Below are 54,752 nucleotides of genomic sequence, written 5' to 3' on the forward strand. Positions count from 1 at the left end.
CACGTCGCCGCGGTGCACATCCTGGCCACGCAGGGCGTTGGCAAACTTGCAGACTTGTTCGTGCAGCTCGCGGTAGGTGATGTTGCGGCTCTCGGTTGGGTCATCGCCTTCCCAGATGATCGCGATCTGGTCGCCGCGCTCGGCCAGGTGACGGTCGAGGCAGTTGTAGGAAACGTTCAGGGTGCCGTCGGCGAACCACTTGATGTCGACATGGTGGTCGTCGAACGAGGTCTGCTTCACCGTGGTGAAAGGCTTGATCCAGTCGAGGCGCTTGGCTTGTTCGCGCCAGAAGCCGTCCGGGTTGACAACCGACTGCTGGTACATGGCCTTGTAGGTCGCCTCGTCAGTCAGGGTATTGGCCGCAACCTCGGGACGAACGGGATACAGAGAAGCCGCACTCATCTTTCTTTACCTCGGTGAAATAGTTGTTTTTGTATGACCCCGTTGTAGCCCGAGGCGGGCCTATAGAACCATTCGACGATGGTAGTAACAAGCCCCTACAAATCGTCCAGATTTCCCGGCGCATAGCCGTACGGACGTCCCAGGTAGCCGATGTTTCGGGGATTGTTACAAGATCTGTCAACAGTGTTTATCAAAAGCGCGGCTATATGAATCCGCGCCCCACGCCTAAAATCCGCCTCGCCAACTCGGCAATGTGATTAACCCAGTTGCAGCCCCCACGAAGGCAGTTAATCCACAGTAACTAAATCCAGATATACACGCAGCCCCACAAAGGCTGCGTGACCCCTCTCGACCTCAGAAAGGTAAATTTCAAATGAAAGCTTTATTGGTTCTGGCCCTCAGCAGTCTGTGCGTTACCGCCATGGCAGACGAGGTCCCGACTGATGTTGCAGGCAATACAGTAGCAGCAGAGGAATACACTTACTCCACCCACCTGGATATCGCCAAAGTTATCTCCATGAGCGAAATACCCAGTGTTTGCGAAGTTGTGCCAGCGCGCATGGAATATGAAGACTCGAGCGGTCAACGGCATATCCTGCGTTACAGCGTCATGGGCAATGGTTGCTCTAACGGCTGATCCACCCCGCACTTAAAAGTGCTTTCGAACATCGGCCGCAGGAAATCGTTCTTGCGGCAAAAACGCCCGCCGCACCAGATCTGGAGCCTGCAGCCCCACCCTCTACCGCCTGCATTGCTTGAATAGGCCTGAAGGCCATCACATCTAATAATTCGATTTATTTGAGCATTTATTTGCGCTTTTTAATCAAATTCATCCGAGTAGTATCAGCTTCAACCCCACACAACATCCTCAACACCTCGGAGTCACCACCATGAAAACCCAACTGATCCTCGCCCTGACCCTCTCCGTCCTGGCCGCCAACACCTTCGCCGCCGACGGTTATGACCGCACGATTGCCGCTGATGGTTTTGATCGCACCGGGTCCGCTACCCTCGCCGCTGATGGCTTCGACCGCACCGGTTCCGCTACCCTCGCCGCTGATGGCTTCGACCGCACCGGTTCCGCCACCCTCGCCGCTGATGGCTTCGACCGCACCGGGTCCGCCACTCTCGCTGCTGATGGCTTCGATCGCACCGGTTCCGCCACCCTCGCTGCTGATGGCTTTGATCGCACCGGGTCGGCCAACCTCAGCTAAGTGCTGAATCTCTGCTCACAGCCCGGCCTCGGCCGGGCTTAGTTGTTTTTAGCCCGCGATAAAACTGACCCGAACCTTCAGCCCCGCCTGTGCACCGTCGTGCAGGGTAATGTGGGCCAGGTGCGCGCGGCAGATTTCCCCGACAATCGCCAACCCCAGGCCAGACCCTGCGACTTGCTGGTTGCGGCGGTAGAAACGTTCGAACACCCGGTCACGCTCCTCCAGCGGAATCCCCGGCCCGTCATCTTCAACCTCCAGCACTGCCGGCGCGCTGACGCGCAAGATCACGTTGCCACCTGCTGGCGTGTGGGCCAGGGCGTTGTCCACCAGGTTGCTCAGCAACTCGTTGAGCAGTGTCGGCTCACCGCGCAACCACACCGGTTCGTCAGCTTCCAGCGCCAGGGCAACCCCCCGGGCATGGGCCAGAGGTGCCATGGCCATGCCGAGTTCGCGTGCCAGTTGGCTCAGGTCGAGCAACTGCGCCCCGCCCTCGGCAATCGCCCGCGCGCCATTCTCGACCCGGGCCAGCGACAGCAGTTGATTGGCCAGGTGCGTCAGGCGATCGGTGCCTTGGGCGGCGCTTTCCAGGGTGCTGCGCCAGGTCTGCGGCTCAGTGGCGCGCAAGCCCAATTCAAGGCGCGCCTTGAGCGCCGCCAGTGGAGTGCGCAACTCATGGGCGGCGTCGGCAATGAATTGCGCCTGGCGCTCGAACTGGCCGCGCAGGCGCTCGGTGAAATGGTTGAGGGCCCGCACCAAAGGCCACAATTCACGCTGTACCTGGACCAACGGCAGCGGCCGCAAGTCATCCGGTTGGCGCTCTTCCACCGCGGTGCGCAAGCGCTCCAGCGGACGCAACGCGGCACTCACGGCAAACCACACCAGGAGCAAGGCGCCTCCGGCGAGCATGCCCAGGCGCAGCAAGGTATCGGCCATCAGGCTGCGGGCCATGCTGACCCGCGCCTCGTCGGTTTCCGCCACGCGAATTTCCGCCATGCCGTTCATGTTCGGTTCGCTCACTGCCTTGAGCAGGCTGACGACCCGCACGTTCTGGCCCAGGTAAGTGGCGTTGTAGAAGCGTGCCAGCGCCGGATAGTCGTCGGTGCGCGGGGTGCCGGGCGGCGGGCCCGGGAGGTTTTCGTAACCGGAAATCAGCTTCTGGTGGATGTCGTTGACCTGGTAATAGATGCGCCCGGCACTGTCGTAGGCGAAGGTGTCCAGCGCCACGTACGGCACATCGGCACTGAGGCTGCCGTCACGCTGGGACAGGCCGGCGGCGATGGTCCGCGCCGAAGCCAGCAAGGTCCGGTCATAGGCGGTGTCGGCCGCTTCCCGGCCATTCCAGTAGGCGCTCAGGCCGCTGGCGATCATCAGCACCACCAGCAACAGCGCGAGGTTGCCCAGCAACCCCCAACGCAGACTCCTGGGTTTATGCATCACGGCTTTCCAACAGGTAGCCCAACCCCCTGAACGTGACGATGGCCACTGAGTGCCCGTCGAGTTTCTTGCGCAGGCGGTGCACGTAGATTTCGATGGCGTCGGGGCTGGCCTCCTCGTCGAGACCGAACACCTGGGAGGCCAATTGCTCCTTGCTCATCACCCGGCCAGGACGGGCAATCAGCGCCTCGAGCACGGCCTGCTCGCGGGAGGTCAGGGTCAGCAGTTCGTCACCGAGGCTGAAGCGCCGGGTGTCGAGGTCATACACCAGCCCCCCGCAACGCTGCTGGCGTTCGCCACCCAACACGCTGCGGCGCAGCAGAGCCTTGACCCGCGCTTCAAGCTCGGTCAATTCGAAGGGTTTGGCCAGGTAGTCGTCGGCACCGAGGTTGAGCCCATGGACCCGATCCTTGACGTCGCTGCGGGCGGTCAGCATCAGCACCGGGAGGTTTTTGCCACGGCTGCGCAAGCGCGCCAGTACTTCAAAACCGTCCATGCGCGGCAGGCCCACATCGAGGATCGCCACCGCGTAGTCCTCGCTGCTCAAGGCCAGGTCGGCCGCCACCCCATCGTGCAGCACATCCACGGTCAGCCCTGTGCTCTTGAGCGCCTGGGCGACACTTTCGGCCAGCTGCAGATGGTCTTCGACGAGAAGCACGCGCATGGATCTTTACCTCAGGTGGGGATGGGCGACGCCATTCTTCGGCGCGGAGTTTACAGCCGCCTCCGCCGCTGTGAAGCCCGTAACCGGTGAAAGTATTCTGAAAGGTTAGCGAAAGGTTGGCCCGCTAGAGTCCAGCCACGGACAGTTTCGACTGCCGTGTCCTTGAGAGTAGTGAACGAAAAACGCCCCGATGCGTTTTCGCCCCAATAAGAACAATAAATGGAGTGCTTCACGATGCTGTCTACGCAGCCCCAGGCTTACCTGCCTGTTCGTTTTTCCCGCCTTGGTACCACAGCCCTTGCCAGTGCCGCCGCCCTAGCCGGCTTTACGCCTGCCAGTCATGCCGCCTTCTTCGAAGACAGCAGCGCGACCCTGGAAACCCGCAACATGTACTTCAACCGCGACTTTCGCAGTGGCACCAGCGCCCAGCAATCCAAGCGTGACGAGTGGGCCCAGGGCTTCATGCTCAACCTCGAGTCGGGTTACACCGACGGCACCGTAGGGTTCGGGGTCGACGCGCTGGGGATGCTCGGGATCAAGCTCGACTCCAGCCCCGACCGTACCGGTACTGGCCTGTTGCCGACCCATGACGACGGGCGCGCGGCCGACGAATATTCCAAGCTAGGCCTCACCGGCAAGGTGAAGATCTCCGCCACCGAGCTGAAGATCGGCAGCCTGATTCCCGAGTTGCCGATCCTCAAGGCCAACGACGGACGCATCCTGCCCCAGACCTTCGAAGGCGGCCTGCTGACTTCCAAGGAGATCAAGAACCTGACCTTCACCGGCGGGCGCCTGGACAAAGCCAAGGACCGCGACAGCACCAACTTCGAAGACGTCGCCCTGAACAACAAGAACAGCCGTTTCGCCGGCACCGTCGCTGGCAGCCATTTCGATTTCGGCGGCCTGGACTACAAGTTCACCGACAAGATCACCGGCAGCTACCACTTCGCTCAATTGGGTGAGGTCTACAACCAGCACTTCCTCGGTTTGCTGGCGTCGCAACCGGCAGGTCCGGGGACGTTCGCCGCCGACCTGCGCCTGGCGGTCAGCGACGATTCCGGTCAGGCCCGCGGCGGCAAGATCGACAACAACTCCCTCAACGGCCTGTTGAGCTACGCCTTGAGCGGGCATAAATTCAGCGCCGGTTACCAGCACATGTCGGGCGACAGCGCCTTCCCCTATGTCGACGGCTCCGATCCCTACCTGGTCAACTTCGTGCAGATCAACGACTTCGCCGGCGCCGAAGAACGCTCCTGGCAGGCCCGTTACGATTACGACTTCGCCAAGCTGGGCGTGCCCGGCCTGAGCTTCATGAGCCGTTACCTGAGCGGTGACAACATCAAGCTCAACAATGGCGAGACCGGCAAGGAATGGGAACGCAACACCGAGATCAAGTACGTGGTGCAAAGCGGCGCCCTCAAGGACGTCGCCCTGCGCCTGCGCAATGCCACCTATCGTTCGAACTATTCGGCCCGCGACGCTGATGAAGTGCGGGTGCTGGTGAGCTACAGCGTTGCCCTCTGGTAATGGACTCAAGCCGCAACCGTGCCACTCCAATAACAACTCCTGTGGAGACGACCGATGAATTTTTCGCTGCGTAACCTTGCTCTCGCCGCCAGTTGCCTGCTGGTCACCGCCCCCCTGCTCGCCGCCGACAGCACTGAGCCCAAGCGTCCGGAATGCATTGCCCCGGCGTCGCCCGGCGGTGGTTTCGACCTGACCTGCAAGCTGGTGCAGAGCGCGCTGGTCAACGAAAAACTGCTGTCCAAGCCGATGCGCGTGACCTACATGCCCGGCGGTGTCGGCGCCGTGGCGTACAACGCGGTGGTCGCCCAGCGCCCCGCCGATGCCGGGACCCTGGTGGCCTGGTCCAGCGGTTCGCTGTTGAACCTGGCCCAGGGCAAGTTCGGCCGTTTTGATGAAAACGCCGTGCGTTGGTTGGCGGCAGTCGGCACCAGCTATGGCGCCATCGCCGTGAAAAACGATTCGCCCTACAAGAATCTCGACGACCTGGTGCAGGCGCTGAAGAAAGACCCGAGCAAAGTGGTAATAGGTTCCGGCGGCACCGTGGGCAGCCAGGACTGGATGCAAACCGCCCTGATCGCCAAGGCTGCCGGGATCAACCCTCGTGACCTGCGGTACGTGGCACTCGAAGGCGGTGGCGAAATTGCCACTGCCCTGCTCGGTGGTCACATCCAGGTCGGCAGTACCGACATCTCCGACTCCATGCCGCACATCCAGAGCGGTGACATGCGCCTGCTCGCCGTGTTCGCCAACGAGCGCCTGGACGAGCCGGAAATGAAGGATATCCCTACCGCCAAGGAGCAAGGCTACGACATCGTCTGGCCGGTGGTGCGCGGCTTCTACCTTGGGCCAAAGGTCAGCGATGCCGAATACGCCTGGTGGAAAAACGCCTTCGACAAACTGCTGGCTTCCGAAGAGTTCGCCAAGCTGCGTGACCAGCGTGAACTGTTCCCGTTCGCCATGACCGGGGTCGAGCTGGACACCTACGTGAAGAAACAGGTAGCGGACTACAAGCTGCTGGCCAAAGAGTTCGGCCTGATCCAGTAATCGCCTCGTTCTCACGGCCACCCCCTGACACCAATCGGGGCGTGGCCCAGGAGTTTGTCATGCTGTTACAACGCATTTTTGCTTCGGTGCTGTTGCTGGCCTGCCTGTGCCTGATCCTTATGGCCTGGCCTTACCAGGCGGCCTTTTCCTACGAACCAATCGGACCACGCGCCTTCCCCCTGCTGATGCTGGGGCTGATGGCGCTGGGCCTGATCTACATGGTGTACCGGCCCTCACCGATCAAGCACAGCGAAGAAGACCCGCCACTGGACCGCGAGACCCTGAGCAAGATCGGCCGCTGCGTGCTGTTGCTGCTGGTGTTCGCCGGGCTCTTCGAGCCCCTGGGGTTCATCCTCAGCAGCATCCTGGTGGGTATCCCGATGGCGCGCCTGTATGGCGGACGCTGGCTGCCCGGCACGCTGATCATCTGCCTGCTGAGCGTGGGTCTGTACCTGTTGTTCGACAAAGTCATGGACGTGCCGCTGCCCTTGGGCCTGCTCGACGTCCTGGAGAACTGATATGGATACTCTTGGTTATTTGAGCCATGGTTTTGGGGTTGCCCTGACGCCCTACAACCTGGTCACGGCGTTGAGCGGAACCTTGATCGGGACCGTCGTCGGCCTGCTGCCGGGGCTGGGTCCGATCAACGGCGTGGCCCTGTTGATTCCCATCGCCTTCGCCCTGGGCCTGCCACCGGAGTCGGCGCTGATTCTGTTGGCGGCGGTATACCTGGGATGCGAGTACGGCGGGCGGATCAGCTCGATCCTGCTGAACATTCCCGGCGAAGCCTCAACCGTCATGACCACCCTCGACGGCTACCCGATGGCCCGCCAGGGCATGGCCGGGGTGGCCTTGTCGTTGTCGGCCTGGAGCTCGTTCATCGGCGCGTTCATTGCGACCTGCGGCATGGTGGTGTTTGCGCCGATACTGGCCAAGTGGGCAATCGCCTTCGGCCCAGCGGAATATTTCGTACTGATGGTATTCGCGATTGTCTGCCTGGGCGGCATGGCCGGCGACCGGCCGCTGAAAACCTTTATCGCGGCCCTGATCGGCCTGTTCCTGTCCACGGTCGGCATCGACGCCAACAGCGGCGTGTACCGCTTCACCGGGGACAACATCCACCTCACCGACGGCATTCAATTCGTGGTGCTGGTGCTGGGCCTGTTCTCCATCAGCGAGATCCTGCTGTTGCTGGAGAAAACCCACCGGGGCCAGGAAGCGTTCAAGGCCACCGGGCGCATGATGTTCAACTTCAAGGAAGCCGCCTCGGTGTTCTGGGTGAACATCCGCTGTGGTGTTCTGGGTTTCATCATGGGGGTATTGCCGGGTGCCGGTGCAACCCTCGCCAGCGCCGTGGCCTACATGACCGAGAAAAAGATCGCCGGTCCTGGCGGCAAATTCGGCCAGGGCGACAAGCGCGGCCTGGCGGCACCGGAAACCGCGATTGGCGCCGAAGCCTGTGGCGCCCTGGTACCGATGCTGACCCTCGGGGTCCCGGGCTCGGGCACTACGGCGGTGATGATCGGCGCCCTGTCGCTGTACAACATCACCCCCGGCCCGCTGTTGTTCCAGCAGCAGCCTGACATCGTCTGGGGCCTGATTGCCTCGCTGTTCATCGCCAACGTCATGCTGGTGATCCTCAACATCCCGATGATCCGCATCTTCACCCGCATCCTCGCCGTGCCGAACTGGGCGCTGGTGCCCATGATCGCGATCATTACCGCGATCGGTGTCTACGCGGTGCACGCCACCACCTTCGACCTGTTCCTGATGATCGGCATCGGCATCTTCGGCTATATCCTGCGCAAGTTGGACTTCCCGTTGTCGCCCGTCCTGCTGGGCTTCATCCTCGGCGGCCTGATGGAGCAGAACCTGCGTCGTGCGCTGTCGATTTCCAACGGTTCGCTGGAGATCCTCTGGTCGAGCGGGATCACCAACACCGTGTGGGCGCTGATCGTGCTGATGCTGCTGGTGCCGATCCTGCGCATCTGGCGCAAGCGCTCCGTGGCCCGCCGCGCAATTGCCGATGTCTGATCGCCGGTCCTGGAAAACCTGGTGGGGAACACCGCTGGTCGGTCTGCTGGGCGGTTACCTCGCCAGTCAGATCGGCTGGCCGCTGCCGTGGATGGTCGGCTCGTTGCTGGCGATCATCCTGGTACGCTGCCTGACCCCCTGGCAATTGGCCGAGATCCCGGGCGGACGCAAGTGCGGCCAGTGGATCGTCGGCATCGGCATTGGCCTGCACTTCACTCCCGTGGTGATGGAGCAGGTCATGAGTCATTTCGGGCTGATCTTCTTCGGCGCGCTGGTGACCAGTCTTTCGGCCGTGGTCGGGGTCTGGCTGCTGCGGCGCACCGGCGAGGATCGCGCCACCGCATTTTTCTCCAGCATGCCGGGCGGCTCCGGTGAAATGGTCAACCTCGGCGCTCGCAACGGCGCCGTACTGAGCCGAGTGGCGGCCGGGCAAAGCCTGCGGGTGCTGGTGGTGGTGCTGTGTGTGCCAGCCGCCTTCAAGTACCTGCTGGGCGAAGGCGTGCCGGCCTTGCATCCGACCAGCGTCGACTGGCGTTGGCTGGCCCTGCTATTCCCGGCGGGCGCGCTGTGTGCCTGGCTCTGGCAGCGCTTGCGCCAACCCAATCCGTGGCTGTTCGGTCCCTTGCTGGTGAGTGCCGCCGTGAGTATCAGCCTGGACCTGCACATCGGCCTGCCCGATGGCGGCAGCCAGGTCGGTCAATGGCTGATCGGCAGTGGCCTGGGCTGTCACTTCAACCGGCAGTTCTTCCGCCGCGCGCCCTCCTTCATGGGCCGCACCCTGATCGGCACGGCACTGACCATGCTGATCGCCACCCTGGCCGCGTTGTGCCTGAGCGCCCTGACCCAGTTGGACCTGCGCTCATTGACCCTGGGCATGATGCCCGGCGGCATCGCTGAAATGAGCCTGACCGCCGAAACCCTGCAACTGTCGGTGCCACTGGTGACAGCGATGCAGGTGATGCGCTTGCTGTTCGTGCTGTTTCTGGCCGAACCGTTGTTCCGGCACTGGGACCGGCAACCGGATTCAGAGCAGTAGACCGTGTCGCGCCCGATCGGGCGCGCGGGGTTATGGCGTCAGACTGGCGGCAATCGCCATTCGATCGGCGTCTCGCCATTCTGCTCAAGGTACTTGTTGGTACGACTGAAGTGCCCACAGCCGAGGAAACCGCGATAGGCAGACAGTGGCGAGGGGTGCACCGAGGTCAACACCAGGTGCTTGGTGGCGTCGATCAGTTTCTGTTTGCTCTGCGCATGGGCGCCCCACAACAGAAACACCAGGTGGGGCTGATGCTCGCTCACCACTTCGATTATCCGGTCAGTAAAGAACTGCCAGCCTTTGCCCGCATGGGCGTTGGCAGTGGCCCGCTCTACGGTCATGGTGGTGTTGATCATCAGCACGCCCTGGTCGGCCCAGCTTTGCAGGCAGCCGTGACTGGGGATGTCGATGTTCAGGTCGCGTTTCAATTCCTTATAGATGTTAACCAGCGACGGCGGCGCCGGCACGCCCGGCTGCACCGAGAAACACAGGCCATGGGCCTGGCCTGGCCCGTGGTAGGGGTCCTGGCCGAGGATCACCACCTTGACCTTGTCCAACGGCGTGGAGTTGAGCGCGTTGAAAATCATCGGGCCGGGTGGATAGATCTCCTTGCCTGCCGCACGTTCCTGCTGCAGGAAGTTGCGCAACTCTGCCATGTAGGGCTGGTCGAATTCGGCACGCAGTGCCTCCTTCCAGCTCGGTTCGAGTTTGATACGGTCGTCAGCAGTCATGGTTACATCCGGCAAAAACAATGGGGCGAACCCTAGGAAAGCCCGTCACGCTTGTCAATTGATCTGACGCAGATCCGGCACTTTCCTGCACAACGCTCATAATGAACCCTTGAATCCGCAATCGAGGTCACGATGAATCTGCACTTCGAAGAACTCACCGGCACAGATGGCGCACGCATCGGCATCGCCAGCCTGGATGCCGAAAGCACCCTCAATGCCCTGTCCCTGCCGATGATCCGCGCCCTGACCGAGCAATTGGACAGCTGGGCCAAAGAACCGCAGGTGGTCTGCGTCCTGCTGCGCGGCAACGGCACCAAGGCATTTTGCGCCGGCGGCGAAGTGCGCAGCCTGGCCCAGGCCTGTCGCACCCAACCCGGCGAAGTACCGCCGCTGGCCGCGCAATTTTTCGCTGCGGAATACCGCCTGGATTTCCGCCTGCACACCTACCCCAAGCCGCTGATCTGCTGGGGCCATGGTTATGTGCTCGGCGGTGGCATGGGCTTGTTGCAGGGCGCGAGCACCCGCATCGTCACCCCCAGCAGCCGCCTGGCCATGCCCGAGATCAGTATCGGCCTGTACCCGGATGTCGGCGCCAGTTGGTTCCTCTCGCGCCTGCCCGGCAAGCTGGGTCTGTTCCTTGGTTTGACCGGCGCCCAGATAAACGCCCGTGATGCCCTCGACCTGGATCTGGCTGACCGCTTCCTGCTCGATGAGCAGCAGGAGCAATTGATCGAAGGCCTGCTGCAACTCAATTGGCAGGAGCAGACCGCGATGCAACTCAACAGCCTGTTCAAAGCCCTGCAGCAAGAAGCCATCGAGCAAATGCCCGAGGCGCAATGGTTGCCGCGCCGCCAGCAGATCGACGAGCTGCTGGACGTCAGCGATGTGCGCTGTGCCTGGCGCGCCATCAGCCTATTGCGTGATCACCCTGACCTGCTGCTGGCCCGCGCCGCGAAAAACCTGCACGACGGCTGCCCGTTGACCGCCCATCTGGTCTGGGAGCAGATTCAGCGCGCCCGCCACCTGTCATTGGCCGCAGTGTTCCAGATGGAATACACCCTGAGCCTCAATTGCTGCCGCCATCCGGAGTTCAGCGAGGGTGTCAGGGCGCGCCTGATCGACAAGGACCACAAACCTCGCTGGCACTGGCCGGACGTCAATACGATCCCCCAGGCGGTGGTCGATGCGCACTTTCACAAGGCCTGGGAAGGCCGGCACCCGCTGGCGGACCTGTCGGACTACTGAATCCCCGGGCACAAAAAAGCGGCGCTGGATGCGCCGCTTGCCGGTTGCCGGATCTAACGGTTGCGCCCGCCGCGCTCACCACGACCATTGTGCTCGCCATGCCGATCACCACGTCGATCGCCGCGCCGGTCAGCGTGATCGCGCCCGCCCCGCCCACCCTGTTCCCAGCGCTGGTTGCTCTGGCCGTAGTTATTGCCCCACCCCTGGTTGCGATGACCGTCCCAGCCATGGCTGGGGGCTGGGCGGTAGGCCCGGGACGGGGCCTGGTAATAACGGGGTGAAGGTTGGTAGTAACGCGGCGCCGCCTGGTAATAACGTGCCGAAGGGTAATACCGCGAGGGCTGCGAGTAGTAACTGCGTGGGTAGGAATAATAAGAACCGCCCCCGTAGTAGACCGGAGCCGGCGAAGAATAGATGTCTGAACGGTAGTAGCTGGAACCTCCGTCGTAATAAGGAACGCACGCGGCAAGACTCAAACTCATCGAAGTAATCAGAACAAGTCGGCGATACATGGCGGCCTCCTGGACCGCTAAAGAGCCACACCAGCGACGCGGGCGGGCATCAGCCAAATAATCTGCCTGACGTGATATCTGACAGCGAATTGGCAATCTGGTGCGCAGTGGCAACAGATTGATACATGTCATTCGTCGACTGGCTAGCCGCGTAACGGCGCAAATGCCCGCGTCATTTCCCCTAAGTCCCACTAGAATGCTCTGACTGAACATCGATCAACGGACTCGTCATGCCGCTTCGCTCTGCGCTGTTTTCGCAACGTTCGTTGGTCCTCACCTTGATCGCCCTGCTGGGTGCCGGCTTCCTGGCCACTTCCCTGCTCAGTTACTACGCCTCGCGCGCCTCGATTCGCGACAGCATCGTCAACACCGAACTGCCGCTGACCTCCGACACCGTCTACTCGGAGATCCAGAAAGACCTGGTCCGGCCAATCCTGATTTCCTCGATGATGTCGCGCGACACCTTCCTGCGCGACTGGGTGGTGGCCGGCGAGCGCGATCCCGGGCAAATGACCCGTTACCTCAACGAGGTCATGACCCACTACGGCGCCTACACCGCCTTCTTCGTCTCCAACAACAGCCTGACCTACTACCAGGCCAAGGGCGTGCTGAAAAAAGTCAGCCTTAGCGAACCGCGCGACACCTGGTACTTCCGCGTCCGCGACATGGCCCCGCCCTACGAGATCAACGTGGACGTGGACATGGCCAACCAGGACAGCCTGACCTTCTTCATCAACTACAAGGTCTACGACTACCAGGACAACTTCATTGGCGCGGCGGGCGTCGGCCTGACCGTCGATGCCGTGATCAAGCTGATCGACACCTACCAGCAGCGTTACCAGCGCAGCGTGTATTTCGTCGACACCGAGGGTCGCATCGTCCTCACCGGTGCCGACGGCGGCCCGCAAGGCGCGCGGGTCGGCACGGCGCTGAGCGAGCTGGACAGCATGCGCGATCTTCTGGCCACGCTGCCCAAACCCCACAGCGGCAGCTACGAATATATGACCCAAGGCCAGGGGCATTTCCTCAACGTACGGTTTATCCCGGAACTGAACTGGTACCTGTTCGTCGACAAACGTGAAGGCAGCGCCCTGCACGAGGTGCGCCAGTCGCTCTACCTGAACCTGCTGATCTGCCTGATCGTCACCCTGAGCGTGCTGGCCCTGCTCCATCGGGTGATCACGCGTTTCCAGGGCCGCATCGAAGCCCAGGCCACCCTCGACAGCCTCACCGGCCTGCCCAACCGCCGCGGCTTCGACCTGCTGGCAGCGCAAGCCATGCAGGAAGCCCAGCGCGAACCCAAGCCGCTGACCGCCTTGCTGCTGGACCTGGACCATTTCAAGCGCCTGAACGACAGCCATGGTCACCTCGCCGGCGACCTGGTTCTGGCCGGTTTCGCCCGTGACCTGGAAAGCTGCCTGCGCCAGTCCGACATCGTCTGTCGCTGGGGTGGCGAGGAGTTCATCGTCTTGCTCAAGGACACCGACGCCAGCACCGGCCTGAAGATCGCCGAGAAAATTCGCCAGATGATCGAGCACAAGCACTACCGCTATGAAGGCAAATCCCTGCAAATTACCCTGAGCATCGGCTTGACCACCCTGCAGGCGGATGACACCTTGCACGACCTGCTGTCGCGCGCCGACCAGGCGATGTATCGAGCCAAACAACTTGGCCGCAACCGGACCTGTACCCAGATGCCTCACTCCAGCTATGCATAAACCCGACCTATGCCCGGCCTGCGGCGCCAGCAACGCTTGCAGCCTGGCCGACCCGCGCACCGCCCAGCACAGTTGCTGGTGCTACACCGTGACCATCGACCCGGCGGTGCTGGCGGCCTTGCCCGCCGAACTGCGCGACCTGTCGTGCCTGTGCCCCGGCTGCGCCCAGGTCGAGGCACAACTGCAGGCAAACGGCGTCTGTGTCGCGTAAGATGCGCGCCCCTTGCCGACCTGCCGACTCCCATGCGCGTTGACCGTTTCCTCAGCAACTTGCCGCGTTTCAACCGCCAACAGGTGCGCCTGGCGCTGGTCGAGCGGCGGATCAAGGTCGACGGGCAGATCGTCAGCGACCCGCACACCGAGGTGCGCGAGTTCAGCCGCGTCGAATGCGACGACGAGGTGCTGCAAGCCGGCAAGGCCGCGCGCTACTTCATGCTGCACAAACCCGCCGGTTGCGTCAGTGCCACCCGTGACCCCGAGCACCCGACCGTCCTCGACCTGATCCATGAACCCGACAAGCTCGACCTGCACATCGCCGGCCGCCTGGATTTCAACACCACCGGCTTGATGCTGATCACCAACGACGGCAGCTGGTCACGCCGCCTGACCCAACCACAGACCAAGCTGGCGAAGATCTACTACGTCGAAACCGAGCAATTGATTACGCCCCAGTACGCCGAAACCTTTGCCCGCGGCCTGTACTTCGCCTTCGAAGACCTCACCACCCAACCCGCCGACCTGCAGTTGCTGGCGCCCCGGGCTGCGCGCCTGGCCATCATCGAGGGCCGCTACCACCAGGTGAAACGGATGTTCGGCCACTTCGACAACAAGGTCATGCGTTTGCATCGCGAACAGATGGGCCCGTTGACACTGGACAGCCGCTTGAAGCCGGGCGAATACCGCCCACTGAGCGCTGCCGAGATCGCCTTGATCTGATTGCGCGACCGCCGGGCAGACATTGTCGAACAATTCGCCAGCGGCACTTGCGCGATAGCCAGCACCCTGCTTGAATCAAACCGTCGGCCGAAATGTGACCGCCAAGTCATACCATACCTCTAAGAAACTTTTTGTCGGTTGAGCGCCTCCCGTCTCCACCTCTCCCGACAGACTGCCCGCCTATAACAACACCCGTCGACCAGACATTAACGGATCGACATGGGCCCTCACCTTCCAGGCGTATGCCTACCTGTCATAAAGCCCGTGCACACTCAGTTGCGCGCCTACACGCTTGCCAGGAGTCTTACGACATGAGGCCAGAAATCGCTGTGCTGGACATACAAGGTCAGTATCGGGTCTACACGGAGTTCTATCGCGCAGATGCCGCAGAGAAGACCATCATTTTGGTCAACGGCTCGATGGCCACCACGGCGTCGTTTGCACAGACCGTGAAAAACCTCCATCCACAGTTCAACGTGGTGCTCTACGACCAACCCTACGCGGGCCGGTCAAAAGCCCACAACCAGCATGAGAAAATGCTCACCAAGGAAGTCGAGGGGCAGATCCTCCTGGAGCTGATCGACCACTTCGCCGCCGAGCACGTGATGTCATTTTCGTGGGGTGGCGCCGCCACGATGATCGCGCTCGCGCATCGCCCGCGACGCATCGAAAAGGCCGTGATCAGCTCGTTCTCGCCAGTGATCAACGAACCAATGCGCGACTACCTGGAACGGGGTGTCGACTACCTCGGCAACCTCGATCGCGACCGCGTCGGGCACCTGGTCAACGACACCATCGGCAAGCACTTGCCGTCGTTGTTCAAGCGCTTCAACTACCGCCACGTCAGCACCCTGGCCGAACATGAATACGGGCAGATGCACTTTCACATCAGCCACGTGCTCAACAGCGACCGCCTGTGCTACCTCAAGGCCGCCAAGCAGATCGATGTGCCCGTACTGTTCATGAACGGTGAATGGGACGAGTACACCGCCGCCAGCGATGCCCGGTTGTTTGGCAACCACGTGCAACACAGCACCTTCAGCACCATCCAGGCCACCGGGCACTTTCTCGACATGGAGCACAAAGCCGCCTGCCGAGACAGCCGCCAGGTACTGCTGGGCTTCCTGAAACCGGCGCCCCACGAAGGCCGGACGCGTTCCCACGTAACCCAGGACCACCATGCACTGGCCATTTGAAACAGCGTCCTCGCGAGCAGCCTCGCCACCTTAGGTAATCCTCTACCTGTAGGAGCAGGCTTGCCCGCGACAGACCGCGCCTTGCGTGTAAAAAACTACGTAAATGCAGATCCAGCAAAGAAAAACTTCAAATCCGTCGCCACATCTGGTACAAAGTCAGCCGTTCCGAGCGGGTGTCGTATAATGGCATTACTCCAGCTTCCCAAGCTGATAACGAGGGTTCGATTCCCTTCACCCGCTCCACTAATTTCAGTCTTGCGCCAGGTAGCTTCCTGACGGGAGACGACAAAAAACCGGTCCACAGTGACCGGTTTTTTTATGCCTGCAATTCCGTAGGGCCCCGCACAAAAGCGTCCTGCACCATCGCGCAATACTTTCGCCGGTAACGTGCCTTCCCGTTTCAACAGCGGTTCCTACACTGATCTCAACCACTCATCACCTGACCCATGCGAATTGGTGGTTATAGTGTTGATAAGACCAATCCAGTAGGTATAGTAACCACCTACACAGCACAGGGACGTGATGTGAACAGTCGATATTTGATCAGCCAAATCGTTGCAGACGGCTGGTATCTGGTGCGGGTCCGGGGCAGTCACCATCATTTCAAACATCCAACCAAACCTGGATTGGTGACGGTTCCGCACCCGAAGAAGGATCTGCTGACCAAGACGGCAGTGAGCATCTTGCAACAGGCCCTGTTGTCATGAGTTGGCGCACTAAAACCAGAGGACAATCAACATGCTTTATCCAATTGCCATTTCAGAAGGCGATGAGCAGCACGCCTGGGGCGTGGAAGTGCCGGATATTCCGGGGTGCTTCTCGGCCGGTGATGACCTGGACGATGCCATCGCCATGGCGCGTGAAGCCATCGAGGGGCACTTCGAGATCCTGGCCGAGGACGGTTCGGCGATTCCGCCAGCCAACAGGGTGACCCACCATGCGCGCAACCCACAATATGCCGGCGTGACCTGGGCCTTGGTCGACATCGACGTCAGCAAATACCTGGGCAAGGCGCAAAAACTCAACATCACCCTGCCCGCCTATCTGCTGACTCGCATCGACGAATACGTGCTGCACCACCCGGAAGAAAAAAGCCGCTCCGGCTTTCTGGCCTCGGCGGCGTTGAAGGTGTTGCAGCAGGCTTGATCCCGTTAGCGCGTAGCGACGATGAACAGTCGCGGGAACGGCAATAGCACCGAGCCGTCGGCCAGTACCGGGAAGTAGGGTTCGATGGCTTCCAGGTACTGCGCCAGGTATTGGGCTTGCTCCACCTCGTTCAGTGGCTGCAGAAACGGCCGCAGGCCACTGCCCTTGAACCACTCGACCACCGCCGCCGGGCCGCCCGCCAGCGGGTGATGGTAGGTGGTGCGCCACACATCCACCCGTGCGCTGCAGGTACACAGCATCTGGTAATAGGTATTGGCGTCGTCCAGGGTCGTGCGCTGCCCGGCGACCGGAGCCAGCTTGTCTGCCCAAGGGCCATTGGCCGCGACTTCGCGCATCATGCGATGGGGCGGCTGTTCGAGGTTGTCCGGCATCTGGATCGCCAGGCTGCCGCCCACCGTGAGCTTGTCGACCAGCGCGGGCAACAGCGTGGCATGCTCGGGCAACCACTGCAGCACCGCGTTGGCGAAGATCACGTCGAACGGCCCGGGCTCGTTCCAGGTGCCAATATCGCTGGTATCGAAACGCACGCCCGGCAGGCGTTTGCGGGCGGCGTCGATCATGTCGGCGGAGCTGTCGATACCGCGTACCGCGGCACCTGCAAAACGCTGTACCAGCAACTCGGTGGAGTTGCCCGGGCCGCAGCCGATGTCGATCACCGAACGTGCATCAATCGCGGGGATCGCGGCCAATAAGTCACGCGCCGGGCGGGTGCGCTGATCTTCGAATGCCACATACTGTTGGGCAGACCAGCTCATCGCATACTCCTATAACCAATCAGGATGGGAGCGCCACGCTAGACTGTGCGTTTCGCTCGTGGGGCGCCAGTAAGCGACGAGCGTGGGGACTGCGTCAAGACGCGGTCACGGGTTGAAACATCTGCCCCCTGCCCAGGTTGATCGAGGAGAAGTGTCGATGACTCAGAACATCTACGACGACCCTGGTTTTTTCCAGGGCTACAGCCAGTTGGGGCGCTCCATCGGCGGCCTCGACGCCGCGCCGGAATGGCCCGCGCTGCAAGCCTTGCTGCCGCCCATGGCAAACTTGCAGGTGGTAGACCTCGGCTGCGGCTACGGCTGGTTTTGCCGCTGGGCCAGCGAGCAAGGTGCGCAACAAGTACTGGGACTGGATGTCTCGCATAAGATGCTCGAACGCGCCAGGACAACGACCGATGCTGGCAACATCAGCTACCGCCACGCGGACCTCGAACACCTTGATCTTCCTGCCGACAGTTTCGACCTGGCCTACAGCTCCCTGGCCCTGCACTACATCAAGGACCTGCCCGGCCTGTTCACCCAACTGCACGCCGCGTTGCGGCCCGGCGGGCGTTTGGTATTTTCCATCGAGCACCCGATCTTCATGGCCCCGCGCAACCCCGGCTGGATCATCGACGCCCAAGGCCGCAAGAGCTGGCCGCTGGACAGTTATCAGCGCGAAGGCGAACGGGTGACCCACTGGCTGGCCGACGGCGTGATCAAACAGCACCGCACGCTGGGAACCTTGTTGAACCAATTGATCGCCGCCGGCTTGCGGATCACCCATGTCAATGAATGGGGACCCACTGCGAAACAGGTGGAAGCGCAACCGGCACTCGTCGAAGAACGGGAGCGACCGATGATGTTGCTGGTGGCAGTGGAACGCTGAGGCGTGTGTTCAGGATAAATCGTCGTCCTTGGCATCGCGAAAAAGCGCAAAGCCACCCGGCTCTCTTGGGTGGCAGGCATTCCCTCAATGCCTGCACTGACCAACACAGGCGCTTTTTAACTGGCAGTTGAGCCCACGGCGCTGAGGGCTCAACCGTCAGAACTAACGTTACTCGTAGTATCCAACTGTCTTTTTCAGGCGATCTGAATACTCATAGATATCATCGACCGAGTTGATCGGATGCCGCGTTTCGTTTTTCTCTTCGTCGAAGATACCGATGTACTTCTGCGAGCGGTTGAAGTGCAGGCGGCAGATTGGCTTACGGTTATTGTCGTCCAACAGGATGCCGAAGTAGCTCTGTGTATCACGTTGCACAATACGTTTGGCATCAACGACAGATCTCACCACTGCACGGACGATGTGATACCCCTCAAGCTCCTCCAGAGTGGTCAACACCTTGTCATCTGACTCATCGCGATCATCCATAACATCAGGACTTGAGCCTGCCGATGGCAGGGACAGCAGGCTGGGCTGAATAGCCCCACTCATTGCAGACTTGAGTCGATCATTGATTTGATCATTGAGAAATTGCACAACGGCCTTTCTGGTCAACTCCTGGAATTGCTCCCGGACTTTTTGCGTGATCACTCCGTCGTAGACCCGGGAGGCGAACACTTTGACGAAATCGTCGTCGGGTTTACTGACCTGCGCGGCAATGACTTTTTTGATCTGACTGACGTATTTCAGCTCACCGGCTGCATTGATGATCGAATCAACATCGAATGCTGACTTGGTCAGCTTTGTCAGTTCCGGAACCGAATACTCGTCGATGTCGAGTAGATCGAGTTCCAGGAAGGGTTTTTCATCCATTTTGTTGGGAGCGTCCAAGTCGGTAAAAAACTTATAGACCTGGCCGTTAGTCAGAATCGAAATTCGCGCGCTCGTGACATGAAAATAGCGAAACAGTTGCGATGCATGATTGATGTGCAGAGGCTCGCCGATTTTCTTGCACTCGATGAGGATCTGGACCTCGCCGTCTTTCATGATCGCATAGTCGATTTTCTCCCCCTTCTTTGTGCCAACATCACAAACAAATTCCGGGATCACCTCGGACGGATCGAAAACGTCGTACCCCAGGACAGTGCTGATAAATGGCATGACGAAAGCATTTTTGGTGGCTTCTTCTGTCTGGATGGTGGCGCCTTGCAGCCGGACTTTGGCCGAGAGACTTGAAAGCTTTTCGATAAATTCCATGAGTGACCTCTTCCCCGTTTCAGATCCGTGTTTGTACATGCTGGCAAATTGATTGCCATTGATACTAGTCACAAACCGGCACAAAGAAAGAAGAGCCGCAGGCGATCCCGGCAGGGAATGAACCAGAGTCGGCAAAAGCAATTCCTGCGCACCGTCGCGGTCTGAACTTCAGGTCCATTCCTTAGAAGGTAAACGGCAATGAAATTCGCGAAGGTGTCACAGAAGCTGGCGTTGTGGGCCGGGAGCCCGCGGACGTTCCTGTTGGCCATTGTGCTGATTGTTGCCTGGGCGCTGACCGGGCCGCTGTTTGATTTCAACGATACCTGGCAATTGATCGTCAACACCTCGACCACCATCATCACCTTCCTGATGGTGTTCCTGATCCAGAACACGCAGAACCGGGACACCGACATCCTGCACCTGAAGATCGACGAATTGCTGCGGGTGACCAAAGATGCGCAAAACGCCATGCTTGGCCTCGAAGCACTCGATCTCAAGCAACTCGAAGCCCTGAGAAAGCAGTACCGCAGCCTGGGTGAAGGTGAGTCGATTGTGCTAGAGGGTACGCCTGCTGCCGACGGGCAGCAGCAGGACTTGAATCAATGCTGAAGCCGGTCAACGACTGGCTTGCAGGGCCCTGGCCATTTGCAGGTGTTGTTCGAGCTTGGGCAGGGTCTCTTCGGCGAATGCCTTGAGCTCGGGCACGTCGGTGGTCCGGGCCTCCTGCTGCAATTGCTCGATGGCCTGCTCGGTGGTTTTTACCTGGCTGGCGGCATAGGCCGAGTCGAAGGACTCGCCATCCGCGACGGCGGGTATCAGGGTCTTGGCCTTGTTCATCACCTCTTCCCGAGGGGCGACGGGCAGGTCGAGCTTCTTGGCGATTTTCGCCAGGTGCTGGTTGGCCGTGGTGCGGTCGTTGATCACCACGATGGTGTAGTCCTTGACCGCCTTGGACTCGGTCTTCTGGTGTGCCAGGCGGCTGGCTTCGATGTCCGCCATGCCTTTGGCCGAGGCGTCGTTGATGAAGTCGGCCGGCGACTGGGCAAAAGCGCTGCTGGCGCCAAGGCTCAGCAACACGGCAAAGCTGATGGTCGATAATCGGCTGGCCACAGGTTTCATGGTCGCGCCCTCCTTGAACAGACAAATGAATGCAACGGTACGTCCCGCCTGTCATTCGAAGGCCAAAGCGCGCAAAGGTTTAAAAAAGCTGTCCAAACATCGACGAGTGGTGCCCCGGCTCACGCCCGGTCCAGGCGTCCACTCAGGCGCTTGGCGGCATACATGGCTTCATCGGCGTGCTTGAACAGCTGCTTTTCCTCGAGGCCGTGCTCCGGGTACAAGGCCACGCCAATGCTCGGCAGAATGCTCAGGTTGTGGCTGTCCAGCCGGATGGGCTGGCCCAGCACCTGGCGGATTTTCAGTGCCACCCGCGCCGCGTCTTCTGCGGCCTGGATACTGTCGAGCAATACCACAAACTCATCGCCACCAATCCGTGCGACGGTATCGCTCTCGCGCACGCAACCTTGCAGCCGATTGGCCACGGCTTGCAGCAGCATGTCGCCGATGCCGTGGCCGTAGGTATCGTTGACCTGCTTGAAATGGTCCAGGTCCACGTACAGCAGGGCCATGCGCCCGTTGTCCCGGCGGGCCTTGAGCAAGGCTGCGCTCAGGCGCTCTCGGAGTAATTCGCGATTGGGCAGGCGAGTCAGGTAGTCATGCTGCGCCATGTACTGCAGGCGACTGTGCAATTGCCGGCGCTCGATCGCTGCCGCCACCTGGGCGCAGACGTATTGCAGCAGCTCCTTGTCGCGTTCGGTGTAGCGCTCGCCGCCAGGCATGCTCTTGACGATCAGCGCCCCGATGGTGCCCCGTTGCGAATTGAGCGGCACCCCCAGCCAGCAAGGGCAATCCTGCGCGTCGATCAGCCCGGCCAGCCCCGGCAAGGCAAACGGCTGGTCGGGGGTCAGCAGCACCGGCTGCCCGCTACGGACCACTTCGGCACACAGCCGGCCAGTCACGCTGAACTCGGGATCACGCTCGTGATCGTCGACGTGGTACGGGAAGTTCAGTTGCTCGCAGTGCTCATCGTACAGCGCCACCGAGAAATTCAGCGCCGGCAGCCATTCGCCGATCAGTTGGTGAATGCGCTTGAACAAGGCCAGCAGGTCCTCGGCGGCATGGGCCGCTTCGGAAATCGCATAGAGCGCAGCCTGGCGCGATTCGGCCTGTTTACGTTCGGTGATGTCGCGGGCCACGGCGATCCGCAACTGGTCGACCTCGGACCAGCGCGCCGACCAGAGGATATGCACCACCTGGCCATCCTTGCGCAGGTAGCGATTCTCGAAGTTCGGGTTGGGTTTGCCGCGCATGATTTCCCGGGCGGCGTCCAGGGTCCGCTCGCGATCGGCCGGGTGCACCATTTCGATCATCGGCTGGCCAATCAGCTCATCCGGGGTGTAGCCGAACACTTGTTCGCAGGACGCGCTGACAAACACGAACCGTCCCTGTCCGTCGACGGCACAGACGACGTCGAGCAGCAGATCGATGTAGCTGGCCAATGGCGCGGAGTTTGCGGTGCTCATCGTGGATGGATACTGTCAAAAAATACCGCCGTGAGTAGCTATCCATGGACCTGGCCTGCGCGCTACACCGCGCTAGCCTCAAGCCGCTGCCGCAGCCCTGCAAGCAGCCTCAACTCTTGTTGGCCAGCAACCCCGGCACCGCGTGCAGCAAGGCGTTGATGGCGAAACCGATGAACATTACCCCGCAAATCCGGGTAATAGCCAGCTCATGGCGCTGATACAACGTGCGCACCCGACGAGCGCCCACAATGCCAATCAGAATAGCGTATGCCAAAACGCCACCAAGGAAGCTCAGAAAGATCAACCAGGGCAGCATCGACCACTGCAGCAACTCGGCGCGACTGGACAACAGGGCGGTAAAGGTCGCCACCGCCACCGGATAAGCCTTGGGGTTGGTCAGGCCAAACATGATCCCGTGCCAGAACGGTTGCCGCGCCGCGCCCTGAGGTGCGTCGCCGCTGCTGCGACGGCTGCGGATCGCCCGCATGCCCAGCCAGAACAGGTACAGGCCGCTGAGCACGCCGAGCACATCAAAGGCACTGCTGCCAATTTCCCGCGCGCCGACGATGGCAATCAATGCGGTGCTGCACCAGACCACATCCCCTAACAGGTGCCCACACAGAAAACCCGCCCCGGCCCGCCGCCCGCGGGCTGCGCCAATGCCAAACACCGCGAGCACGCCCGGGCCCGGGGTGATGCCGTAGATAAAACCGGAGGCAAGGACGGCCAGCAATAAAGATGAGGTCATGCGGTAAAGCTCCATGTCGGGCTGCCAGGCCCTATCGTCAGACTGCGGTGGGCTTTTGTATCACAAGGTTTTGCGATGACTGTAACCATAAATGTGCAGAGCCGCATGACTGCAGGTCATGCCTGGCGTTGGCCCGGCTTACACGCCCTGCAGCTCTTTGGGCACCACGTACTGGCGCCCGTCGTAACGCAAAGTCGTCGACACCGTATTGCCCACGACGTCCTTGGACTGGCAATCATCTTTGCCCACGCTGCTCTGCGTGTCGGTGGTCACCGATCTGACAATCAGGTCGGCGAAGCCGTGGCTGCTGGTCTTGGCCAAGTCCAGGGTACGTTTGGTGTGGCTGAATTCGCCGGTGCAGTTGGTATCCCATTCACCATTGCTGGATTCGATCACCAACTGCTCGAGCACCGGACGCAAGGTGTTGCCTTCGCGCACGTACAGCGACAGCACCGCCTGTTCGAACGGATTGGCTCGCGATGAACCGGTGAAGCCGGCACGTACGCCGAATGCGCGCAGGTCGGAGGTGAGTTTGTAGCGGGCGGTGTCGATGCTCAGGCCATCGAAGCGCACGGCGTCGGAGCTGTACACCGAGGCCTGGGCGTAACGGGCCAGGGGCTTGCCATCGATGTTGGAGACCACCGCCAGTTTCAGGTCGTACATGCCGGTGCCATCGGGGGCATCGCTCAAGGTCGGGTCCGGCTCGATCTGCGACAGCGCGGTAATGGTCTGGCCATCGTAGGCCGGCCAGTCCTTGCACACCGAGTACCCCGGCACGCCCTCGGGCAGCGGCGGCTGTGCGCACGCGCCATAGGCCTGGGTCGCGCCCAGCGCGCCACTCATTGCCACACATCCCAGCCAGCGGTATTTCAAGGTCATTCCGTGTTCCTTGTGTCCATCGAAGTGAAAAACTCAGCCGTGCACTATCGCCTGAGCGATCTGCCGATTCAACCAGTTCAACGCCTGGTCACCGCCCCGACGCACATGCCAGGCCAGGACGAAGTTGAACGAGGGGATAGGAAATGGCGGTGGCACAACGCTTAACTGCGGTTGATCGACACCCTGCAAGCCGCGGGCCGCCACGGTGAGAATCAGGTCGGTACCGGCGATCAACTGCGGGGCCACGCTCCAGTGCGGCAGGCTGACTGCCACGTGGCGACGCTGGCCAATGGCGGTCAGCGCCCGCTCGATCTCCGGGGTGCCGCTGCCGCGCATCTCCAGCAATACGTGGGGCCGGGCCAGGTAAGTCGGTAAATCCAGCACGCCACTGGCCGGCAAACGCCGGGCGTCCACCAGGCACACGAACTGCTCTTCGAACAGCGGCGTGCAGCGCAGCTCATGGGGCAGTTCGGGAAAGACCCCGGCCGCCAGGTCGATGTCGCCGTTGAGCACGCCTTCCAGCATGCCTTCGCGGCTCGCGTGGCTGATCTGCAGGTCGATCCCCGGCGCCTCCTGGCGCAAGCGCGCGATCAAGCCGGGCAAGACAATCGCCGCGCCGTAGTCGGACATCGCCAGGCGGAACCGGCGCTTGGCCGAGGCTGGGTCAAAGGTATTGGGCGCCAGCAAGGCCTGGACACTGGCCAGTGCTTCAGTCAGGGGCGCCATCAGTTCCTGCGCGCGCGCAGTGGCGACCAGGCCGGCACCGGCGCGCACCAGCAGCGGATCGCCGAGCATCTCGCGCAGGCGCGCCAGGGCATGGCTGACGGCCGGTTGGCTGAGGTGCAGGCGCTCGGCTGCGCGGGTCACGTGCTGCTCGCTGAGCAAGGCGTCGAGGATTACCAGCAGGTTCAAATCGATACGGCGCAGATCATTCATCTGATGCATGTTCTGGATGATTAATCGGAATTTCAATCTGCGCGACGAATGACCTAGAGTCCAGTAAAACCTCTTGGAGAGAGACTTATGAGTACCTTGCAGTGGGCCGGTTTGTCGGTGCTGGCCGTAGTCGCCGGCGCCGTGGTGCCCTTTCAGAGCGCAATCAACGCCAACCTGAGTCGCGGCCTCGGCCACCCGTTGTGGGCCACCCTCGCCTCGCTGCTGGTGAGTGTGCTGGTATTGCTGCCGGTGATTATCAGCCTGCGCCTGCCATTGCCGTCGCTGGGGTTTATCAGCAAGGCGCCGCTGTGGATGTGGGCCGGGGGCGCCTTTGGCGTGTGTTTTATCGCCCTGGCCCTGATGCTGCTGCCCAAGCTCGGCGCCTCAGGCTTTATCGCCCTGGCCCTGGCCGGGCAGGTAGTGGCATCGCTGGTGCTCGACCACTTCGGGCTGTTCGGGCTGGTGGAGCGGCACCTGACGTTACCGCGCCTGCTCGGTGCCGTGCTGTTGATCGCCGGGGTCGCGTTGATTCAATTCAGCGCCACCCCGGGCCGGTCCCTGGTGACTTCCGGCTAAGGGCGCGCGGGATCAGAACGCGTTACGAAAGATCTCCTCGATCTGCTGCTGGTCTGCCGCCCGCGGGTTGGTCAGGCCACAGGCATCCTTGAGGGCGTTGGCGGCGAGGATCGGGATGTCCTGCAGCTTGGCTCCGAGGTCACGCAAACCGGCGGGAATTTCCACGTCCGCGGCCAGCGTGCGGATCGCCGCGATCGCCGCCTCGGCCCCCTCCTCCGGGCTGCACCCCTGGATGTCCACGCCCAGCGCCTGCGCCACTACTGTCAGGCGTTCGGCACAGACCTTGGCGTTGAAGCTTTGCACATGGGGCAGCAGCACCGCATTGCACACGCCGTGGGGCAAGTCGTAGAAACCACCCAACTGATGCGCCATGGCATGCACAAACCCCAGGGACGCGTTGTTGAACGCCATGCCGGCCAGGAACTGCGCATAGGCCATGTTTTCCCGGGCCAGCAGGTCACTGCCATCACGCACCGCCACGCGCAGGTTGAGGCTGATCAGCTCGATGGCTTTCAGGGCGCAGGCGTCGGTGATTGGGTTGGCAGCGGTGGAGACGTAGGCCTCGATTGCATGCGTCAGCGCATCCATGCCGGTGGCGGCGGTCAGCGACTTGGGCATGGCCACCATCAAGGCCGGATCGTTGACCGACAACAGCGGCGTGACGTTGCGGTCGACGATGGCCATTTTCACGTGCCGCGCTTCGTCGGTAATGATGCAGAAGCGGGTCATCTCGCTGGCAGTACCGGCCGTGGTGTTGATCGCAATCAGCGGCAGTTGCGGCTTGGGCGACTGATCGACGCCTTCGTAGTCGCCAATCTGCCCGCCATTGGTGGCGCACAGGGCGATGCCCTTGGCGCAGTCATGGGGCGAACCACCGCCCAGGGACACCACAAAATCACACCCGCTGCGCTGCAACAGCACCAGGCCGGCTTGCACGTTGGCGATGCTGGGGTTGGGCTTGGCCCCGTCAAAAATCACCGACTCGATGTCCTGCAGCGCCAGTTTTTCCGCGATCATTGCCGCCACGCCGGCCTTGGCCAACCCGCTGTCCGTGACAATCAACGCCTTGGCAAAGCCGTATTTACCGATGGCGTCCATGGCTTCGTCGAGACAGCCGATGCCCATGATGTTGACGGCAGGAATGAAGAATGTGCTGGTCATGGCGAGTCCTCTGCAATGGGGCCGAACCGACCCTTGGCGTCGGCGGATAACCCAAGGATCACCCCATCGCGCCGCGTGCATCTTGATCTGGCTCAACAGCCGGTCGTGATAAAGTCTGCGCCCTGTACCCCACCTGTTTGAGATGACTGACGCAATGAGCGATTTCCAGGATGTTGATGCCCACTTAGAAGACTGGAACGCGTTGCGCGCAACCACCCCGTTCAGCGCCCTGCTGGTGGGTAACGGCGCCAGCCGCGCGGTGTGGGATGACTTTGGCTACGACTCGCTGTTCGAGAACGCCCGCAGTGTCGAAGAAAAACCCTTGAGCCAGTCCGAGCTGAGCGTGTTCGACGCCCTGCACACCCGCAGTTTCGAGCAGGTGCTCAGCGCCCTGAAAACCACCAGCCGGGTCAACAAGGCCTTGGCGGTAAGCTCGGCGGCACCACGCAATCGCTACTATGCGATCAAGGAAGCGTTGATCAACACCGTACACGCGGTGCACATCCCCTGGCGCCTGGTGCAAGCCACCAGCCTGGCGAGCATCAGCCAGGAGCTGGGCCGTTATCGGACGGTCTTCACCAGTAACTACGACCTGCTCAACTACTGGGCGGTCCAGCACCAGGGCACGGCCATCGACGACCTGTTCCAGGGCAGCGAACCGCGCTTCGAGCTGAGCGCCAGCGCCACCGAAAAAACCCGCCTGCTGTACCTGCACGGTGGCCTGCACCTGGTGCGCAACCAGGACGGCACCGCCCGCAAGCTGACCTCCACCGAGGGCACGCTGCTGGGCAGTTTCGCCATCAACAACACGCTCAAGACCCTGGACGACGTGCCGTTGTTCGTCAACGAAGGCAGCAGCGAAGACAAGCTCAAGACCATCCGCAGCTCGGACTACCTGTCGTTCTGCTACGACCAGTTGCTGCAGCAACACGACGCCTTGTGCATCTTCGGCCACAGCCTCGGCAAGCAGGATGCGCACCTGGTCCATGCACTGTGCCAGGCCAAGCCAAAAACCCTGGCGATCTCGATTTATCCGCGCAGTGCGGCGTTCATCCAGAGCCAGAAGCGCCACTACGCAAAGCTGTTTGCAGACACCGGGGTGGCACTGCGCTTTTTTGATTCCAAGACCCATGCCCTGGGCAGTTCGAGTCTTTCGGTGCCGGTCGAGGTCTAGGCCTGGGCTGAAAGCATCGCGAGCCGGCTCGCTCCCACAGGGGCGGTTTCGGTAGACCTTGCTCACGATGCTCTGGCGCCGACTCATTCCTCGCTGCTGTGTACCACCACCAGCAACTGCGCCTGCACCTCGCCCACCGAGCGCAGGCGATGGGGTTTCTGGGCGTTGAAGTGCAGCGCATCCCCGCGATCGAGGATCACCCGCTCGTTCATGAAATCGACCTCGACCTGGCCTTCGTGGACGAACAGGAATTCCTCCCCCAGGTGCTCCTTGAAGGTCTTGTCGCTGAACTCCCTGGGCGGGTAAATGATGAACGGCAGCAGGCTGCGCTCGCTGACCTGATGAGCCAACACCGCGTAGCCGGGGGCCTGGTCGTTGGCGGCCAGCGACTGGCGCTCGTGGGCGCGCACCAAGCTATAGCTGTCCAGGCTGATAGCGTCCTCGGCAAACAGCTCCTCGACCTTGACGTTCAGCGCCTTGGCCAGTTTCAGCGCGGCCGCGATCGACGGCGTGTTGAGGCCGCGCTCGACTTTCGACAGATAGCTCTTGGTCATGCCGGATTTCTCGGCCAGCGCCTCAAGCGTCACGCCAAGTTTTTTTCGCAGTAATTTCAAACGGATAGACATGTGCAGCGGTTAATCCATCAAGGAGGCAACGATTAGTCCTTGCCAATGACACAAAGTGTCATATAGGCTCTTAAGTGTCATGTGATTACCCCCGACGACCTTGCGAGCAGCGGGAGAACCACATCCGACGTCCATTGAGCTTTACAGGGACACCGATATGGCCAAGACATTAGCACTACCCAAAGACCAACTCATCAAGCAGGCGCTGACGCAGATGCAAAGCAGCCTGGCGGATAATACGTGGACTGACCGGCAAAAGCTGGCACTGACCTGCCGCATCCTGTTCGAGAACGGCCACGATTCCGGCCTGGCGGGGCAAATCACCGCCCGCGGCCCGCAGCCGGGCACCTATTACACCCAGCAACTGGGCCTGGGTTTCGACGAAATCACCGCGAGCAATCTGCTGCTGGTCAACGAAGACCTGGAAGTCCTGGAAGGCCACGGCATGGCCAATCCGGCCAATCGTTTCCACAGTTGGGTATACCGTGCCCGGCCGGATGTGAACTGCATCATCCACACCCACCCGACTCACGTCGCGGCGCTGTCGATGCTCGAGGTGCCGTTGGAAATTTCCCACATGGACCTCTGCCCGCTGTACGAAGACTGCGCGTTTCTCGAAGCCTGGCCGGGGGTACCGGTGGGTAACGAAGAAGGCGAAATCATCGCCGGGGCCCTGGGCGACAAGCGCGCCATCCTGCTGTCCCACCACGGCCAGTTGTCGACCGGGCGCAACATCGAGGAAGCCTGCGTGATCGCTCAATTGATCGAACGTGCGGCCAAACTGCAGTTGCTGGCGATGGCCGCCGGTACGCTCAAGCCAATCCTGCCGGCACTCGGCCGCGAGGCCCATGACTGGATCTCCAAACCCAAGCGCCACGGCGCTGCGTTCAACTACTACGCTCGGCAGAACCTGCGCCAACACGCCGATTGCCTGAACTGAAGCGACTTTTTTGCCTAATTGGAGAGACAGCATGTCCAGCCCGAACATTCACGGCATCATCGGCTACACCATCACCCCCTTCACCGCCAACGGCGAAGCGGTCGACCTGCCTGCCCTGGGGCGTTCCATCGACCGCCTGATCGACGGCGGTGTCCACGCGATCGCCCCGCTCGGCAGCACCGGCGAAGGTGCTTACCTGAGCGACGCAGAGTGGGATCAGGTCAGTGAGTTCAGCATCCAGCATGTGGCCAAGCGCGTGCCGACCGTGGTCAGCGTCTCCGACCTGACCACCGCCAAGGCCGTGCGCCGCGCGCGGTTTGCCGAGGCCCACGGCGCCGACGTGGTGATGGTGTTGCCGGCGTCGTACTGGAAACTCAGCGAAGCGGAAATCCTTGCCCACTACCGCGCCATTGGCGACAGCATCGGCGTGCCGATCATGCTCTACAACAACCCGGCCACCAGCGGCACCGACATGTCCGTGGAGTTGATCCTGCGGATCTTCCATGCCGTGGCCAACGTGACCATGGTCAAGGAAAGCACCGGCGATATTCAGCGCATGCACAAGCTGCAAATACTGGGTGAAGGCCAGGTGCCGTTCTACAACGGTTGCAATCCGCTGGCGCTGGAGGCGTTTGCCGCCGGAGCCAAAGGCTGGTGCACGGCGGCGCCAAACCTGATCCCGCAACTCAACGGCGCGCTGTATCAGGCGGTGCTGGCCAATGACCTGGACCAAGCGCGGCAATTGTTCTATCGCCAACTGCCACTGCTGGACTTCATCCTCAAGGGCGGACTGCCGGCGACCATCAAGGCCGGCCTGCGCATGACCGGCCTGGAAGCGGGCGACCCGCGCCTGCCGGTGTTCCCATTGGCTGAGGCGGGGTGCAGTCAGTTGCAGGGGTTGATCGATACGCTGCGCTGACAGAGCGCAAATGTGTAGGCGCTGGCTTGCCAGCGCCTACACAGGTTTCACAGCACCGGCAGGGTCTTGTCCTTGATGACCGTGGTCGGGCCATTGGTCTTGACGCTGGCGATGCCTTTGTCCCGCGCCGCCTCCGAGGAATAGGCCTCGCTGCTGCCGATGACCTGATGGTTGGCAGCCTTGAGGTTGAAGTAAGGATGGCCGTCCTTGGTGGACTTTTTCTCGTAGCGCTCATCCAGCGGGCTATTGCTCTGGACCGAGGCAATGCCACCCTCGGCGGCCGCTCGGGTGGTGTACAGCTCGCTGGTGAGAATGGTTTCGGCATTGGCCGCTTTCAGCACAAAGCGGAACTGGCCATTGCTGCTTTTACTCAATTCGTACCATCCAGACATGCTCGTGCTCCTTGGCGATTAAAAGATTACGCGCTTCAGAGTAAAGACCACACCGCCCTACTTCACCACCGCGCGTACCACCGATAACTCCGGCGAGCCGCTGCGCCGCTGGCTCAGGTAACGGGTGCAACTGACCCGCAGGAACGAGGCGAAGTTCACCACTTCGCCGCGGTAATCCATCACTTCTTCATAGAGCTTGGCGATCAACTGGTTGGTGGTCATGCCGTCGACCTCGGCGATTTCGCTGAGGATGTCCCAGAACTGGTTCTCCAGGCGCAGGGTCGTGACCACCCCACAGATGCGCAGCGAGCGCGAGCGTGACTCGTACAAAATCGGGTCGGCTTTGACGTACAGCTCGCACATGGACAGGCCTCCGCTTACAAGGTGATGGTCGTGCCCAGCAGGCCGAGGAACCCGGCCAGCCAGCTTGGGTGTGCCGGCCAGGCAGGCGCCGTGGCCAGATTGCCTTGAACGTGGCCCTGCGTCACGGGGATATCGATGAACGTGCCACCGGCCAGACGTACTTCCGGGGCGCAAGCCGGGTAGGCGCTGCATTCACGCCCTTCGAGGATGCCCGCCGCCGCCAACAACTGCGCGCCATGGCAGACTGCGGCAATCGGCTTGCCGGCCTGGTCGAAGTCGCGTACCAACTGCAGGACTTTTTCATTCAGGCGCAGGTACTCCGGCGCACGTCCGCCTGGAACCAGCAGAGCGTCGTAGTCGGCGGCCTCGACCTGGGCGAAGTCGAAGTTCAGGGCGAACAGGTGACCGGGTTTTTCACTGTAGGTCTGGTCGCCTTCAAAGTCATGAATCGCCGTGCGCACGGTCTGCCCGGCGGTCTTGTCGGGGCATACCGCATGCACCGTGTGGCCGACCATCAGCAAGGCCTGGAACGGCACCATCACTTCGTAGTCTTCGACGTAATCGCCAACCAGCAGCAGGATCTTTTTCGCAGCCATGGGGAGGACTCCTCTGGGTACAACGTGGGCAGAAAGGAGTATTCAAGGTAGTCCTAATCCTTGGGGCCGGGTAACAACCCGCTACTACGCAGCATGCAACTGTACGGATAAGTCCGTGCGTAGCTGTAACAGCGCATTCGGCCGGCTTTGTGGCTAGATGAAGTCACTTCCCGCCACCTTCGACCCTGGTTGCCGTTATGTCCTCGCGCGAAAACACTGGCATGGCCCTGGGCCTGCTGGGCGTCATCATCTTCAGCCTGACCCTGCCCTTCACCCGGATCGTGGTGCAAGAGCTGCACCCCTTGCTCAACGGCCTGGGCCGTGCCCTGTTCGCCGCCATTCCAGCCGCGGCGCTGCTGCTCTGGCGTCGAGAGCGTTGGCCAACCTGGCAGCAGGTCAAGGGCCTGAGCCTGGTGATCGCCGGGGTTATCCTCGGTTTTCCGGTGCTCTCGGCCTGGGCCATGCAAACCTTGCCGGCGTCCCACGGAGCGCTGGTCAATGGCCTGCAACCGCTGTGCGTGGCGCTGTACGCGGCGTGGTTGTCCCACGAGCGACCCTCCAAAGCCTTCTGGGCTTGCGCCGCCCTGGGCAGTGCGCTGGTGCTGGGCTACGCGCTGATCAGCGGCGCTGGCAGTATTCAGGCGGGCGACTTGCTGATGATCGGGGCCATTGCCGTGGGCGGCCTGGGGTACGCCGAGGGCGGCCGACTGGCCAAGGAGATGGGCGGTTGGCAGGTGATCTGCTGGGCCCTGGTGCTGTCGACGCCGCTGTTGATCGGTCCGGTGCTGTACCTGGCCTTGCAGCATCAAGGCGCGATCAGCGCCAGGACCTGGTGGGCCTTTGGCTACGTCTCGCTGTTCTCGCAGTTCCTGGGCTTTTTTGCCTGGTACGCCGGATTGGCCATGGGCGGGATTGCCCGGGTCAGTCAGATCCAGTTGCTGCAGATCTTCTTCACCATCGCCTTTTCAGCGCTGTTTTTTGGTGAGCACATCGAGCCCATTACCTGGCTGTTTGCCGCCGGGGTGATCGTCACGGTGATGCTAGGCCGCAAGACCGCGATCACAGGTAACCATCAGCCCGCAGCAAGGTTTCCAGGCAATGTTCGCTGATGTGGTAGAACGCCTTGAGTTCGTCGATCTTTTGCAGCAGCTGGGCCGGGGCCACCGGTTCGGCGCGCTTGACCGCGAGGATCATCTTGTTCTTGTTGGTGTGGTCCAGTGAGATGAATTCGAACACCTTGGTCTCATAGCCGCAGGCTTCGAGGAACAACGCGCGCAAGCTGTCGGTGACCATTTCCGCCTGCTGGCCCAGGTGCAGGCCATATTGCAGCATCGGCTTGAGCAGCGCCGGGCTCTGGATCTGCAGGCGAATCTGTTTGTGGCAGCACGGCGAGCACATGATGATCGACGCCCCGGAACGGATGCCGGTGTGAATCGCGTAGTCGGTGGCGATGTCGCAGGCGTGCAGGGCAATCATCACGTCCAGCTCACTCGGCGCCACACTGCGCACGTCGCCGCACTTGAACACCAACCCCGGGTGCTGCAGCTTGGCCGCCGCGGCGTTGCACAGGTTGACCATTTCCTCGCGCAGCTCGACACCGGTGACTTCGCCCTCGGCCTTGAGGGTGTTGCGCAGGTAATCGTGAATGGCAAACGTCAGGTAGCCCTTGCCCGAACCGAAATCCGCCACGCGTACCGGCTTGTCCAGCGCCAGTGGCGAGGAGGTCAGGGCATGGCTGAAGACCTCGATGAACTTGTTGATCTGCTTCCACTTGCGCGACATCGCCGGAATCAGCTCGTGCCTGGCATTGGTCACGCCCAGGTCGGCGAGAAACGGGCGGCTCAAGTCGAGGAAGCGCTGTTTCTCGCGGTTGTGTTCGGTGGACGGGGCCTCGCGCAATTGCTGCGGTTTGCTCTTGAACAGCGAACTTTTGTTCTTCTTGCTGTATTCCAGCTGGGCTTCGTCGGTCACCGAGAGCAAGTGCGCATTCTTGAACGACACCGGCAACAGCTCGGCAATCGCCGCCACGCCATCGGCCAGGGAGAAGTTCTTGGTGATGTCTCGAGTCTTGTAGCGGTAGACGAAGGACAGGCAGGGCTGATCCTTGACTGTCGTCGGCTTGATGATCAGCCGTTGCAGGTCCGCTTCACCGCCGACGTACTTGGCCAGCACCAGCTTGATAAAGGCGTTTTGCTCAAGGCTGGCAGTCAGCAGCTCAAGAAACTGTGCATGGTGATCCGGCGCGGGACTGACAGGTTTAGCGGTGACAGACATGAACAAAAACGCCTCGGGCAGGGAATGCCGGGCATTTTAGGGGGGATGGGGCTTGAGGGCACGGAGTTATTTGATCAACGGTCGTTATAGCCGCTGTCGAACGCCAGCGGCTATGGATGTTTCATCTAATCGAGTACCACCAACCGATTCGGTAACTCATTGCGGGTTTGCGTCAGCGGCACATGCACCTTGAGCAACTCCCCGCAGGCTTCAATGCAGGCAATAAACCCGGCCAATGTCTGCCCCTGTTTCACCTGCTGGGTGAAGGCCTTGACGATGGCATCCCAACAGCTGTCGTCCAGCCGCTTGGAGATGCCGTCGTCCACCAGGATTTCTACGTAACGCTCCGCTTCACTGACAAAAATCAGCACTCCGGTACTGCCCACCGTGTGGTGCAGGTTCTGCTCCAGGAACTGCCGACGCGCCAGATTCGACGCTCGCCAGTGCCGCACGGAACGCGGAATCAGCCGGGTGGTGATCTTCGGCAGGCGAAACAGCAGGCACAACACAATGAAGGTCGCCCACTGCGCCAGCAGCAAGGTGTACATGCTCATCCAGCCGAACAGGTAATGAATGATCCCCGGCACCACCAACGCCAAGAGGCTGGCCCACAGCAAAGGGATGTAGGCGTAGTCGTCGGCCCGGGCCGCCAGCACGGTCACCAGCTCCGCGTCGGTCTGTTGCTCGACCTTGGCGATCGCTTCGGCGACCTGGCGTTGTTCGTGTGCGTTCAGTAATGCCATGGTTGCAGATGCTCTTTAGTTATTGTCATTACCAGCCGCCCGAGGCCCCGCCGCCGCCGAAACCACCACCGCCACCTCTGAAGCCACCGCCACCGCCGCCTCCGCCGCCGCCACGTCCACTGCTGCTGAGAATGGCCAGAAGAATCGCGCCCACCGGTAACCCCATGCGGTTGCACAACCACAACACGATCAGCAGCAGCACGAACATGCCGATGGAGAACGCCGGATTATCCTTGGCGAAATTGGCGTCCGCCACATGGGCCGGTACAGCCAGCGGGTCACCGCCCACCACCTGCAACATCGCCGCGACACCGTCGCTGATGCCTTTGCTGTAGTTGCCGGTCTTGAATGCCGGCGCGATCACCTGGTTGATGATCACCCAGGACTGCGCGTCGGTCAGCACGCCTTCCAGGCCATAGCCGACTTCGATGCGCAATTTGCGCTCATCCCGGGCGACGATCAGCAGCGCGCCATTGTCCTTGCCCTTCTGGCCGATACCCCAGTGGCGGCCCAATTGATAACCGTAGTCCTCAATGGGCAGGCCTTGCAGATCAGGTACGGTGACCACCACGATCTGGTCGCCGCTGGTCTGCTCCAGCGCCTGCAACTGTTGAGTCAGTTGCTCGCGCACAACCGGGTCGATCATCTGGGCGGTGTCTACCACCCGCCCGGTCAGCGCGGGAAACGCCAGCGCTGCCTGGACGGTGGTCACACATGCCAGGAGCCACAGCGCCAGGCCTATCCGTAATAAACGCATCGACACCTCATTGAAGCCTGATCAGAACTTCACTTGCGGTGCTTTATCGGCGTCGGGGCTGGTGGCCTCGAAGGTCTGGCGGATCGGCAGGTCGCTGTACATCACGCTATGCCACAGGCGACCCGGGAAGGTGCGGATCTCGGTGTTGTAGGCCTGCACGGCGGCGATAAAGTCACGACGCGCCACGGCGATACGGTTCTCGGTGCCTTCAAGTTGCGACTGCAGGGCCAGGAAGTTCTGGTTGGCCTTGAGGTCCGGGTAGCGCTCGGACACCACCATCAAACGGCTGAGCGCACTGCTCAAGCCATCCTGGGCTTGCTGGAACTGTTTGAGTTTTTCCGGATTGTCCAGGGTGCTGGCGTCGACCTGGATCGAGGTGGCCTTGGCCCGCGCCTCGATCACTGCGGTCAGGGTGTCCTGTTCATGCTTGGCATAACCCTTGACCGTTTCCACCAGGTTGGGGATCAGGTCGGCGCGCCGCTGGTACTGGTTCTGCACTTGCGACCAGGCCGCCTTGGCCTGCTCGTCGAGGGTAGGAATGGTGTTGATGCCGCAGCCGGCCAGAACCGTGGTCAGCAGCATTAGAACCGTGACTTGCCAGGCCGAGCGAGAGTGCTGTTGTACATTCATGTCAGTGTTGCTCCTGATGGAAATAGACCGGCAGCCTTCAATTGATCCCCTGGGGACTTAATCTGTCCCCGCCACTGGATTGCATCTCGCCAATCGGCTAAAAGATGCCCAGCGCGAATAAAGAGTTCGAAGTTTGCTGCATTTACCCACTCAACAATAGTCGCTCCCTAAATTTTGGCTGACCCGATGCGTTTCGCTGAGCGTCGTTTTAGCGTTTGAGAAAACTATTCATGAAGAAGCTGTGTTTGCTGAGCCTGGCCATCGGCCTGGCCAGTCACTCGGTAATGGCCGATACCAAGCCTGCCCCCATTGAGAACAAGGACGCGTTCGTCAGCAACCTGATGAAGCAGATGACCCTGGACGAAAAGATCGGCCAGTTGCGCCTGATCAGCATCGGCCCGGAAATGCCGCGCGAGATGATCCGCAAGGAAATCGCCGCTGGGAACATCGGTGGCACGTTCAACTCGATCACTCGCCCGGAAAACCGGCCGATGCAGGACGCGGCCATGCGCAGCCGGCTGAAGATCCCGATGTTCTTCGCCTATGACGTGATCCACGGCCACCGCACGATTTTCCCGATCCCGCTGGCACTGGCCTCGAGCTGGGACATGGACGCCATTGGCCTGAGCGGGCGCATTGCCGCCAAGGAAGCCGCCGCCGACAGCCTCGACATCACCTTTGCGCCGATGGTCGATATCTCCCGCGATCCTCGCTGGGGCCGCACCTCCGAAGGGTTCGGCGAAGACACCTACCTGGTGTCGCGCATTGCCCAGGTGATGGTCAAGGCCTACCAGGGCACCGGCCTGATCGGCGCCGACAACATCATGGCCAGCGTCAAGCACTTCGCCCTGTACGGCGCGGTCGAAGGCGGGCGTGACTACAATACCGTCGACATGAGTCCGGTGAAGATGTACCAGGACTACCTGCCACCGTACCGTGCGGCCATCGATGCCGGCGCGGGCGGGGTGATGGTGGCACTGAACTCGATCAACGGCATTCCGGCCACGGCCAACCTGTGGCTGATGCAGGACCTGCTGCGCAAGGAGTGGGGTTTCAAGGGCCTGGCGGTGAGTGACCACGGGGCGATTTTCGAGCTGATCAAGCACGGCGTGGCCCGTGACGGTCGCGAAGCAGCGAAGCTGGCAATCAAGGCCGGCATCGACATGAGCATGAACGACACCCTGTATGGCAAGGAACTGCCGGGCTTGCTGAAGGCCGGCGAGATCGAGCAGAGCGACATCGACAACGCGGTGCGTGAAGTGCTTGGCGCCAAGTACGACATGGGCCTGTTCCGCGACCCGTACCTGCGCATCGGCAAGGCCGAGGATGACCCGGTCGACACCTATGCCGAAAGCCGCCTGCACCGTGCCGAAGCCCGTGACGTGGCGCGCCGCAGCCTGGTGTTGCTGAAGAACCACAACGAAACCCTGCCGCTGAAGAAAACCGCGAAGATCGTCCTGGTCGGTCCGCTCGCCAAGGCGCCGATCGACATGATGGGCAGTTGGGCCGCCGCCGGGCGTCCGGCGCAATCGGTGACGCTGTTCGATGGCATGACCCGCGCCCTCGGCGACCGGGCCACCCTGCACTATGCCCGAGGCGCCAACATCACCTCGGACAAGAAAGTCGTCGATTACCTGAACTTCCTCAACTTCGATGCCCCGGAAGTGGTCGATGACCCACGCCCGGCGCAGGCACTGATCGACGAAGCGGTGAAAGCCGCGCAGCAGGCCGATGTGATCGTTGCCGCCGTGGGCGAGTCCCGGGGCATGTCCCACGAGTCCTCGAGCCGCACCGACCTCAACCTGCCAGCCAACCAACGCGAGCTGATCAAGGCGCTCAAGGCCACCGGCAAACCGTTGGTGCTGGTGCTGATGAACGGTCGGCCGTTGAGCATTCTCGAAGAGAACGAACAAGCCGACGCGATCCTCGAAACCTGGTTCAGCGGCACCGAAGGCGGCAACGCCATCGCCGATGTACTGTTCGGCGACTACAACCCGTCCGGCAAGCTGCCGATCAGCTTCCCGCGTTCGGTGGGGCAGATTCCGACCTACTACAACCACCTGACCATCGGCCGCCCGTTCACGCCGGGCAAACCTGGCAACTACACCTCCCAGTACTTCGATGACACCACCGGCCCGCTCTACCCGTTCGGTTATGGCCTGAGCTACACCCAGTTCAGCCTGTCGGAAATGGCGCTGTCGTCGACCACGCTGAACAAGACCGGCAAGATCGACGCCAGTGTGACGGTCAAGAACACCGGCAAGCGTGATGGTGAAACCGTAGTGCAGCTGTACATCCAGGACGAGACCGGGTCGATGATCCGCCCGATCAAGGAACTCAAGGGCTTCCAGAAAGTGCTGCTCAAGGCCGGCGAACAGAAAGTCGTGCATTTCAGCATCGAAGAAGACGACCTGAAGTTCTACAACACCCAGCTCAAGTACGCAGCCGAACCTGGCAAGTTCAACGTGCAGATCGGCCTGGATTCCGAGGCGGTGACGCAGCAGAGCTTCGAGTTGCTCTGACCGCAGAGGCAACACCATTACCCTGTGGGAGCGAGCTGCTCCCACAGGGCATATACCCACAGTGGTTTTGGCTGTTTGCAAGGTTGGGCTTCAGCCCCGCCGATCCAGCAGGTTCACCACCACCCGATCCACCCATCCCCACACCCGCTGCTTGATCCGGCGCCACAACGGCCGGCGTTGCCATTCCTCCAGACTGACCTGTTGGCTCAGGCCGAAGTCCCGCTCGAAACTCGCCACCACCGCCTGGGTCAGGCCGGTATCGAGGGCCTCGAGGTTGGCTTCCAGATTGAACCGCAGGTTCCAGTGATCGAAGTTGCACGAGCCAATGCTCACCCAGTCATCCACCAGGACCATTTTCAGGTGCAGGAAACACGGCTGGTACTCGAATATTTTTACCCCGGCCTTGAGCAATCGCGGGTAGTAACGATGCCCGGCATACCGCACTGAGGGGTGGTCAGTGCGCGGCCCGGTCAGCAGCAGGCGCACATCGATGCCACGGGCGGCGGCCTTGCGCAGGGAGCGGCGGATCTTCCAGGTCGGCAAGAAATACGGGGTCGCCAGCCAGATGCGCCGCTGGCCGCTGTTGAGGGCGCGGAACAGTGATTGCAGGATATCCCGGTGCTGGCCGGCGTCGGCATAGGCCACCCGGCCCATCCCTTCACCCATCGACGGCACCCGGGGCAGGCGCGGCAGACCGAAGTCCGAGGCCGGCTTCCAGGCGCGGCGGTGGCGGTTGGCACGCCATTGGCGATCGAACAGCGACTGCCAGTCGTGCACCAGCGGGCCGCTGATTTCCACCATCACCTCATGCCATTCGCTGCTGTCGTGACCCGGCGTCCAGAATTCATCCGTGACCCCGGTGCCGCCGACCACCGCCAGCACCTGGTCGACCAGCAGCAACTTGCGGTGGTCGCGGTACAGGTTGCGCACCCAGCGCCGCCAGCTCAGGCGATTGTAAAGGCGCAGCTCGACACCGGCCTCGTTCAACCGGCGCCGTAGGCCGAGAGTGAAAGCCAGGCTGCCATAGTCATCGAACAGGCAACGCACCCGCACGCCGCGCTCGGCGGCCTGCACCAGCGCTTGCACCATTGCCTCGGCGCAGGCACCCGCCTCCACCAGGTAGAGTTCCAGTTCGACCTGCTCCCGGGCATTGGCAATCGCCTGCAGCATGCGCGGGAAGAACTGCGGGCCGTCGACCAGCAATTCAAAGCGGTTGCCGTCACGCCATGGGAACACCGCGCCGGCCATGTCAGCGCGCCGTGAAAATCAGTACCGCGCCCACCGGTACCGACAGACTGATGGCCGACAGGTCGGCCAGCTTGCGCAGCCGTTCCAGCCCCGGCACCAGGTCAAAATCCGCGGCACTGATCACCACCGGTTCCAGGGTCACCACCTGGAACCGCCGATCATCCAGGCGGGTTGCCAGCAGCTCGGCGTCGTAGCTGTGCTGCTTGCCGTGCAGGCTGACGGTCAATGGCAGGCGCAACTCCAACTGCGCGCCGGGGGCCAGGTCGTTGATCGGCCGTAGATCGATCTGGGTGGTAATCAACGCTTCGGGAAACGCCTCGATCTCGAACAGCTCCTTGCGCATGCGCTCATCGCGCAGCGGCACGCCGCTGTTGACCGAGTCCAACTCGACTTCGACTTGCGCCAGGCCCTTGGGATCGACCTTGCCGTGCAGCACCAGAAAGCGCTGGACCTCGGCGATATGGGTGTTTTTGGTGGAGATAAACGACAGGCGTGAGGACTCGCCGTCCAGGTACCAATTGGCCTGGGCTGACGCGGCGCAGCCGGCCAGCAGCGAGAACGCGACTGCTTTATAGAGGGAGCGGTTGAACATAGACACTCGTGGGGCCGATAAACCTGAACGAACCTTAACTGGCCCGGTGCCGATTGCAAACCTGGAAGATCACGGAATCAGCCGACAGCCCTCGCGCACGCCCAGCCAACTGGCGGTATGGGTGCGTCCCAGGCCGCTGGCCTTGACCCGTTTGTGCTCGGGGTCATCGACAAAATCGCTGATGGGCAGGTACTGCTTGACGTACCCCTGGCAATACGGCGCCGACTGACCGGCCACGTAGCGACAGGAACAATACTCCTTGGCAGTGTAGGCGCTGAGGATGTCGGGGAACGCCGACAAGGCAACCCGCTGCTGCCAGCCCCAACCCAGCAACAGGAGCAACATCAGGACCAGCAACCCCAGCAGCAGGCTGAGTAGCGGACGGCGCCGCACAAAATCACCGGTCATGGCAGCACCTGCGGTGGGAACGCGGCCTGGACGCGCTTGAGCAGTTCGTTGTGACGGTAACTGCCATCACGATCATCGGCATACCGCACGATCACCAGCTTCTCGCCAGGCAGCACGTACAGCGCCTGCCCCCAGTGGCCCAAGGCGGCGAAGCTGTCTGGCGGTGCATCGGGCCAGGGCCGCGGCGCGCCATCCACCGGGCGATTGAGCCACCAATGACCGCCCGGCACAGCGGCATCCTGATTAGCCTGGTAGTGGGCGAAGGGCTGGAGATTGAACGCGACCCAATCGGCAGGCAGCAACTGGCGCTCGCCCCAACGACCCTGGCGCTGCATCAGCAGACCGATGCGCGCCAAGTCGCGGGCAGTCATGTAGGCGTAGGAGGACGCGACAAAGGTGCCCGTGGCGTCGCGCTCCCACACGGCGCTGCGAATGCCCAGGGGTTCGAACAGCGCGGTCCAGGGATAGTCGGCGTAACGCTGCGCACCGAGGATGTTTTTCAGCGCCGCAGACAACAGGTTGCTGTCGCCGCTGGAATAACGAAAGTATTGCCCGGGTGCGCCGAATGCCGGGTGTGCGGCGGTGAAGCCCGCCATATCGGTATGCCCACGGGTATACAGCATGGCCACCACCGATGAGTTCAAGGGGGCGTACTCATAGTCTTCCTGCCAGTCCAACCCTGAGGCCCAGTGCAGCAGATCGGCGAAACTGATCCCGGGATGAGGCATCAAGGCAGGCAAGAACTTCGCCACCGGGTCCTGCAAGGAGAACCGACCTTCGCCATAGGCCACGCCCAGCACGGCGGCCATCAGGCTTTTGCTGACCGACCAGGTCAGGTGCGGGGTGTCGGCCGTGGTGCCGCCGGCGTAGCGCTCATAGACCAGTTGACCGTCACGGATCACCAGCAAGGCATCGGTGCGGATGCCCTTGCGGGTGGCCTCGTCACGGTTGGCAAAGGCATAGTCCTCCAGCGCCGCCAGCGCCGGGCCACTGCCGGGTGGACCGGGCGCCCATTGCTCGGCGGGCCAGTCCTGTGCAGTTACCGCGCAACTGCACAACAACATCAACAGCAGGAAAACGCCTTTGAACATGGGCTGTGGCTCGGCAGGAGAAACCTGCTGAGCCTAGTCCAGATAGGTGACAATTCTACAAGGCCCCAGCCAACGCCTTGGCCAACCGCTTGGCCCGTGCGCCAGCCGCCAGGTCGAGTACCGCGCGATCGCGCGTCCACAAGCCCGCCCACTGTGGCGGGCCATCGGCAAAAGCTTCATCCAGCGCACCCTGCAAACCCTCGAACTGGGCGAACAGGCCACCGAGCAGGACATGCCCGGCGCTGCTGTTGGGCGGCTGCCGGCTGACCTCGGCGCACCCGGCCAGCAGCGCCAGCAACTTCAGTTGCAGCGCTTGCGGCCAGTCACTGTCCTCGCCGACGCCATACAGCCAGGCGCATAGGGCACTGAGCACATACAGGTCTTCCAGGGTGCGGAAGGGTTTGACGTAGGCATCCCAGCCATCGCCGGCCAGCAGTTCACACAAGGCACCGTCGAGAAACAGCCGGCCGTGGCTGATGTCCGGCATCAAGGGGATGGCGGGCAGTTTCTCCAGGCGCACCCCCGGCTCACCGGGATACACCACCGCCAGGCTCAAGCGTGGGGACTGGCCCGGATCTTCGCTGCGTGCGGCAATCAGCAACCAGTCCGCCGCATCGCCAGCAGTGACGAAGTCCTTGCGCCCGCTCAGGCGCAGGTCGCTCAAGCGAGTTTGCATGTCCGCCGGGCGCAGGCTGCGCTGTTCGGTCGCACATAAAGCCCCCAGGCTCAGGGGTGCGCTGGGCCACAACATGCGCAAGGCAGCCTGGTAACCCACCAGAAATGCCCAGCCGGGGGTGGCCATCAAACGTGCACCGCGCACGGCCAGTTCGAACGGCGTTACCGCCCCCAAGGTTTCCAGCAATCGGGCGTAACCCTCGGCCAGGTCGGGGTTTGCGGGCAATCGTGTGCGGCAGTTCAGCAGGGCTTGCCAAGGCATATACGGCTCCTCAAGGGCTGTCATACAAGCATCACCAAAGCTTCATGGCGATGACACCGGGGCTACATAGCCTGACTTTGCACAACAAAGTCGATCGACTGCAACCCATGACGGGTGAGCAGCCAGTACGGAGATTCACCATGACCCAGATCGCCTGCATCCGCGACACCGGCACTGAACGCCGCCTGCAAGCCGAACGCCTGATCGGTGCCCAGGCCCTGCAACAAGCCCAGGCCCTGCGCTTCAATGTCTTTAGCGGAGAATTCAACGCCAAACTCAAAGGCGCGGAACTGGGTCTGGACATGGATGACTACGATGTTCACTGCAGCCACATTGGTGTGCGGGACCTGAACACCGGACGCTTGGTCGCGACCACCCGCCTGCTCGACCACACGGCGGCCAGCAGCCTGGGACGTTTCTACAGTGAGGAGGAGTTCAGCCTGCACGGCCTGGTGCACCTGCAAGGACCGATCCTGGAAATCGGCCGCACCTGCGTCGACCCGGCATACCGCAACGGCGGCACCATCGCCGTGCTGTGGGGGGAACTGGCCGAGGTCCTGAACCAGGGTGGCTACAGTTACCTGATGGGTTGCGCGAGCATTCCGATGCAGGACGGCGGGATCCAGGCCCACGCGATCATGCAGCGCCTGCGCGAACGTTACCTGTGCACCGAGCACCTGCGCGCCGAACCGAAAAAACCGCTGCCCAGTCTCGACATCCCGTCCAACGTGATTGCCGAAATGCCGCCGCTGTTCAAGGCCTACATGCGCCTGGGCGCGAAGATCTGCGGCGAGCCGTGCTGGGACGAAGACTTCCAGGTCGCCGATGTGTTCATCCTGCTCAAGCGCGATGAGCTCTGCCCGCGTTACGCCAAGCACTTCAAGGCGGCCGTGTAATGAGCCGCTTGCGGGTGTACGCACGGGTGACCAGGGTGTTGCTGGTGGTGGCGCTCGGCTTGAGCATGGCCTTGGTGTTTGGCCTGTTCGAGCGTCTGGGAGTGGCCAATTCGATGCTGCGGCGCCAACGCTGGTCGCGGTTTTTCATGAAGCGCTTGAGCCGCGCCCTGCCCTTTCGGGTGACGGTGCATGGGCAGTTGCCGCAACAGCCGATGCTCTGGGTCAGCAACCACGTGTCCTGGACCGACATTCCGTTGCTGGGCATGCTCACCCCGTTGTCGTTCCTGTCCAAGGCCGAAGTGCGCACCTGGCCGGTCGCCGGCTGGCTGGCGGCCAAGGCCGGCAGCCTGTTCATCCGCCGCGGCGCGGGCGACAGCCAACTGATCCGCAAGCAAATGAGCCGTCACCTGCACCAGCAACACCCGCTGCTGATGTTCCCCGAAGGCACCACCACCGATGGGCGCTCACTGCGCACCTTCCATGGCCGCCTGCTCTCGGCCGCGATCGACGCCGATGTTGCCCTGCAACCGGTGGCGATCCGTTACCTGCGCGACGGGCAGATCGACCCTCTGGCGCCCTTCATCGGCGATGACGACTTGCTATCGCACCTGATGCGCCTGTTCGCCAACGACCAGGGCGACGTCCACATCCACCTGCTCAAGCCCATAACCTGTCACGGCCAGGAGCGCGCCGCCCTGGCGTTTGCCGCCCAGCAAGCGGTGCACAACGCGTTGTTTGGTGACGTGGCACAACCGGCCCAACCAAGACCTGCGGGTGAGCTGATCGCGGCCTGAATCCAACGGCGGGGGAACCGGCTAGCGATATCAAGGCGTACGCAGGTGCTGCGCCGAAAACCGCTGCAGTTCTGGATAGAACAAACGAAAGTCCTCGCTCAGCGGTTCATACAAGCGCTCCAGCTCCTGCATCGCGGCGGCCAGTTCTTCGGGACGTGACAGGCGCCGCGAGATCCCCCGCAGCACCTGGTCGAGCACTGCAAAGTCGCGATACGAACCCAGCCAGTCATCCGCCGCCATGTAGGGTGCGATCTGCGCCAGCCGCCCCGGCAACTGCGGTTCGGCGGCGAGTACCCGGTACACGTCCGCAGTGAAGGCCGGCAATGACGAATCGGCATACAACGCCCAATCCCGGGCCAGGCAATGGTCGAAAAACACGTCGAGCACGATTCCGGCATAGCGCCGCCGGGTCAGGCTGAAACGCGACAACGCGACGTCCACCAAGCCATGACGGTCGGTAAACACATCGATTTGTCGATGCAGGGTGATGGCGTCCTCGACCTCCGCAGGAAACTGCCCTTGCAGCCGGCCTTTGACAAAATCGCCGTACAAACTGCCGAGCAATTGACCGGGACGCTGGCCACCGAGGTGAAGATGTGCGAGATAGTTCATAGCGCGTAGCTTAGCACCGCGCCACACATATCGTTATAACCCGATATACCGATCCAAGCTGACCTCAGATCAAAATCATATTGGTATATCGCGAAGTACCGATTTAAAGTTCGCCTTATCGCGATATAACGTTTTACCCAATTCGAGCACTGCCATGTCCACCATCGACCTCGACGAAATAATAAAAGCCCTGGCACACCCAGTACGGCGAGACATCCTCAACTGGCTGAAAGACCCCGCGACCCAGTTCCCCGATCAGGAGCACAGCACCGACTTCGGCGTCTGCTGCGGGCAAATCGATCAACGCTGCGGCCTGTCGCAATCGACTGTCTCTGCGCACCTGGCGACCCTGCACCGGGCCGGCCTGATCCGCAGCCAGAAAGTCGGCCAATGGCATTTCTATAAACGTAACGAGGAAACCATCCAGGCGTTCCTCGACACCTTAGGCAAAGAGCTCTGAGGAGCTCGACAAGGACTCCACCCATGCCCCTCTCGCTCCTCATCCTGGCCTTGAGCGCCTTCGCCATCGGCACCACCGAGTTCGTCATCATGGGCCTGCTGCCCGATGTGGCGGCCGACCTCGGTGTGTCGATTCCCGGCGCCGGCTGGCTGGTGACCGGTTACGCCCTCGGCGTGGCGATCGGTGCGCCGTTCATGGCCCTGGCCACCGCCAAACTGCCACGCAAGGCGGCGCTGGTAGCGTTGATGGGGATTTTCATCGTCGGCAACCTGCTGTGCGCCCTGGCCACCGACTACAACGTGCTGATGTTTGCCCGGGTGGTCACCGCCCTCTGCCACGGTGCGTTTTTCGGCATCGGCTCGGTGGTCGCGGCAGGCCTGGTGCCGGCCAACAAGCGTGCTTCGGCCGTAGCCTTGATGTTCACCGGCCTGACCCTGGCCAACGTGCTTGGCGTACCGCTAGGCACTGCGCTCGGCCAGCAAGCCGGCTGGCGCTCGACCTTCTGGGCGGTGACGGTGATCGGCGTGGTCGCCCTGATCGGCCTGATCCGCTTCCTGCCGGCCAAGCGCGATGAAGAAAAACTCGACATGCGCGCCGAACTGCGGGCTCTCAAGGGCGCTGGCATCTGGCTGTCCCTGAGCATGACCGCGCTGTTCGCCGCGTCGGTATTCACTCTGTTCACCTATGTCGCACCGCTACTGGGCGAAGTCACCGGCGTCTCGCCTCGCGGTGTGACCTGGACCCTGATGCTGATCGGCCTGGGCCTGACGGTCGGCAACATTATCGGCGGCAAGCTGGCAGACAAGGGCATGGCCGCCACGCTGATCGGCGTGTTCATCTCGATGGCCGTGATCTCCACGGTGCTGACCTGGACCAGCGTTGCGCTGATCCCCACCGAAATTACCCTGTTCCTCTGGGCTACGGCGTGTTTTGCCGCCGTGCCGGCCCTGCAAGTCAACGTGGTGACCTACGGCAAGGCCGCACCGAACCTGGTGTCGACCCTCAACATCGGTGCCTTCAACATCGGCAACGCCCTCGGCGCCTGGGTCGGCGGCAGCGTGATTACCCACGGTTTTGGCCTGACCAGCGTGCCACTCGCGGCCGCGGCACTGGCGGTACTCGCCTTGCTGGTGACCCTGATTACCTTCCGCCAGGGCGGCGACGCCGAACTGGCTCCTGCGACCAACTGATCTACCTGCGAGCGCTTTTACATGACGACTATTTTCGATCCAATCAAACTGGGCGACCTCGAGTTGGCCAACCGCATCATCATGGCCCCCTTGACCCGCTGCCGCGCGGACGAAGGTCGAGTGCCCAACGCCCTGATGGCCGAGTACTACGTACAGCGCGCCTCCGCCGGGCTGATCCTCAGCGAAGCCACTTCGGTCACGCCCTTGGGCGTCGGCTACCCGGACACCCCGGGCATCTGGTCCAACGATCAGGTGCGGGGCTGGAGCAACGTGACCAAGGCCATCCACGGCGCCGGCGGCAAGATTTTCCTGCAACTGTGGCACGTGGGCCGGATTTCCCACCCCTCCTACCTCAACGGTGAGGCACCGGTCGCACCAAGCGCCCTGCAGCCCAAAGGCCATGTCAGCCTGGTTCGCCCCCTCGCCGACTTCCCGACCCCGCGCGCCCTGGAAGTCGCCGAGATCGCCGACGTCGTCGACGCTTACCGGGTGGGCGCCGAAAACGCCAAGGCCGCAGGCTTTGATGGGGTCGAGATCCACGGAGCCAACGGCTACCTGCTCGACCAGTTCCTGCAAAGCAGCACCAACCAGCGCACCGACCATTACGGTGGCTCGCTGGAAAACCGCGCGCGCCTGCTGCTGGAAGTGACCGACGCCGCGATTGAAGTCTGGGGCCCCGGCCGCGTAGGTGTGCACCTGTCTCCCCGTGCCGACCTGCATGACATGGGCGACGACAACCTGGCCGAAACCTTCACCTACGTGGCACGTGAACTGGGCAAGCGCGGTATCGCGTTCATCTGCTCGCGGGAAAAAGAAGCCGGCGACAGCCTCGGGCCACAGCTCAAGGCCGCCTTCGGTGGCCCGTACATCGTCAACGAGCGTTTCACCAAGGACAGCGCCAACGCCTGGCTGGCCAGCGGCAAGGCCGATGCAGTAGCGTTCGGCGTGCCGTTCATTGCCAACCCAGACCTGCCTGCTCGCCTGAAAGCCGATGCACCACTCAACGAGGCACGTCCGGAACTGTTCTACGCCAAGGGTCCGGTCGGCTACATCGACTACCCAACGCTGTAAGCCGTCAGCCAAAATGAAAAAACCCCGGTTCGAACCGGGGTTTTTTCATTCTGGGGTTTCTTCAGCGTTTGCGCTGGCCAAAGGCGACCGCCAGGCCGCTCAGGCAAATGACCGCGATCCCGACGATGGCGTAGCTGTCCGGGGTATGGTCGAAGATCAGGTAGCCGTACATCCCGGCGAACAGAATCTGCCCATAGCTGAACGGCGCCAGCATTGCCGGCGCCGCATGCCGGAAGGCCTGGGTCAGCAGCATGTGGCCCAGCATGCCGCAGGTGCCCAGGCCAATCATGAACACAGCATGCGGCCAGCTCGGCGTGCTCCAGAAAAACGGCAGCAACGCGCTCATGATCAGGCTGTTGATGATGCCGGTGAGAAAGTTGCTGGTGGTCGGACTGTCGATGCCGGTGAGCTTGCGGGTCAGTAACTGGTAAAAGCCGAAACACAGCGCCGAGCACAGCGGCAGGACGATGGTCGGGGTAAACAGTGCCCCGCCCGGGCGGATCACGATCAGCACCCCGGCAAAACCGCCGAGCACCGCCAGCCACTGGCGGCGGGTCACGTGCTCGCCCAACAACGGTACCGACAGCGCGGTCACCAGCAACGGTGCGAGGAAGTTCACGGCAGTGGCTTCGGCCAACGGGATGTAGCGCAACCCGGTGGTGAAAAACAGACTGGTGCCGATCAGACACATCGCCCGCAAAAACTGCAGCCCGGGACGCTTGGTGCGCACCACCGCGGAAAAACCGCTGCGCGGGACAAACACCATCAGCATCAACAGGGTGTGCACCACGTAGCGCGCCCACACCACCATGACTATTGGATAAAAACCGGAGAGGTACTTGGATAGGGTGTCATGGCTGGCGAACAACAGCACAGCCAGGCAAATCAGGAGAATGCCCTTGACGGGTTGTTCGGCGGTCTTGAACAACGGGTGGCTCGCACTCATTCACACACTCGACACAATTTCCCTACAAAATACGTAGCCCGCTATGTATCAAGCAGGCGAATGTCCGTATATAAAAGCACCCCATCGCCAAAAGGCGAATGCAGTCGGGACAGTGTTCACCTTAAGTGTTGACACAGGCAGACTCAATTACGCATGTTGTCCGGCAGCCGCAGGCTGGGACTCAGGCGGAGCATTTCCAGCCCGGTGTCGACCCAGCGTTCGGCTTCCAGGTGCAGCTCAAAGCTTTCGGGGGCCAGCAGCCATTGATAAAGCATGCCATCGATGTAGGCATGGATGCTCACCGCCGCACGCTCGGTATCGAGGTTTCCGGCAACTGTCCACGATTCACTGCATTACGCAATGCCAGCGCGATACGCATGTTGCAATCCAGACTGACCGTGCGACGTTGTTGGCGCAGATCACACATTTCATCTGTGAACTCACACTTGTGAAACAGAATCTCATTGATGCGGCGGGTCTTCGGATCCAAGGCAACTTGATGAAACAAATGAATCAGCAGCTTGCGCATGCAGCCCAGCGGATCTTCTTCGTCTGCACTTTCGCTCGCCCGCGCCATCTCATCCAACGGCTCGCGCAGACTGTCGAGCATGGCCTGGACCAGGTCGGCCTTGTTGCTGAAATGCCAATAGATAGCACCACGAGTCACCCCGGCCAGGGTGGCGATGTCCGCCAACGTAGTGCGCGCCACGCCCCGCTCGTAAAAGGCTTGCTCAGCGGCTTCGAGTATCTGGTTGCGGGTTTCTTGCGCTTCCTCTTTAGTGCGACGAACCATGGCAGTAAAACCTCAATCAGGAATGCTTCAGCGATGCCTGAACATCTTCTGAACAAATGTGGGGATCACCTCTTACGGGCTTGGTCCCCGGCCTACAATTCACACCTTGAAACAGCTCTGGTAACCGGGTGTGTACGCGGTCAAAGGTGTTTACAAACAACCATGAACGTAAGTATATTCCTTAGCAAGCTACTTATCCACTCACCGCGACTTTTTCATCTTTCCACTTTTCTAGTGCGCATTGTGCGCGCCTGACCCGAGGATCTTCATGCAATTCAAGCCAGCTGTTACCGCTCTGGTCACTGCCGTCGCCCTGGCATCGCTGCTCAGCGGATGTAAAAAGGAAGAGGCGGCCCCTGCTGCACACGCCCCTCAGGTCGGCGTCGTTACCCTGCAAACCCAAGCCTTTACCCTGACCTCCGAACTGCCGGGCCGCACCACGGCCTACCGCATCGCGGAAGTTCGCCCACAGGTCAACGGCATCATCCTCAAGCGCCTGTTCAAAGAAGGTGCCGAGGTCAAGGAAGGCCAGCAGCTCTACCAGATCGATCCGTCGGTCTACCAGGCCACCTTGAAAAGCGCCGAAGCCAATCTGCAATCGACCAAATCGATTTCCGATCGCTACAAACAACTGGTCACCGAACAAGCCGTAAGCCGCCAGGAATACGACACTGCCCTGGCCAACCGCCTGCAATCGGAAGCCTCGCTGCAGACCGCCCAGATCAATGTGCGCTACACCAAGGTACTGGCGCCGCTGACCGGTCGTATCGGGCGCTCCAACGTCACCGAAGGTGCCCTGGTAAACAATGGCCAGGTCGACGCCATGGCCGTGATCCAGCAACTGGACCCGATCTACGTCGATGTGACGCAATCCTCGGTGGAACTGCTGGAATTGCGCCGTGAGCTGGAAAGCGGTCGCCTGCAGAAAGCCGGTGATAACGCCGCGATGGTCAAGCTGACCCTCGAGGACGGCAGTGAGTACAAGCGACAGGGCAAGCTGGAGTTCTCCGAAGTCTCGGTCGATGAAGCCACCGGTTCCGTGACCTTGCGCGCAGTATTCCCCAACCCTGATCACACCCTGCTGCCAGGCATGTTCGTTCACGCCCAACTGCAAGCCGGGGTCAACGCCGCCGCCATCCTGGCGCCGCAACAAGGCGTGACCCGTGACCTCAAGGGATCGCCAACAGCGCTGGTCGTAGGCCCTGACAACAAGGTCGAACTGCGCCAGCTCAAGGCCAGCCGCACCGTGGGCAGCCAATGGCTGATCGAAGACGGCCTCAAGGCTGGCGATCGCCTGATCACCGAAGGCCTGCAGTACGTCAAGCCCGGCGTTGAAGTCCAAGTCAGCGAAGCGACCAACGTAGCCGCGAAAAACCCGGCCCCTGCACAGGCAACAGACAAAGCTGCAGGCGGCAAAGGGGAGTAAACCATGTCGAAATTTTTTATCGACCGTCCGATTTTCGCCTGGGTAATTGCCCTGGTGATCATGCTGGTCGGGGCTCTATCGATCCTCAAGCTGCCCATCAACCAATACCCGAGCATCGCCCCACCGGCGATCGCCATCTCTGTGACCTACCCAGGTGCTTCTGCACAGACCGTGCAGGACACCGTGGTCCAGGTGATCGAGCAACAGCTCAACGGTATCGACAACCTGCGTTATGTGTCCTCGGAAAGTAACTCCGACGGCACCATGACCATCACCGCGACCTTCGAGCAAGGCACCAACTCCGACACCGCCCAAGTCCAGGTGCAGAACAAGCTGAACCTGGCCACCCCGCTGCTGCCTCAAGAAGTGCAGCAACAGGGGATCCGCGTCACCAAGGCCGTGAAGAACTTCCTGCTGGTGATCGGTGTGGTGTCGCGTGACGGCAGCATGACCAAGGACGACCTGTCCAACTACATCGTGTCCAACATGCAGGACCCGATTTCCCGGACCGCCGGCGTCGGCGACTTCCAGGTGTTCGGTGCCCAGTACGCCATGCGCATCTGGCTGGACCCGGCCAAGTTGAACAACTTCAACCTGACTCCGGTGGACGTCAAGGCCGCCGTTGCGGCACAAAACGTCCAGGTCTCGTCCGGTCAGCTCGGCGGCTTGCCTGCCCTGCCCGGCACCCAGCTGAACGCCACGATCATCGGCAAGACCCGCCTGCAGACTGCCGAGCAGTTCAAGGAAATCCTGCTCAAGGTCAACAAGGACGGCTCCCAGGTTCGCCTCAAGGATGTCGCCGATGTCGCCCTGGGTGGTGAGAACTACAGTATCAACGCCCAGTTCAACGGCGCACCGGCCTCCGGCCTTGCGGTGAAACTGGCTACCGGCGCCAACGCGCTGGATACTGCCAAAGCCTTGCGCACCACCATCGAAAGCCTCAAGCCGTTCTTCCCTGAAGGCATGGAAGTGGTCTTCCCGTACGACACCACCCCGGTGGTGACCGAATCGATCAAGGGCGTAGTACACACCCTGGTCGAAGCGATCGTGCTGGTGTTCCTGGTGATGTTCCTGTTCCTGCAAAACTTCCGCGCCACCGTCATCACCACCATGACCGTGCCGGTGGTATTGCTGGGTACATTCGGCATCCTCGCGGCGTTCGGGTTCAGCATCAACACCCTGACCATGTTCGGTATGGTCCTGGCCATCGGCTTGCTGGTGGACGATGCCATCGTCGTGGTGGAAAACGTCGAACGGGTGATGAGCGAAGAAGGCCTGTCGCCCAAGGAAGCCACCAAGAAGTCCATGGGCCAGATCCAGGGCGCACTGGTGGGTATTGCCCTGGTACTGTCGGCGGTACTGCTGCCGATGGCGTTCTTCAGCGGCTCTACCGGGGTGATCTACAAGCAGTTCTCGATCACCATCGTCTCGGCCATGGCCCTCTCGGTACTGGTCGCCCTGATCTTTACCCCGGCGCTCTGCGCCACCATGCTCAAGGCCATTCCCAAGGGCGAGCACGGCACGCCCAAGCGTGGTTTCTTTGGCTGGTTCAACCGCAATTTCGATCGCGGCGTACGCAGCTACGAGCGTGGCGTGGGCAACATCCTCACGCACAAGGCGCCGTACCTGCTGGCCTACCTGATCATCATCGTTGGCATGATCTGGCTGTTCACCCGCATCCCGACCGCATTCCTCCCGGAAGAAGACCAGGGCGTACTGTTCGCCCAGGTCCAGACCCCGGCGGGTTCCAGTGCCCAGCGCACCCAGGTGGTGGTCGATGAAATGCGTGAATACCTCCTGCGCTCCGGTAAGGATGGCGGTGAAGGTGATGCGGTTGCCTCGGTGTTCACGGTCAACGGCTTCAACTTTGCCGGCCGTGGCCAGAGCTCGGGTATGGCATTCATCATGCTCAAGCCGTGGGACGAGCGTAACGCCGACAACAGCGTGTTCAAGGTCGCAGAACGGGCCCAGCAGCACTTCTTCACGTTCCGTGATGCCATGGTGTTCGCCTTCGCCCCGCCAGCGGTACTGGAGTTGGGTAACGCCACTGGTTTCGACGTGTTCCTGCAGGACCGCGCCGGTATCGGCCACGAGAAGCTGATGGAGGCCCGCAACCAGTTCCTCGGCATGGCGGCACAGAGCAAGGTGCTGTCCCAGGTGCGTCCTAACGGCCTGAACGACGAACCGCAGTTCCAACTGGAACTCGATGACGAGAAAGCCAGCGCCTTGGGCGTAACGCTGACCGACATCAACAACACCCTGTCGATTGCCCTGGGTAGTAGCTACGTCAACGACTTCATCGACCGCGGTCGAGTGAAGAAGGTCTACATTCAGGGCGTGCCGGGTTCGCGGATGACCCCTGAAGACCTGAAGAAGTGGTACGTGCGCAACAGCCAGGGAACCATGGTGCCGTTCTCGGCCTTCGCCAAGGGCACCTGGATCTACGGCTCGCCGAAGCTGGCGCGTTACAACGGCGTGGAAGCCATGGAAATCCTCGGTGCTCCGGCCCCGGGCTATTCCACCGGTGAAGCCATGGCTGAAGTCGAAGCCCTGGCCAAGAAGCTGCCGGCGGGGGTGGGTATCTCCTGGACTGGCCTGTCCTATGAGGAACGCCTGTCGGGTTCCCAGGCGCCTGCCCTGTACGCCCTGTCGTTGCTGATGGTGTTCCTGTGTCTTGCGGCGTTGTACGAAAGCTGGTCGATTCCGATCGCGGTGATGTTGGTGGTGCCGCTGGGGATCATCGGTGCCCTGCTCGCCACCAGCCTGCGCGGCCTGTCCAACGACGTGTACTTCCAGGTAGGCCTGTTGACGACCATCGGTCTGGCGGCGAAAAACGCCATTCTGATTGTCGAATTCGCCAAGGAATTGCATGAACAGGGACGCACCCTGCGCGACGCCGCGATCGAGGCCTGCCGGATGCGTCTGCGACCGATCATCATGACCTCGCTCGCGTTCGTCCTGGGTGTGGTGCCACTGGCCATTTCCACCGGCGCCGGTTCGGGCAGCCAGCACGCCATCGGTACCGGGGTGATCGGCGGTATGATCACCGCTACCGTACTGGCCGTGTTCTGGGTACCCCTGTTCTTTGTCACCGTGTCGTCCATGGGGCAGCGCAAGAATGCCAAGCCGGATGACGCCACCGAAACTCCTAAAGAGGCTGGCCAATGAGCAAGTCGCTACTCTCCCTAGCCGTCGCCGCGTTCGTGCTCGGTGGCTGCTCGCTGATACCCGATTATCAGCAGCCCGAGGCCCCTGTGGCCGGGCAGTACCCGCAAGGGCCGGCTTACTCGCCGGCCCAGGCGCCGAACCAGGCCGCCGCCGAGCAAGGCTGGAAGCAGTTTTTTCATGACCCGGCCCTGCAGCAACTGATCCAGACCGCGCTGGAAAACAACCGTGACCTGCGCGTCGCGGCGCTGAACATCGACGCCTATGCGGCCCAGTACCGCATTTCCCGCGCCGACCTGTTCCCCGCCGTTTCGGCCAATGGCAGCGGCAGCCGCCAGCGCCTGCCGGCGGATGCCTCGCAGACCGGCGAATCCTCGATCAGCAGCTCCTACTCGGCGACCCTGGGCGTCAGCGCCTATGAGCTCGACCTGTTCGGGCGTATTCGCAGCCTCAACGAGCAAGCGCTGCAGAACTACTTCGCCACCGAAGAAGCGCGGCGCAGCACCCAGCTCAGCCTGGTGGCCAACGTGGCCAACGCCTACCTGACCTG

The 54,752-nt window shown here is 61.7% G+C and carries 58 protein-coding genes, 1 tRNA gene and 1 pseudogene (1 of these 60 running past the window's edge); 31 read left to right on the forward strand and 29 right to left on the reverse strand.

Translation table 11 applies throughout. The features are described 5' to 3' along the window. A partial coding sequence (locus tag ACIOVD_RS12105; RefSeq protein ID WP_401127896.1) for an acetyl-coenzyme A synthetase N-terminal domain-containing protein occupies positions 1–402 on the reverse strand: 402 nt, incomplete at its 3' end. A 373-nt stretch (positions 403–775) separates the two neighbouring features. Here ACIOVD_RS12105 and ACIOVD_RS12110 point away from each other — a divergent pair. Both ACIOVD_RS12110 and ACIOVD_RS12115 read left to right on the forward strand, forming a co-directional pair. Then, positions 776–1,039, forward strand: coding sequence for a DUF2790 domain-containing protein (locus ACIOVD_RS12110; protein WP_401127898.1), 264 nt, complete (start codon positions 776–778; stop codon positions 1,037–1,039). A gap of 253 nt (positions 1,040–1,292) precedes the next feature. Next, a complete protein-coding gene (locus ACIOVD_RS12115; RefSeq protein ID WP_339546834.1) occupies positions 1,293–1,616 on the forward strand; it encodes a hypothetical protein in 324 nt (107 codons plus the stop codon). Between the two features lie 48 nt (positions 1,617–1,664). Here the strand turns inward: ACIOVD_RS12115 and ACIOVD_RS12120 are convergent, their stop codons facing one another. Further along, on the reverse strand, positions 1,665–3,050 hold the full coding sequence (locus tag ACIOVD_RS12120; protein WP_095167131.1) for a sensor histidine kinase: 1,386 nt from the start codon (positions 3,048–3,050) through the stop codon (positions 1,665–1,667). Next, entirely contained in the window at positions 3,043–3,714 is a 672-nt protein-coding gene (locus ACIOVD_RS12125) for a response regulator (RefSeq protein ID WP_095167129.1), read from the reverse strand. Before ACIOVD_RS12125 ends, ACIOVD_RS12120 begins: the two co-directional genes overlap by 8 nt. Before the next feature lie 234 nt (positions 3,715–3,948). Between ACIOVD_RS12125 and ACIOVD_RS12130 the strand changes: the two genes are divergently transcribed. From ACIOVD_RS12130 to ACIOVD_RS12150, 5 genes are read left to right on the forward strand one after another with little or no spacing between them, the layout of a single operon-like run. After that, positions 3,949–5,241: an OprD family porin gene (locus ACIOVD_RS12130; protein WP_401127901.1), complete on the forward strand. Its 1,293-nt coding sequence runs from the start codon at positions 3,949–3,951 to the stop codon at positions 5,239–5,241. A gap of 54 nt (positions 5,242–5,295) precedes the next feature. Beyond that, a complete protein-coding gene (locus ACIOVD_RS12135; protein WP_095167127.1) occupies positions 5,296–6,285 on the forward strand; it encodes a tripartite tricarboxylate transporter substrate binding protein in 990 nt (329 codons plus the stop codon). Between the two features lie 59 nt (positions 6,286–6,344). Next, positions 6,345–6,803 (forward strand): tripartite tricarboxylate transporter TctB family protein, encoded by a 459-nt coding sequence (locus ACIOVD_RS12140; protein WP_095167125.1) that lies wholly within the window; start codon positions 6,345–6,347, stop codon positions 6,801–6,803. A 1-nt stretch (position 6,804) separates the two neighbouring features. Beyond that, positions 6,805–8,319 (forward strand): tripartite tricarboxylate transporter permease, encoded by a 1,515-nt coding sequence (locus ACIOVD_RS12145; protein WP_320333805.1) that lies wholly within the window; start codon positions 6,805–6,807, stop codon positions 8,317–8,319. Beyond that, positions 8,312–9,355, forward strand: coding sequence for an AbrB family transcriptional regulator (locus tag ACIOVD_RS12150; RefSeq protein WP_095167121.1), 1,044 nt, complete (start codon positions 8,312–8,314; stop codon positions 9,353–9,355). The genes ACIOVD_RS12145 and ACIOVD_RS12150 overlap by 8 nt, the downstream gene beginning before the upstream one ends. A gap of 38 nt (positions 9,356–9,393) precedes the next feature. Here ACIOVD_RS12150 and ung read toward each other — a convergent pair whose 3' ends face one another. Next, the gene (ung, locus tag ACIOVD_RS12155; RefSeq protein WP_401127904.1) at positions 9,394–10,086 is read right to left on the reverse strand and encodes a uracil-DNA glycosylase; all 693 of its coding nucleotides are present in this window, start codon (positions 10,084–10,086) and stop codon (positions 9,394–9,396) included. 132 nt (positions 10,087–10,218) lie between these two features. On the opposite strand from ung, the gene ACIOVD_RS12160 reads away from it, so the two are divergent. Next, positions 10,219–11,331 (forward strand): enoyl-CoA hydratase/isomerase family protein, encoded by a 1,113-nt coding sequence (locus tag ACIOVD_RS12160; protein WP_095167117.1) that lies wholly within the window; start codon positions 10,219–10,221, stop codon positions 11,329–11,331. A gap of 53 nt (positions 11,332–11,384) precedes the next feature. Here the strand turns inward: ACIOVD_RS12160 and ACIOVD_RS12165 are convergent, their stop codons facing one another. After that, complete coding sequence (locus tag ACIOVD_RS12165; protein ID WP_401127906.1) at positions 11,385–11,843, reverse strand: hypothetical protein; 459 nt, start codon at positions 11,841–11,843, stop codon at positions 11,385–11,387. Between the two features lie 230 nt (positions 11,844–12,073). Between ACIOVD_RS12165 and ACIOVD_RS12170 the strand changes: the two genes are divergently transcribed. From ACIOVD_RS12170 to ACIOVD_RS12200, 7 genes are all read left to right on the forward strand, one after another. Then, positions 12,074–13,561, forward strand: a complete 1,488-nt coding sequence (locus ACIOVD_RS12170) for a diguanylate cyclase (protein ID WP_401127908.1) — start codon at positions 12,074–12,076, stop codon at positions 13,559–13,561. Continuing rightward, positions 13,554–13,772: a cysteine-rich CWC family protein gene (locus ACIOVD_RS12175; protein WP_159994185.1), complete on the forward strand. Its 219-nt coding sequence runs from the start codon at positions 13,554–13,556 to the stop codon at positions 13,770–13,772. The genes ACIOVD_RS12170 and ACIOVD_RS12175 overlap by 8 nt, the downstream gene beginning before the upstream one ends. A 32-nt stretch (positions 13,773–13,804) precedes the next feature. Beyond that, positions 13,805–14,497, forward strand: a complete 693-nt coding sequence (locus tag ACIOVD_RS12180; protein WP_401127910.1) for a pseudouridine synthase — start codon at positions 13,805–13,807, stop codon at positions 14,495–14,497. 311 nt (positions 14,498–14,808) lie between these two features. Further along, positions 14,809–15,693, forward strand: coding sequence for an alpha/beta fold hydrolase (locus ACIOVD_RS12185; protein WP_159994181.1), 885 nt, complete (start codon positions 14,809–14,811; stop codon positions 15,691–15,693). A 169-nt stretch (positions 15,694–15,862) separates the two neighbouring features. Beyond that, positions 15,863–15,936: transfer RNA gene (locus ACIOVD_RS12190), tRNA-Gly, on the forward strand. Between the two features lie 281 nt (positions 15,937–16,217). After that, positions 16,218–16,400: a type II toxin-antitoxin system HicA family toxin gene (locus ACIOVD_RS12195; protein ID WP_093412936.1), complete on the forward strand. Its 183-nt coding sequence runs from the start codon at positions 16,218–16,220 to the stop codon at positions 16,398–16,400. A gap of 31 nt (positions 16,401–16,431) precedes the next feature. After that, complete coding sequence (locus ACIOVD_RS12200; RefSeq protein ID WP_320333800.1) at positions 16,432–16,839, forward strand: type II toxin-antitoxin system HicB family antitoxin; 408 nt, start codon at positions 16,432–16,434, stop codon at positions 16,837–16,839. Positions 16,840–16,844: 5 nt separating this feature from the next. On the opposite strand, the gene tam is transcribed toward ACIOVD_RS12200, so the two are convergent. Then, complete coding sequence (gene tam / locus ACIOVD_RS12205) at positions 16,845–17,615, reverse strand: trans-aconitate 2-methyltransferase (protein WP_401127913.1); 771 nt, start codon at positions 17,613–17,615, stop codon at positions 16,845–16,847. Between the two features lie 157 nt (positions 17,616–17,772). Between tam and ACIOVD_RS12210 the strand changes: the two genes are divergently transcribed. Continuing rightward, positions 17,773–18,501, forward strand: a complete 729-nt coding sequence (locus tag ACIOVD_RS12210) for a class I SAM-dependent methyltransferase (RefSeq protein ID WP_320333798.1) — start codon at positions 17,773–17,775, stop codon at positions 18,499–18,501. 168 nt (positions 18,502–18,669) lie between these two features. On the opposite strand, the gene ACIOVD_RS12215 is transcribed toward ACIOVD_RS12210, so the two are convergent. After that, entirely contained in the window at positions 18,670–19,755 is a 1,086-nt protein-coding gene (locus tag ACIOVD_RS12215; RefSeq protein ID WP_320333797.1) for a type I restriction endonuclease, read from the reverse strand. Positions 19,756–19,953: 198 nt separating this feature from the next. Between ACIOVD_RS12215 and ACIOVD_RS12220 the strand changes: the two genes are divergently transcribed. Next, on the forward strand, positions 19,954–20,364 hold the full coding sequence (locus ACIOVD_RS12220; RefSeq protein ID WP_320333796.1) for a low affinity iron permease family protein: 411 nt from the start codon (positions 19,954–19,956) through the stop codon (positions 20,362–20,364). A 6-nt stretch (positions 20,365–20,370) separates the two neighbouring features. Here ACIOVD_RS12220 and ACIOVD_RS12225 read toward each other — a convergent pair whose 3' ends face one another. The 5 genes from ACIOVD_RS12225 to ACIOVD_RS12245 form a co-directional block, all read right to left on the reverse strand. Beyond that, entirely contained in the window at positions 20,371–20,874 is a 504-nt protein-coding gene (locus ACIOVD_RS12225; RefSeq protein ID WP_095167096.1) for a DUF4142 domain-containing protein, read from the reverse strand. Positions 20,875–20,993: 119 nt separating this feature from the next. Then, complete coding sequence (locus ACIOVD_RS12230) at positions 20,994–22,337, reverse strand: bifunctional diguanylate cyclase/phosphodiesterase (RefSeq protein ID WP_095167094.1); 1,344 nt, start codon at positions 22,335–22,337, stop codon at positions 20,994–20,996. Positions 22,338–22,446: 109 nt separating this feature from the next. Next, on the reverse strand, positions 22,447–23,085 hold the full coding sequence (locus ACIOVD_RS12235) for a LysE family translocator (protein ID WP_095167092.1): 639 nt from the start codon (positions 23,083–23,085) through the stop codon (positions 22,447–22,449). 138 nt (positions 23,086–23,223) lie between these two features. Next, positions 23,224–23,964 (reverse strand): hypothetical protein, encoded by a 741-nt coding sequence (locus tag ACIOVD_RS12240; protein WP_095167091.1) that lies wholly within the window; start codon positions 23,962–23,964, stop codon positions 23,224–23,226. A gap of 33 nt (positions 23,965–23,997) precedes the next feature. Beyond that, positions 23,998–24,909, reverse strand: a complete 912-nt coding sequence (locus ACIOVD_RS12245; RefSeq protein WP_401127917.1) for a LysR family transcriptional regulator — start codon at positions 24,907–24,909, stop codon at positions 23,998–24,000. Between the two features lie 78 nt (positions 24,910–24,987). Here ACIOVD_RS12245 and ACIOVD_RS12250 point away from each other — a divergent pair, with 78 nt between their 5' ends. Next, positions 24,988–25,476: a DMT family transporter gene (locus tag ACIOVD_RS12250; RefSeq protein ID WP_401127919.1), complete on the forward strand. Its 489-nt coding sequence runs from the start codon at positions 24,988–24,990 to the stop codon at positions 25,474–25,476. 12 nt (positions 25,477–25,488) lie between these two features. Here ACIOVD_RS12250 and yiaY read toward each other — a convergent pair whose 3' ends face one another. After that, entirely contained in the window at positions 25,489–26,637 is a 1,149-nt protein-coding gene (yiaY, locus tag ACIOVD_RS12255) for an L-threonine dehydrogenase (protein WP_159994165.1), read from the reverse strand. A gap of 154 nt (positions 26,638–26,791) precedes the next feature. Between yiaY and ACIOVD_RS12260 the strand changes: the two genes are divergently transcribed. Beyond that, the gene (locus ACIOVD_RS12260) at positions 26,792–27,811 is read left to right on the forward strand and encodes a DUF4917 family protein (protein WP_095167083.1); all 1,020 of its coding nucleotides are present in this window, start codon (positions 26,792–26,794) and stop codon (positions 27,809–27,811) included. Between the two features lie 83 nt (positions 27,812–27,894). Here ACIOVD_RS12260 and ACIOVD_RS12265 read toward each other — a convergent pair whose 3' ends face one another. Beyond that, positions 27,895–28,437: a helix-turn-helix domain-containing protein gene (locus tag ACIOVD_RS12265; RefSeq protein WP_095167081.1), complete on the reverse strand. Its 543-nt coding sequence runs from the start codon at positions 28,435–28,437 to the stop codon at positions 27,895–27,897. Positions 28,438–28,594: 157 nt separating this feature from the next. On the opposite strand from ACIOVD_RS12265, the gene ACIOVD_RS12270 reads away from it, so the two are divergent. Then, a complete protein-coding gene (locus tag ACIOVD_RS12270; RefSeq protein ID WP_320333793.1) occupies positions 28,595–29,377 on the forward strand; it encodes an aldolase in 783 nt (260 codons plus the stop codon). A gap of 31 nt (positions 29,378–29,408) precedes the next feature. Then, a complete protein-coding gene (locus tag ACIOVD_RS12275) occupies positions 29,409–30,296 on the forward strand; it encodes a dihydrodipicolinate synthase family protein (protein WP_095167077.1) in 888 nt (295 codons plus the stop codon). Between the two features lie 47 nt (positions 30,297–30,343). Here the strand turns inward: ACIOVD_RS12275 and ACIOVD_RS12280 are convergent, their stop codons facing one another. Genes ACIOVD_RS12280 through ACIOVD_RS12290 form a run of 3 tightly spaced genes read right to left on the reverse strand, consistent with a single transcriptional unit; the run spans position 30,344 to position 31,647 of the window. Further along, positions 30,344–30,688, reverse strand: coding sequence for a YegP family protein (locus ACIOVD_RS12280; protein ID WP_095167075.1), 345 nt, complete (start codon positions 30,686–30,688; stop codon positions 30,344–30,346). A 57-nt stretch (positions 30,689–30,745) separates the two neighbouring features. Beyond that, complete coding sequence (locus ACIOVD_RS12285) at positions 30,746–31,051, reverse strand: ribbon-helix-helix domain-containing protein (protein ID WP_095167073.1); 306 nt, start codon at positions 31,049–31,051, stop codon at positions 30,746–30,748. Between the two features lie 14 nt (positions 31,052–31,065). Beyond that, complete coding sequence (locus ACIOVD_RS12290) at positions 31,066–31,647, reverse strand: DJ-1/PfpI family protein (RefSeq protein ID WP_401127923.1); 582 nt, start codon at positions 31,645–31,647, stop codon at positions 31,066–31,068. A gap of 197 nt (positions 31,648–31,844) precedes the next feature. Between ACIOVD_RS12290 and ACIOVD_RS12295 the strand changes: the two genes are divergently transcribed. Then, positions 31,845–32,756 carry a DMT family transporter gene (locus ACIOVD_RS12295; RefSeq protein WP_401127925.1) on the forward strand — a complete coding sequence of 304 codons (912 nt, stop codon included), beginning with the start codon at positions 31,845–31,847 and terminating at the stop codon, positions 32,754–32,756. On the opposite strand, the gene ACIOVD_RS12300 is transcribed toward ACIOVD_RS12295, so the two are convergent. The 4 genes from ACIOVD_RS12300 to ACIOVD_RS12315 all read right to left on the reverse strand — a co-directional run bounded on the left by ACIOVD_RS12300 (position 32,707) and on the right by ACIOVD_RS12315 (position 36,051). Beyond that, complete coding sequence (locus tag ACIOVD_RS12300; protein ID WP_401127927.1) at positions 32,707–33,921, reverse strand: class I SAM-dependent methyltransferase; 1,215 nt, start codon at positions 33,919–33,921, stop codon at positions 32,707–32,709. The genes ACIOVD_RS12295 and ACIOVD_RS12300 overlap by 50 nt on opposite strands. A 125-nt stretch (positions 33,922–34,046) precedes the next feature. Further along, on the reverse strand, positions 34,047–34,664 hold the full coding sequence (locus ACIOVD_RS12305; RefSeq protein ID WP_320333790.1) for a TPM domain-containing protein: 618 nt from the start codon (positions 34,662–34,664) through the stop codon (positions 34,047–34,049). Between the two features lie 28 nt (positions 34,665–34,692). Further along, entirely contained in the window at positions 34,693–35,421 is a 729-nt protein-coding gene (locus ACIOVD_RS12310) for a TPM domain-containing protein (RefSeq protein ID WP_401127928.1), read from the reverse strand. Positions 35,422–35,442: 21 nt separating this feature from the next. Continuing rightward, positions 35,443–36,051, reverse strand: coding sequence for a LemA family protein (locus ACIOVD_RS12315; RefSeq protein WP_095167062.1), 609 nt, complete (start codon positions 36,049–36,051; stop codon positions 35,443–35,445). Between the two features lie 230 nt (positions 36,052–36,281). Here ACIOVD_RS12315 and bglX point away from each other — a divergent pair, with 230 nt between their 5' ends. Further along, entirely contained in the window at positions 36,282–38,573 is a 2,292-nt protein-coding gene (gene bglX / locus ACIOVD_RS12320) for a beta-glucosidase BglX (RefSeq protein ID WP_401127930.1), read from the forward strand. Positions 38,574–38,663: 90 nt separating this feature from the next. Here the strand turns inward: bglX and ACIOVD_RS12325 are convergent, their stop codons facing one another. The 5 genes from ACIOVD_RS12325 to ACIOVD_RS12345 all read right to left on the reverse strand — a co-directional run bounded on the left by ACIOVD_RS12325 (position 38,664) and on the right by ACIOVD_RS12345 (position 42,849). Next, positions 38,664–39,821, reverse strand: coding sequence for a phosphatidylserine/phosphatidylglycerophosphate/cardiolipin synthase family protein (locus ACIOVD_RS12325; protein ID WP_320333788.1), 1,158 nt, complete (start codon positions 39,819–39,821; stop codon positions 38,664–38,666). A gap of 1 nt (position 39,822) precedes the next feature. Beyond that, on the reverse strand, positions 39,823–40,413 hold the full coding sequence (locus tag ACIOVD_RS12330; RefSeq protein ID WP_095167057.1) for a YceI family protein: 591 nt from the start codon (positions 40,411–40,413) through the stop codon (positions 39,823–39,825). A 69-nt stretch (positions 40,414–40,482) separates the two neighbouring features. Further along, positions 40,483–40,821 (reverse strand): amidase, encoded by a 339-nt coding sequence (locus ACIOVD_RS12335; protein WP_401127932.1) that lies wholly within the window; start codon positions 40,819–40,821, stop codon positions 40,483–40,485. Beyond that, complete coding sequence (locus ACIOVD_RS12340; RefSeq protein WP_401127934.1) at positions 40,818–41,912, reverse strand: serine hydrolase domain-containing protein; 1,095 nt, start codon at positions 41,910–41,912, stop codon at positions 40,818–40,820. The genes ACIOVD_RS12335 and ACIOVD_RS12340 overlap by 4 nt, the downstream gene beginning before the upstream one ends. Positions 41,913–41,967: 55 nt before the next feature. After that, positions 41,968–42,849, reverse strand: coding sequence for an acyl-CoA dehydrogenase (locus ACIOVD_RS12345; RefSeq protein ID WP_159994147.1), 882 nt, complete (start codon positions 42,847–42,849; stop codon positions 41,968–41,970). A gap of 140 nt (positions 42,850–42,989) precedes the next feature. Here ACIOVD_RS12345 and olsB point away from each other — a divergent pair, with 140 nt between their 5' ends. Then, positions 42,990–43,745: an L-ornithine N(alpha)-acyltransferase gene (olsB, locus tag ACIOVD_RS12350; RefSeq protein WP_401127936.1), complete on the forward strand. Its 756-nt coding sequence runs from the start codon at positions 42,990–42,992 to the stop codon at positions 43,743–43,745. Beyond that, complete coding sequence (locus ACIOVD_RS12355; protein WP_159994145.1) at positions 43,745–44,539, forward strand: lysophospholipid acyltransferase family protein; 795 nt, start codon at positions 43,745–43,747, stop codon at positions 44,537–44,539. Before olsB ends, ACIOVD_RS12355 begins: the two co-directional genes overlap by 1 nt. Positions 44,540–44,569: 30 nt before the next feature. Here ACIOVD_RS12355 and ACIOVD_RS12360 read toward each other — a convergent pair whose 3' ends face one another. Then, positions 44,570–45,151 (reverse strand): ACP phosphodiesterase, encoded by a 582-nt coding sequence (locus ACIOVD_RS12360; RefSeq protein WP_095167045.1) that lies wholly within the window; start codon positions 45,149–45,151, stop codon positions 44,570–44,572. Between the two features lie 154 nt (positions 45,152–45,305). Between ACIOVD_RS12360 and ACIOVD_RS12365 the strand changes: the two genes are divergently transcribed. Genes ACIOVD_RS12365 through ACIOVD_RS12375 form a run of 3 tightly spaced genes read left to right on the forward strand, consistent with a single transcriptional unit; the run spans position 45,306 to position 47,872 of the window. Next, entirely contained in the window at positions 45,306–45,611 is a 306-nt protein-coding gene (locus ACIOVD_RS12365; protein WP_095167043.1) for a helix-turn-helix transcriptional regulator, read from the forward strand. A 23-nt stretch (positions 45,612–45,634) separates the two neighbouring features. After that, positions 45,635–46,801, forward strand: coding sequence for an MFS transporter (locus tag ACIOVD_RS12370; RefSeq protein ID WP_401127939.1), 1,167 nt, complete (start codon positions 45,635–45,637; stop codon positions 46,799–46,801). 21 nt (positions 46,802–46,822) lie between these two features. Then, positions 46,823–47,872 (forward strand): alkene reductase, encoded by a 1,050-nt coding sequence (locus tag ACIOVD_RS12375; RefSeq protein ID WP_401127941.1) that lies wholly within the window; start codon positions 46,823–46,825, stop codon positions 47,870–47,872. Positions 47,873–47,933: 61 nt separating this feature from the next. On the opposite strand, the gene ACIOVD_RS12380 is transcribed toward ACIOVD_RS12375, so the two are convergent. Both ACIOVD_RS12380 and emhR read right to left on the reverse strand, forming a co-directional pair. After that, on the reverse strand, positions 47,934–48,818 hold the full coding sequence (locus ACIOVD_RS12380) for a DMT family transporter (RefSeq protein WP_159994141.1): 885 nt from the start codon (positions 48,816–48,818) through the stop codon (positions 47,934–47,936). Positions 48,819–48,961: 143 nt separating this feature from the next. Further along, a pseudogene (gene emhR / locus ACIOVD_RS12385) lies at positions 48,962–49,611 on the reverse strand (efflux system transcriptional repressor EmhR). 268 nt (positions 49,612–49,879) lie between these two features. Between emhR and emhA the strand changes: the two are divergent. The 3 genes in view from emhA to adeC are tightly spaced (at most 3 nt apart) and all read left to right on the forward strand, a layout consistent with a single transcriptional unit that may run on beyond the window. Beyond that, complete coding sequence (emhA, locus tag ACIOVD_RS12390; protein ID WP_095167032.1) at positions 49,880–51,037, forward strand: efflux RND transporter periplasmic adaptor subunit EmhA; 1,158 nt, start codon at positions 49,880–49,882, stop codon at positions 51,035–51,037. A 3-nt stretch (positions 51,038–51,040) separates the two neighbouring features. Then, the gene (emhB, locus tag ACIOVD_RS12395) at positions 51,041–54,205 is read left to right on the forward strand and encodes an efflux RND transporter permease subunit EmhB (protein WP_095167030.1); all 3,165 of its coding nucleotides are present in this window, start codon (positions 51,041–51,043) and stop codon (positions 54,203–54,205) included. Continuing rightward, a protein-coding gene (adeC, locus tag ACIOVD_RS12400; RefSeq protein ID WP_095167028.1) for an AdeC/AdeK/OprM family multidrug efflux complex outer membrane factor crosses the window boundary here: on the forward strand, positions 54,202–54,752 show its 5' portion. It continues 910 nt past the right edge of the window; 551 of the gene's 1,461 nt are visible here — the first part of the coding sequence; it begins with the start codon at positions 54,202–54,204; the stop codon falls past the right edge of the window. The genes emhB and adeC overlap by 4 nt, the downstream gene beginning before the upstream one ends.

Origin of the sequence: Pseudomonas sp. NPDC087626 (genome assembly GCF_044743405.1) — a bacterium.
GTDB lineage: Bacteria > Pseudomonadota > Gammaproteobacteria > Pseudomonadales > Pseudomonadaceae > Aquipseudomonas.

Bases quoted from the DNA above. Each gene is read 5' to 3' on its own strand.
- ACIOVD_RS12110 (WP_401127898.1), top strand. From the start codon at position 776: ATGAAAGCTTTATTGGTTCTGGCCCTCAGCAGTCTGTGCGTTACCGCC.
- ACIOVD_RS12115 (WP_339546834.1), top strand. From the start codon at position 1,293: ATGAAAACCCAACTGATCCTCGCCCTGACCCTCTCCGTCCTGGCCGCC.
- ACIOVD_RS12120 (WP_095167131.1), bottom strand. From the start codon at position 3,050: ATGCATAAACCCAGGAGTCTGCGTTGGGGGTTGCTGGGCAACCTCGCG.
- ACIOVD_RS12125 (WP_095167129.1), bottom strand. From the start codon at position 3,714: ATGCGCGTGCTTCTCGTCGAAGACCATCTGCAGCTGGCCGAAAGTGTC.
- ACIOVD_RS12130 (WP_401127901.1), top strand. From the start codon at position 3,949: ATGCTGTCTACGCAGCCCCAGGCTTACCTGCCTGTTCGTTTTTCCCGC.
- ACIOVD_RS12135 (WP_095167127.1), top strand. From the start codon at position 5,296: ATGAATTTTTCGCTGCGTAACCTTGCTCTCGCCGCCAGTTGCCTGCTG.
- ACIOVD_RS12140 (WP_095167125.1), top strand. From the start codon at position 6,345: ATGCTGTTACAACGCATTTTTGCTTCGGTGCTGTTGCTGGCCTGCCTG.
- ACIOVD_RS12145 (WP_320333805.1), top strand. From the start codon at position 6,805: ATGGATACTCTTGGTTATTTGAGCCATGGTTTTGGGGTTGCCCTGACG.
- ACIOVD_RS12150 (WP_095167121.1), top strand. From the start codon at position 8,312: ATGTCTGATCGCCGGTCCTGGAAAACCTGGTGGGGAACACCGCTGGTC.
- ung (WP_401127904.1), bottom strand. From the start codon at position 10,086: ATGACTGCTGACGACCGTATCAAACTCGAACCGAGCTGGAAGGAGGCA.
- ACIOVD_RS12160 (WP_095167117.1), top strand. From the start codon at position 10,219: ATGAATCTGCACTTCGAAGAACTCACCGGCACAGATGGCGCACGCATC.
- ACIOVD_RS12165 (WP_401127906.1), bottom strand. From the start codon at position 11,843: ATGTATCGCCGACTTGTTCTGATTACTTCGATGAGTTTGAGTCTTGCC.
- ACIOVD_RS12170 (WP_401127908.1), top strand. From the start codon at position 12,074: ATGCCGCTTCGCTCTGCGCTGTTTTCGCAACGTTCGTTGGTCCTCACC.
- ACIOVD_RS12175 (WP_159994185.1), top strand. From the start codon at position 13,554: ATGCATAAACCCGACCTATGCCCGGCCTGCGGCGCCAGCAACGCTTGC.
- ACIOVD_RS12180 (WP_401127910.1), top strand. From the start codon at position 13,805: ATGCGCGTTGACCGTTTCCTCAGCAACTTGCCGCGTTTCAACCGCCAA.
- ACIOVD_RS12185 (WP_159994181.1), top strand. From the start codon at position 14,809: ATGAGGCCAGAAATCGCTGTGCTGGACATACAAGGTCAGTATCGGGTC.
- ACIOVD_RS12200 (WP_320333800.1), top strand. From the start codon at position 16,432: ATGCTTTATCCAATTGCCATTTCAGAAGGCGATGAGCAGCACGCCTGG.
- tam (WP_401127913.1), bottom strand. From the start codon at position 17,615: ATGAGCTGGTCTGCCCAACAGTATGTGGCATTCGAAGATCAGCGCACC.
- ACIOVD_RS12210 (WP_320333798.1), top strand. From the start codon at position 17,773: ATGACTCAGAACATCTACGACGACCCTGGTTTTTTCCAGGGCTACAGC.
- ACIOVD_RS12215 (WP_320333797.1), bottom strand. From the start codon at position 19,755: ATGGAATTTATCGAAAAGCTTTCAAGTCTCTCGGCCAAAGTCCGGCTG.
- ACIOVD_RS12220 (WP_320333796.1), top strand. From the start codon at position 19,954: ATGAAATTCGCGAAGGTGTCACAGAAGCTGGCGTTGTGGGCCGGGAGC.
- ACIOVD_RS12225 (WP_095167096.1), bottom strand. From the start codon at position 20,874: ATGAAACCTGTGGCCAGCCGATTATCGACCATCAGCTTTGCCGTGTTG.
- ACIOVD_RS12230 (WP_095167094.1), bottom strand. From the start codon at position 22,337: ATGAGCACCGCAAACTCCGCGCCATTGGCCAGCTACATCGATCTGCTG.
- ACIOVD_RS12235 (WP_095167092.1), bottom strand. From the start codon at position 23,085: ATGACCTCATCTTTATTGCTGGCCGTCCTTGCCTCCGGTTTTATCTAC.
- ACIOVD_RS12240 (WP_095167091.1), bottom strand. From the start codon at position 23,964: ATGACCTTGAAATACCGCTGGCTGGGATGTGTGGCAATGAGTGGCGCG.
- ACIOVD_RS12245 (WP_401127917.1), bottom strand. From the start codon at position 24,909: ATGCATCAGATGAATGATCTGCGCCGTATCGATTTGAACCTGCTGGTA.
- ACIOVD_RS12250 (WP_401127919.1), top strand. From the start codon at position 24,988: ATGAGTACCTTGCAGTGGGCCGGTTTGTCGGTGCTGGCCGTAGTCGCC.
- yiaY (WP_159994165.1), bottom strand. From the start codon at position 26,637: ATGACCAGCACATTCTTCATTCCTGCCGTCAACATCATGGGCATCGGC.
- ACIOVD_RS12260 (WP_095167083.1), top strand. From the start codon at position 26,792: ATGAGCGATTTCCAGGATGTTGATGCCCACTTAGAAGACTGGAACGCG.
- ACIOVD_RS12265 (WP_095167081.1), bottom strand. From the start codon at position 28,437: ATGTCTATCCGTTTGAAATTACTGCGAAAAAAACTTGGCGTGACGCTT.
- ACIOVD_RS12270 (WP_320333793.1), top strand. From the start codon at position 28,595: ATGGCCAAGACATTAGCACTACCCAAAGACCAACTCATCAAGCAGGCG.
- ACIOVD_RS12275 (WP_095167077.1), top strand. From the start codon at position 29,409: ATGTCCAGCCCGAACATTCACGGCATCATCGGCTACACCATCACCCCC.
- ACIOVD_RS12280 (WP_095167075.1), bottom strand. From the start codon at position 30,688: ATGTCTGGATGGTACGAATTGAGTAAAAGCAGCAATGGCCAGTTCCGC.
- ACIOVD_RS12285 (WP_095167073.1), bottom strand. From the start codon at position 31,051: ATGTGCGAGCTGTACGTCAAAGCCGACCCGATTTTGTACGAGTCACGC.
- ACIOVD_RS12290 (WP_401127923.1), bottom strand. From the start codon at position 31,647: ATGGCTGCGAAAAAGATCCTGCTGCTGGTTGGCGATTACGTCGAAGAC.
- ACIOVD_RS12295 (WP_401127925.1), top strand. From the start codon at position 31,845: ATGTCCTCGCGCGAAAACACTGGCATGGCCCTGGGCCTGCTGGGCGTC.
- ACIOVD_RS12300 (WP_401127927.1), bottom strand. From the start codon at position 33,921: ATGTCTGTCACCGCTAAACCTGTCAGTCCCGCGCCGGATCACCATGCA.
- ACIOVD_RS12305 (WP_320333790.1), bottom strand. From the start codon at position 34,664: ATGGCATTACTGAACGCACACGAACAACGCCAGGTCGCCGAAGCGATC.
- ACIOVD_RS12310 (WP_401127928.1), bottom strand. From the start codon at position 35,421: ATGCGTTTATTACGGATAGGCCTGGCGCTGTGGCTCCTGGCATGTGTG.
- ACIOVD_RS12315 (WP_095167062.1), bottom strand. From the start codon at position 36,051: ATGAATGTACAACAGCACTCTCGCTCGGCCTGGCAAGTCACGGTTCTA.
- bglX (WP_401127930.1), top strand. From the start codon at position 36,282: ATGAAGAAGCTGTGTTTGCTGAGCCTGGCCATCGGCCTGGCCAGTCAC.
- ACIOVD_RS12325 (WP_320333788.1), bottom strand. From the start codon at position 39,821: ATGGCCGGCGCGGTGTTCCCATGGCGTGACGGCAACCGCTTTGAATTG.
- ACIOVD_RS12330 (WP_095167057.1), bottom strand. From the start codon at position 40,413: ATGTTCAACCGCTCCCTCTATAAAGCAGTCGCGTTCTCGCTGCTGGCC.
- ACIOVD_RS12335 (WP_401127932.1), bottom strand. From the start codon at position 40,821: ATGACCGGTGATTTTGTGCGGCGCCGTCCGCTACTCAGCCTGCTGCTG.
- ACIOVD_RS12340 (WP_401127934.1), bottom strand. From the start codon at position 41,912: ATGTTCAAAGGCGTTTTCCTGCTGTTGATGTTGTTGTGCAGTTGCGCG.
- ACIOVD_RS12345 (WP_159994147.1), bottom strand. From the start codon at position 42,849: ATGCCTTGGCAAGCCCTGCTGAACTGCCGCACACGATTGCCCGCAAAC.
- olsB (WP_401127936.1), top strand. From the start codon at position 42,990: ATGACCCAGATCGCCTGCATCCGCGACACCGGCACTGAACGCCGCCTG.
- ACIOVD_RS12355 (WP_159994145.1), top strand. From the start codon at position 43,745: ATGAGCCGCTTGCGGGTGTACGCACGGGTGACCAGGGTGTTGCTGGTG.
- ACIOVD_RS12360 (WP_095167045.1), bottom strand. From the start codon at position 45,151: ATGAACTATCTCGCACATCTTCACCTCGGTGGCCAGCGTCCCGGTCAA.
- ACIOVD_RS12365 (WP_095167043.1), top strand. From the start codon at position 45,306: ATGTCCACCATCGACCTCGACGAAATAATAAAAGCCCTGGCACACCCA.
- ACIOVD_RS12370 (WP_401127939.1), top strand. From the start codon at position 45,635: ATGCCCCTCTCGCTCCTCATCCTGGCCTTGAGCGCCTTCGCCATCGGC.
- ACIOVD_RS12375 (WP_401127941.1), top strand. From the start codon at position 46,823: ATGACGACTATTTTCGATCCAATCAAACTGGGCGACCTCGAGTTGGCC.
- ACIOVD_RS12380 (WP_159994141.1), bottom strand. From the start codon at position 48,818: ATGAGTGCGAGCCACCCGTTGTTCAAGACCGCCGAACAACCCGTCAAG.
- emhA (WP_095167032.1), top strand. From the start codon at position 49,880: ATGCAATTCAAGCCAGCTGTTACCGCTCTGGTCACTGCCGTCGCCCTG.
- emhB (WP_095167030.1), top strand. From the start codon at position 51,041: ATGTCGAAATTTTTTATCGACCGTCCGATTTTCGCCTGGGTAATTGCC.